Here is a 50,000-nt window from a genome sequence, read left to right on the forward strand (position 1 = left end):
CCCGCTGCCAAGAAAAGCTTCTAGCGAGATAAAAGGTGCCTGTACCGCAAACCGACACAGGTAGGCGAGGAGAGAATCCTAAGGTGTGCGAGAGAACTCTGGTTAAGGAACTCGGCAAAATGACCCCGTAACTTCGGGAGAAGGGGTGCTTTCTTAACGGAAAGCCGCAGTGAATAGGCCCAAGCGACTGTTTAGCAAAAACACAGGTCTCTGCGAAGCCGTAAGGCGAAGTATAGGGGCTGACACCTGCCCGGTGCTGGAAGGTTAAGGAGAGGGGTTAGCGCAAGCGAAGCTCTGAACTGAAGCCCCAGTAAACGGCGGCCGTAACTATAACGGTCCTAAGGTAGCGAAATTCCTTGTCGGGTAAGTTCCGACCCGCACGAAAGGTGTAACGATTTGGGCACTGTCTCAACCAGAGACTCGGTGAAATTATAGTACCTGTGAAGATGCAGGTTACCCGCGACAGGACGGAAAGACCCCGTGGAGCTTTACTGTAGCCTGATATTGAATTTTGGTACAGTTTGTACAGGATAGGCGGGAGCCATTGAAACCGGAGCGCTAGCTTCGGTGGAGGCGCTGGTGGGATACCGCCCTGACTGTATTGAAATTCTAACCTACGGGTCTCATCGACCCGGGAGACAGTGTCAGGTGGGCAGTTTGACTGGGGCGGTCGCCTCCTAAAGTGTAACGGAGGCGCCCAAAGGTTCCCTCAGAATGGTTGGAAATCATTCGTAGAGTGCAAAGGCATAAGGGAGCTTGACTGCGAGACCTACAAGTCGAGCAGGGACGAAAGTCGGGCTTAGTGATCCGGTGGTTCCGCATGGAAGGGCCATCGCTCAACGGATAAAAGCTACCCCGGGGATAACAGGCTTATCTCCCCCAAGAGTCCACATCGACGGGGAGGTTTGGCACCTCGATGTCGGCTCATCGCATCCTGGGGCTGTAGTCGGTCCCAAGGGTTGGGCTGTTCGCCCATTAAAGCGGTACGCGAGCTGGGTTCAGAACGTCGTGAGACAGTTCGGTCCCTATCCGTCGTGGGCGCAGGAAATTTGAGAGGAGCTGTCCTTAGTACGAGAGGACCGGGATGGACGCACCGCTGGTGTACCAGTTGTTCTGCCAAGGGCATAGCTGGGTAGCTATGTGCGGAAGGGATAAGTGCTGAAAGCATCTAAGCATGAAGCCCCCCTCAAGATGAGATTTCCCATAGCGTAAGCTAGTAAGATCCCTGAAAGATGATCAGGTTGATAGGTTCGAGGTGGAAGCATGGTGACATGTGGAGCTGACGAATACTAATAGATCGAGGACTTAACCATATAATATGAATGCTTATGTTATCTAGTTTTGAAGGAACATCCTTCATAGTTTGGTGATGATGGCAGAGAGGTCACACCCGTTCCCATACCGAACACGGAAGTTAAGCTCTCTAGCGCCGATGGTAGTTGGGACCTTGTCCCTGTGAGAGTAGGACGTCGCCAAGCAATCAAAGACGAGTCAATTGACTCGTCTTTTTTGTATTTTAGGAAAATAAAAGTCAAAGATATGAGTTGAATGAATCATCATTGGAGAATAGAATGTCTTACTGATGGAAACCCTATTTTATTCCGCTATTCGCGGGCAGTGTTAGGTCGAGGATAAACTGCCCACGAATAGCGGATGTGTGTAACTAATGAGCAGTGGAGGATGAAGAAAGCCCCTACTGATCAAAGTTTCACTTTATTATATTGGGTGACAAACACGATGCCCAAATATCATTCATATAATACATATGTAAAGAAAGGATGTATATTTTCCTGAAAATTGTTAAGGACTGTAAGTATATTAATTGAGTTAGTCTTATAAGAGAAAAAAACACAAATGATCGAGAAATGGAAGTTTTACTATTTAAAGAGGGGAGGAAGTGTCTTGCGTCGTTTCTTGTTATTCATGAAAGAGAAGCGATAAGGGCGTATATTATGAACATAGATGAAAAGGTTTGTATCGTATGCGAACATAAGAAAGATGATGGAATACATTTATATGCCAGTTTTATATGCAAAGCTTGTGAAAGGGACATGGTAGAAACGGAGACAAGTGACCCTAAATATATATATTTTTTACAACAACTGAGAAAAATACAAACATCATATTCATAAATAGGCGAACATGCCTATTATTTTTTTTGTCCCATTCTCTGTATAATGGATAGAGAATGAAAAGTAAGGAAGAGGTAAGTATGAATCAAAAGCAAATGCCATTATATGAAGCGTTAATACAATTTAGGGATAAACAGCCTTTGTCTTTACATGTTCCAGGGCATAAAAATGGATTAAATTTCCCCAAGCGGGCTCGGGCTGGTTTTAATGATATACTTTCTATTGATGTGACAGAATTAACGGGGCTAGATGATCTTCATAGTCCTTTTGAATGTATAGATGAAGCACAACGTTTGTTAGCGGATGTATATGATGTACAAAAGAGTTATTTTTTAATTAATGGTTCTACAGTTGGAAACTTAGCAATGATTTTATCTTGTTGCAAGGAGCATGATATTGTACTTGTACAAAGAAACTGTCATAAATCTATTCTAAATGGATTGAAGTTAGCGGGAACACGTCCGGTCTTTTTAGACCCTTGGATTGATGAAGCATATGGTGTACCAGTTGGTATACAACATGAAGTCATTCAAAAGGCAATTGAACGATATCCAGAAGCAAAGGCACTAATTTTAACACATCCGAATTATTATGGTATGGGGATAGACTTAAAAGGGAGTATTAAATGTGCACATGCGCAAGGGATTCCTGTTTTAGTAGATGAAGCACATGGGGCACATTTTTGTATTGGAGAGCCTTTTCCAAAGTCAGCATTGGCATATGGTGCTGATATTGTGGTACATTCGGCGCATAAAACATTACCCGCTATGACAATGGGCTCTTACTTACATATAAATAGTAATGTAATTGATGAAGAAAAAGTGTCTTCTTATTTAACTATGTTACAATCTAGCAGCCCGTCCTATCCAATTATGGCTTCGTTAGATGTGGCTCGTTTTGCATTAGCGAAAATAAAAGAAGAAGGTTGTCATGACATTTTTGTATTTCTTCAGCAATTTAGAGAAGAACTACAATGTATTCCCCAAATTAAGGTTTTACAGTATCCCCTTCAGGATGAGTTGAAAATGACAGTACAAACGCGTTGTCAGTTATCTGGATATGAATTGCAACGCATATTTGAAGGAGCTGGCATATACGCAGAAATGGCCGACCCATATAATGTTCTGCTTATTTTACCATTGCAAGTGAATGATAGGTACTTAAAAGCGGTACAGATAATAAAATCAGCATTACATGTTTATGAGGTAACAGACAGAACACCATCTATTCGGTATACTTACAAAGGGGCTTTTTCTTCTTTACCATTTACATATAAGCAATTAGAAAAGTATAAGAAGAAAGTTGTACCCTTGCAAGAAGCAATCGGAATGATTACAGCAGATATGGTTATACCGTATCCGCCAGGAATTCCTTTACTTATGTACGGAGAAGAAATTACTGCAGAGCATATTGAACAAATTTCTTATTTAGAAGAAACGGGCGCTCGTTTTCAAGGAAACACAAAATATATGACTGTATATAATATAGAGAGAAAGTAGGTTTTAGGATGAAGGGATTATTTGTAACAATTGAAGGGCCAGAAGGTTCAGGTAAATCAACATTAATTACAAAGATATTGCCGTACTTTGAGCAGAAGGAACAAAAGGTGATGGCAACGCGTGAACCGGGTGGTATTGCCATTTCAGAAGAGATTCGAACGATTCTACATAAACAAGAGTATACGATGATGGAAGCACGCACAGAGGCGTTATTATATGCTGCGGCACGTAGACAGCATTTAGTAGAAAAGGTAATGCCAGCTTTAGAGAAGAACTATCTTGTGTTATGCGATCGTTTTATTGACAGCTCTCTTGCCTACCAGGGTTATGCGAGAGGTCTTGGGATTGATAAAGTATTTGAAATTAATCGTTTTGCAACAGAAGATTGTATGCCAGGATTGACTATTTATTTAGATATTGAACCAGAAGTAGGCTTAGCACGTATTGAAAAAGATGCTAATCGTGAAGTAAATCGGTTAGATTTAGAAAGTATTGCATTTCACAAGAGGGTACATGAAGGGTATTTACAAGTTGTAGATCGTTTCTCAGATCGTATTGTCGTTGTGGATGCAAATAAACCAATGGAAGAGATTGCGGAAGAAGTCATTCAGCTTATAGAAGGAAAGTTGTTATAATAGAAGGAAAGTATAAAACAAGTGAGGTATGCATTATGACGAAGACGTGGGAGCAGCTTTCTGCTATACAGCCCATTGGTGTAAAAATGTTGATGAATAGTATTGAAAAGGAGCGTATATCCCACGCTTATTTGTTAGAAGGGCCAAAAGGAACTGGAAAGTTTGAAACAGCAATTCAAATGGCCAAAAGCTTTCTTTGTTTACAAAGGAATGGTGTAGAACCATGTCATACATGTACGAATTGTCGCAGAATTGATTCAGGGAATCATCCCAATATACACATTGTGAAGCCAGATGGACTATCTATTAAAAAGCAACAGATTCATGACTTGCAGGAAGAGTTTTCGAAAACAGGTTTAGAGGCAAATAAAAAGGTGTATATTATTGAGCATGCAGATCGAATGACAGCAAATGCTGCCAATACTTTATTGAAATTTTTAGAAGAGCCAAGTAGCGACACGACTGCTATCTTACTTACAGAACAAAGTCATCAAATTTTAAATACCATTTTATCACGCTGTCAAGTTGTTACATTTCGGCCGCTTTCTGCAGAATCTTTAATTCAGAGATTGCAAGATGAAGGAATTACAATTTCTTTATCTACCCTAGCGGCACAACTTACGAATAGTTTTGAGGAAGCATTATTACTATGCGATGATGAATGGTTTGCACAAGCACGAGCTTTAGTGATAAAATTATGTGAAGCGCTCGAAAAAGATACAGCCTCTCTTTTTTTTGTACAAGAAAAGTGGGTAAAACACTTTGGAGAGAAAGAACAATTACAACAAGGTTTAGATATGTTACTCCTTATTTATAAGGATTTATTATATGTTCACTTAGGAGAAGAAGATCGTCTTGTTTTTCAAGAGCAAAAAGAGATGTTTCAATCTTTCACCTATGCTCAGAAGCGCATTGTATCAGCTCTTTTCAATATATTAGAAGCAAAAAATAGAATCAACGCTAATGTAAATGCGCAGCTTGTATTCGAGCAGTTAGTGTTGCGGTTGCAGGAGGGATGACCGTTTTGTACGATGTAGTAGGTGTTCGCTTTAAGAAGGCCGGAAAAGTATATTACTTTGACCCGAATCAATTTGATATCTCGGAAAATGAATTTGTGATCGTGGAAACAGTGCGAGGTATTGAATATGGGAAAGTGGTTATTACAAAAAAACAAGTTGATGAAAACGATGTTGTACTACCGTTGAAGAAAGTCATTCGCATTGCAAATGAAAATGACCGGACCATTGTTGAAGAGAACAAGCATGCTGCAAAAGAAGCATATCAAGTTTGTCAACAAAAGGTAGGAGAACACAATCTTGATATGAAACTTGTAGATGTAGAATATACTTTTGATCGTAATAAGATTATTTTTTATTTTACAGCGGATGGTCGTATTGATTTCCGTGAGCTTGTAAAAGACTTAGCTGCAATTTTTCGGACAAGAATTGAGCTAAGACAAATTGGGGTTCGTGATGAAGCGAAAATGCTTGGTGGCATTGGCCCATGTGGTCGTATGCTTTGTTGTTCTACATTTTTAGGAGATTTTGAACCTGTATCCATTAAAATGGCAAAGGATCAAAATTTATCATTAAATCCTGCGAAAATTTCTGGGTTATGCGGCCGACTAATGTGCTGTTTAAAATATGAGAATGATGAGTATGAAGCAGCGAAAGAACAGCTTCCTGACTTAGATCAAAGAATACAAACACCACATGGTATTGGACGTGTAATCGGATTAAATATTTTAGAAAGATTAATTCAAGTGGAACTAGTAGACAAGGAACGGATAGTGGAATATACGTTAGATGAATTAATTAATGAAGGGGTCGTTTCGAGTCAAACCACAGATTAATGAGGTGGGTGCTTGTGGAGAAAAAGGATATTTTTGCAGCGGTTTCCAGTATGGAAGAGCAAATTGGACATTTATATAAACAGTTGGGAGAATTAAAGCAGCATCTCGCAGAGTTACTTGAAGAAAACCAACATATTAAAATGGAAAATGAAAATTTGCGACATCGTTTTGAAGAAGTGCAGAGTAAAGAAAAACAAAAAACTCAGAAACGAAAAGAAATGAAACCTAAAACAGATATTGGCGAAGGATATGATAATTTAGCACGCTTATATCAAGAAGGTTTCCATATTTGTAATTTACATTATGGAAGTGTACGTAAAGAAGGAGATTGTTTATTCTGTCTGTCATTTTTAAATAAAAAATGAAATTACCTTTCCAATGCATTGGAAAGGTAATTTTTTATACATGAAAACAAAATTAAGGTAAAACGAGTCTTACCTTCACGTTAGTGAGGGATAAAATAGGGCAGGTTAAGTATAAGAAAGGAAACAGTATATGCATTTATATGAAGATGAGCGTTTAGATTATCTACTAGCAGAAGAAATGAAAATTATACAAAGTCCATCCGTATTTAATTTTTCTTTAGATGCGGTCTTACTTGCAAACTTTGCTTGGGTTCCGATTCAAAAAGGAAATTTACTTGATTTATGTACAGGAAATGCTGTAATTCCACTTTTATTAAGTACGAAAACAAAAGGAGTAATTACAGGGGTAGAAATTCAAGAACGTCTGTATGATATGGGTGTAAGAAGTGTTCAGTATAATAAGTTAGAAGAGCGAATTCATTTGATTCACGGAGATTTAAAGGATATGCCAGAAGAGCTTGGACGTCATCAGTACGATGTTGTGACATGTAATCCACCGTATTTTCAAACACCAAAGACATCTGAGAAAAATATAAATGAACATTTAGCGATTGCTCGTCATGAAATTATGTGTACGCTAGAAGATGTGGTACGTGTTAGTAGCCAGCTTGTAAAGCAGGGCGGGAAAGTAGCATTCGTACATCGTCCTGGGCGTTTGCTTGATATTGTAACGCTAATGAGAAAATATAAGATTGAGCCGAAACGTGTGCAGTTTGTATATCCAAAGGTTGGTAAAGAAGCAAATACGCTTTTAATTGAAGGAATTAAAGATGGAAATGCAGATTTGAAAATTTTACCGCCACTTTTTGTATATGAAGACAATAATGAATATACAAAGGAGCTTCGTTCAATTTTATATGGAGAAGAATAAGCATTGTTTTTATGTTGTAGAATGTTCAGATAGAAGTTATTATGCGGGATATACAAATAATATAGAGAAGCGACTTCAAACTCACAACAGTGGAAAGGGGGCACGCTATACGCGTGCTAGGCTTCCTGTTGTTTTGAAGTATATGGAATACCATGAGGATAAACGAACAGCCATGCAAGCAGAATATCATTTTAAACAGTTAAAACGAAAAGAAAAAGAGGCATATATGCAAAAAGGAGAACGTTATGTGGCAGCAAAAAAGCTTTCAACAAAATGAAAAAGGGGTCTTATATTTAGTTCCGACTCCGATTGGCAATTTAGAAGATATGACGTTTCGTTCCATTCGGATATTGAAAGAAGCAGATATCATTGCTGCTGAGGATACGAGGCAAACGAAAAAACTTTGTAACTACTTTGAAATTGAAACGCATGTTATGAGTTATCATGAACACAATAAGGAAGTAAGTGGACGTAAGATTTTAGATAAGTTAGAGGACGGAAAAACAGTAGCGCTTGTAAGTGATGCTGGTATGCCGTGTATTTCTGATCCTGGCTACGATATTGTTGTAGAAGCTGTAGCAGGACAATATCATGTTATTCCACTTCCAGGGGCAAATGCTGCACTTACAGCGTTAATTGCATCGGGATTAGAAACGAAACATTTTTATTTTTATGGATTTTTACACAGAAACAAAAAGGAACGAAAAGCTGAATTAGAAAAACTTCGCTATGTTCCAACTACGATGATGTTTTATGAAGCACCGCACCGATTAGATGATACATTAATTTCTATGAAAGAAGTACTTGGAGATAGAGAGATCGTATTATGCAGGGAACTAACGAAAAAGTTTGAGGAATTTATTCGTGGTTCAGTGGAAGAAGCAATTGAATGGACGAAGCAGAATGAAGTTCGCGGTGAATTTTGCATCTTAGTAGCAGGTTCAAAAGAGGAAGTTGCCCCGCCAGAACAGTGGTGGGAATCTATATCTGTGTACGAGCATATAGAACATTACATAAATGAACAAGAGATGTCTTCGAAAGAAGCGATTAAAACAGTGGCAAAGGATCGAAGTTTGTCGAAAAGAGATGTCTATCAAACCTATCATGTCGATAAAAAATAAGCTTCTCATAATTGAGAAGCTTATTTTACTGCCTGAATATATTGTTGAAGTTCGTTTAAGATTTGTTCTGCGCCTTCTTTGCTTAAGATAATTTTACCTTCAGCTAAAGAAAGGTTACCGTCAGATACTTCACCAGTTACTTGGCAAGTCATATTTGGTTTATATTTTTTTAGGATGATTTTTTCTTCATCAACGTAAATTTCAAGAGCATCCTTTTCTGCAATACCTAATGTACGGCGTAATTCAATCGGAATTACAACACGACCTAATTCATCAACCTTACGAACGATACCAGTAGATTTCATATTCGTTATCCTCCTCATATTTTGTAAGTTTGCGAGTCTATTTTTTGATTCGTCATTTTTCGACAAAATACCCTATGAACATATGATACCAATCATTTACATTTCCGTCAATTATTAAATTCTATATTTTATAAAAGATTTATATATTTTTTATCTTCCTTATATATACTAGAAAATGGAAGACTTGCACAAGGACTTCACTGTATTTTTAAATTTTATCAACATTTCAGAAAATATACTGTATATTTTTTTGGAATATGAGTAATAGATGATAAAGATATCGAGCATTCATTCGTCTTTATGCGTCAGTTTTTGATATACTGTTTATAAATACATATGAGGTCATTTGGGAGGTTCTAAACAATGACAGAGGAAAATAAGAATTTTTATATTACAACTCCAATTTATTATCCAAGCGGAAAGCTTCATATTGGACATGCTTATACGACGGTAGCTGGAGATGCAATGGCACGCTATAAGCGTATGCAAGGATACAATGTCCATTATTTAACAGGTACTGATGAACATGGACAAAAGATTCAAAAGAAAGCAGAAGAACTACAAGTTACACCGCAAGCATACGTAGATAACATAGTAGCAGGAATTAAAGACTTATGGAAAAAAATGGATATTTCTTATGACGACTTTATTCGTACAACTGAAGATCGTCATAAAGACGTTGTTGAAAAGATTTTTAAACAACTCGTTGATCAAGGGGATATTTATCTTGATGAATATGAAGGATGGTACTCTGTACAGGATGAAACATTCTATACAGAACATCAGCTTGTTGATCCGATTGTAGAAGGTGAAAAGGTAGTAGGCGGAAAAAGTCCAGACAGCGGTCATGCTGTAGAGCTTGTTCGTGAAGAATCTTATTTCTTTAGAATGGGTAAATATGTAGATCGTCTTCTGAAGTTTTATGAAGAAAATCCGCAATTCATCCAACCAGAATCTCGTAAAAATGAAATGATTAATAACTTTATTAAACCAGGGTTAGAAGATTTAGCAGTTTCTCGTACCTCTTTTGACTGGGGAATTCGTGTGCCAGGTAACCCGAAACATGTTATTTACGTGTGGGTAGATGCATTATCTAACTACATTACGGCACTAGGATATGGAACAGCAAATGAAGAAAAGTATAAAAAGTATTGGCCAGCAGATGTTCATTTAGTTGGAAAAGAAATTGTCCGCTTCCATACAATTTATTGGCCAATTATTTTAATGGCACTAGATTTACCACTTCCGAAAAAAGTATTTGCACATGGATGGATTTTAATGAAAGACGGAAAAATGAGTAAATCAAAAGGTAATGTAGTAGATCCTGTTACGTTAATTGATCGTTATGGATTAGATGCACTACGTTACTATTTACTTCGTGAAGTTCCGTTTGGATCAGATGGTGTATTTACACCAGAAGGTTTTGTTGAACGTATTAATTTTGATCTTGCAAATGATTTAGGAAACTTGTTAAATCGTACAGTAGCAATGATTGATAAGTATTTTAATGGAGAAATCCCTGCCTTTAAAGCAAATGTAACAGAATTTGATGAAACGTTAATATCGTTTGCACAAGATACATTGCAAAAAGTAGAAGATGCGATGGAGAACATGGAGTTTTCAGTAGCATTAAGCTCGATTTGGCAATTGGTTAGCCGTACAAATAAGTATATTGATGAAACACAACCGTGGGTATTGGCAAAAGATGAAGCAGATCGCGACAAGCTTGCTTCTGTAATGGCACATCTCGCAGAAGTACTTCGTCAAACAGGTATTATGCTTATGCCATTCTTAACAGCAACGCCAGGGAAAATCTTTGCACAACTGGGTATTACAAATGAGGCATATCAAAATTGGAACAGTCTTTCTACAATTGGTTGTATTCCAGCTGGTACGAAAGTAGTAAAGGGACAGCCGATCTTCCCGCGTTTAGAAATGGAAGTAGAGGTAGAATATATTAAAGAGAAAATGAAAAGTTCTGCTCCAAAAGTAAAAGAGAAACAAGAAGAAGAACCAAAAGCCGAGGAAATCACAATTGATGATTTCTTTAAAGTAGAACTGCGCGTAGCAGAAGTATTAGAAGTAGAACCTGTGAAAAAAGCAGACAAACTGTTGAAAATTCAACTTGATTTAGGTACAGAAAAACGACAAGTTATATCTGGAATTGCTAAATTTTATACGCCAGAAGAACTAAAAGGAAAAAAAGTGATTTGTGTTACGAATTTAAAACCAGTGAAATTACGTGGTGAATTATCACAAGGTATGATTTTAGCGGGTGAAGAAAACGGAGTATTGTCGTTAGCGACAATCGATCAAAATCTACCAAATGGTACAAAAATCAAGTAATGATGACAAAATAAGAGATGTTTCACGTGTAACATTCGTGAAGCATCTTTTTTCTTGCTAGAAATTTTTATAAACTTTCCTTTTTTGTATTAAAATTGTAATATCGTTGTCATTACGCTGTTAGGAAATTGATTTTTCCTATGATAGAATTTATTTCAAATAAAAGGAGTTATTATAATGCTGTTTGATACACACTCACATTTAAATGCAGAGCAATTTGAGGAGGATTTACAGGAAGTCATTGCAAGAATGAAAGAAGCTGGTGTTGCTTATACAGTCGTTGTGGGGTTTGATGAAGTGACAATCAGAAAGGCAATTGAACTTGCAGAAACATACGATTTTATTTATGCGGCAGTTGGTTGGCATCCTGTGGATGCAATTGATATGACAGATGATCATTTAACATGGTTAGAAGAGTTAGCTGCTCATCAAAAGGTTGTTGCTCTTGGGGAAATGGGTCTAGATTATCACTGGGATAAATCTCCGAAAGAAGTGCAGAAGGATGTATTTCGCAAGCAAATTCAGTTAGCGAAGAGAGTAAAGTTACCTATTATTATACATAACCGTGATGCAACGCAAGATATCGTGGATATTTTAGAAGAAGAAAATGCAGCTGAAGTGGGCGGCATTATGCATTGCTTTAGTGGTAGTGTAGAGGTGGCAAAACAATGTATTGATATGAATTTTCTAATTTCATTAGGTGGACCAGTGACTTTTAAGAATGCGAAAAAACCAAAAGAAGTTGCAATGGAAATTCCGATGGAAAAATTATTAATAGAAACAGATTGTCCATACTTAACACCGCACCCGTTTCGTGGTAAACGAAATGAACCAAGCTACGTCAAACTTGTAGCAGAAGAAATTGCAAACCTAAAAGGAATTTCATATGAAGAAGTTGCAAAAGTAACAACAGACAATGCAAAGAATTTATTTGGTATTTAATGAGTAAAGGAATGGGGATATTCTCATTCCTTTACTTTCTTCCTTTTCCTATCGTTGTCTTCTGATGAAACAGATTTGTTAATATGGTTAAAAGCGAGTAAAAGTTGTAAGTACAGACAGTTATAATTATAAGGCCAATCTAAATGTGAAATTAATTGCTGTTGACCCTCGTATCATTCTACTTGGTACGAAAATGTGGGGAGAAGGATATGGACGTGCGATTGCAGGGGTACAGGGGTTGCAATAAAAGGAAATCGTATTGATTTGCTTATGCCAGCAGAAGTACAGGCATATTCATAGGGAAGAAAATAAGCAAAAATTAAAGTGAGACTTCCGTAGTGGAAAAGGTTCCACTGCTTATGGTTCGTATTCACCAATTGAGCTTTTGTGGGCAGTTATTCTGTATGTAAGCCTTTTAATTGTTTAAGTTTTTGAAGCGGAAATTTTACTACCCGTTAGTGCGGGGAATAATGGTGAGCAGAGGGATTTTGTCTCCTCTGCTTTTTAAATTCTATGAATGGGAAAATAATAATGGAAAAGTAGTCGTTTTTTTGTTTTACTAAGTAGAGACGAAATGAGTGTGGAGGCAGGCATGAAAATTAAAGAGATTATCGTTGTAGAAGGTAAAGACGACACAGTTGCGATTAAGCGTGCTGTGAATGCAGATACAATTGAAACGAACGGTTCAGCAATCGGTGATCATGTTATTGAACAAGTAAAATTAGCACAGCAAAAACGAGGCGTTATTATTTTGACGGATCCTGATTATCCCGGAGAGCGCATTCGGAAAATCATTTCTGAAAAAGTTCCGGGATGTAAGCATGCTTTCTTACCGAAAGAAGAGGCGATTGCCAAGCGAAATAAAGGGGTAGGAATTGAACATGCATCTAACGAATCGATTCGTCGTGCTTTAGAAAATGTTCATGAAGAAATGGAAACATATACGAGTGATATTAGCTGGAGCGATTTAGTAGACGCTGGTCTGGTGGGCGGAGAACAGGCAAAAAGTCGTAGAGAAAGAATCGGTAAATTATTAAAGATCGGTTATACGAATGCAAAGCAGTTACATAAACGTTTACAAATGTTTCAAGTTTCAAAAGAAGCATTTGCGGAAGCATATAAACAAGTATTACAGGAGGAAAAGAAATGAAGGATATCGCAACGCCGAATCGCACGAAAGATATAGTTGAAAAATATGGATTTTCATTCAAAAAGAGTTTAGGGCAAAACTTTTTAATTGATACAAATGTATTAAATCGTATTGTTGATTATGCGGAGGTTGGGCCGAAGAGCGGAGCAATTGAAATTGGACCGGGTATTGGTGCATTAACAGAGCAGCTTGCAAAACGTGCTAAGAGAGTGGTAGCGTTTGAAATCGACCAGCGTCTTTTACCTATCCTAGATGAGACTTTGGCTCCCTACGATAACGTAACAGTAATTAATAAGGATGTTCTAAAAGCGGACGTACACGAAGTGTTCCAAGAGCAATTTGAAGAAGGACAAGATGTAATGGTAGTAGCAAACTTACCATACTACGTGACAACGCCCATTTTATTTAAATTACTGGAAGAACAGTTGCCAGTTCGTGGCTTTGTTGTCATGATGCAAAAAGAAGTAGGGGATCGTTTAGCGGCTAAGCCAGGAACAAAAGATTACGGTTCTTTATCTATTGCAATTCAATATTACACTGAAGTGGAAACAGTGATGACAGTTCCGCGCACTGTATTTGTACCGCAACCGAATGTAGATTCAGCGGTTATTCGTCTTTTAAAACGTCCGAAACCGATTGTAGAAGTAGCGGATGAGAAATTTTTCTTTGAGGTAGTAAGAGCGAGTTTTGCACAGCGTCGTAAAACGTTAATGAATAGCTTATCAAATAACTTAAATGATTTTCCAAAAGATAAAGAGTTATTAGATCGTATATTAACAGAAATAGGAATTGATCCAAAACGAAGAGGCGAAACATTATCCATTGAAGAATTTGCAGCATTAAGCAATGCGTTAATTTCTCATAAATAATAAAAGGACAGCTCCATTAGAGCTGTCCTTTTTGTCACCCTTTTTACTCTAAATTCATACGTTAAAAACAGAACATGGTTAGTGAGATGGCCCAATGAATTTGGAGGTAGAACAATGGTTGTACATGTTGGGGATTTAGTAGAACGACGGTCTTATAACCGAGACATTCTTTTTCGTATTACAGAAATAAAAGGCGAAATCGCCATACTGTTTGGAGAAGAGGTACGACTTGTGGCAGATGCGCCGCTTGAAGACTTAGTTGCAATTGATCAGCGTGAGTATAAAAAAAGAGAAAAACGTGAAAAGGAAACGATGGAGAGAACGTATCGCTTATTTCAACAAGACTATGTATTGATGAAGCAACGTCATGAACATAACTCTACAGGTGGATATACGAGTGAAGTGAATTACTTTCAAATGCCAGGGAGGGTTTTGCATATAGATGGAGACCCGTTGTATTTACGGAAGTGTTTAGATTTATATACAAAATTGGGTGTTCCAGTTCAAGGTGTTCATTGTAAAGAAATAGAAATGCATGAAAAGGTAGTGGATTTAATAGATCATTTTCGCCCTGATATTTTGGTAATTACAGGTCATGATGCATATACAAAATCTAAAGGGGGTATGGGTGATTTAGCAGCTTACCGTCATTCTAGGCATTTTGTACAGGCTGTTCGGGAAGTTCGGAAAAAATATCCATCTTTAGATCAAGTTGTTATTTTTGCTGGAGCATGTCAGTCTCATTTTGAAGCATTGATTCGAGCGGGGGCTAATTTTGCAAGCTCACCATCACGTATTAATATTCATGCATTAGATCCAGTGTATGTAGTAGGGAAGGTTAGCTTTACTTCTTTTATGGAACGGGTGAATGTATGGGATGTTGTGCGCAATACAATTACTGGAGAAAAAGGCCTTGGCGGGATTGAAACCCGAGGAATTTTACGAACGGGATTACCCTTTCAACATTACGAAGAGTAAGCAAGGTGTATATGTACCTTGCTTTTTGCCATGCAGGAAAGTTTCATATAACATAGTAAATGATGTACATTTAACAAGGATTTGTAAGAGTTTGGATAAAAAAACATAAGAAGGTACAGACTATACAATGATACTTTTATAAAATAGCATTTCTTCTACCTAGTCGAACGCATTAGGTTCTTGCGAAGATATTGCCTGTTACTGACAGTCAATGATTGGGATAGATATATCATGTATTCATGCATTCAATCTGAATTACAGCGAGGTGTAGCAAGGTATATGTCAAAACGTTTAGATGAAATTAAAAGCGAATTAGATCATCATCTTGGGCAGCGACTTATGTTAAAGGCGAATAGTGGAAGAAGAAAGACAGTGGAGCAGTCTGGTGTGCTAGCAGAAACATATCGTTCTGTTTTTGTTGTACAACTTGATCAACAAGAAGATACACTGCAACGCGTTTCTTATAGCTATGCGGATGTTTTAACAGAAACGGTGGAATTGACATTTTATGATGACCCACATAACGAGGTTATTTTAGGATAATCATTTGTTTCGTTACATATATTCCCATAAATAAAGAGAAACATTCTCTCTCATACTAATTATACCGTAGCAACATAAGGAGGGACTTGCATTGAGTAGACGAAAAGGAGTCATGTCAAATCAATTTAAAGAAGAGCTTGCAAAGGAGCTTGGATTTTATGATGTTGTTCAGAAAGAAGGATGGGGCGGAATTCGTGCGAAAGATGCTGGTAATATGGTGAAACGTGCCATTGAAATTGCAGAGCAGCGATTGATGAAACAGAACCAGTAGTTGTAAGATACTTCTATGCTACGGTAGCCGAGGAGAAATTCCTCGGCTTTTTGCACGCCAAAAAGTTTCTTCATTGTGTATAAGTAGTTCCATTCTGAATGCTTTTCGTTATAATTAGGGAAGTGTCATCGTCTTGCTATAAATTTATGGTAAAATAAACGATAAAAGATTGAGTACATAGAGTGGGTGAATAGATTGAAGCTACTAGTGAAAGCACCAGCAAAGATTAATCTGTCGTTAGATGTACTGGGGAAAAGACCGGACGGTTATCATGAAGTGAAAATGATTATGACAACAATCGATTTAGCAGATCGTTTAGAGTTAACGGAGTTATCAGCAGACCGTATCGAAATCGTATCCCATAATCGGTATGTCCCAGACGACCAACGAAATTTGGCTTATCAAGCAGCGAAGTTATTAAAAGAGAGATTTAAAGTGAAGAAAGGCGTGTCTATTGCAATTGAAAAAACAATTCCAGTAGCGGCGGGATTAGCAGGTGGAAGCAGCGATGCTGCAGCTACATTACGCGGTCTTAATAAGCTATGGAATCTAGGTCTTACAATAGATGAATTGGCCGATCTTGGAGCGAAAATCGGATCAGATGTATCCTTTTGTGTGTATGGAGGGACAGCAATCGCTACAGGAAGAGGAGAAAAGATACAACATATAAAGACACCTCCTTCTTGTTGGGTCATTTTGGCCAAGCCTCATATTGGGGTATCAACTGCTGATGTATATGGAAACTTACAATTAAATCGCGTAATACATCCCGATGTAGATCAAATGGTTGAAGTCATAGAGCAAGGTGACTACAAAGGAATCTGTCATGCTGTTGGAAATGTGCTAGAAGATGTGACGTTTGCGATGCATCCTGAAGTTGCTCATATTAAGGCACAGATGAAGCGCTTTGGTGCGGATGCAGTTTTAATGAGTGGTAGTGGGCCAACTGTGTTTGGATTAGTCCATCATGATTCGCGTATGAACCGCATTTATAATGGGTTAAAAGGATTTTGTGAGCAAGTATATGCCGTGCGTCTACTAGGAGAACGAGAAACCCTTGAATAAAGACGTATAATACGTTATGATTTGTTTAGAATATTCGTGATTTGAGGTGAGAGTGTGAAAATTAGACGTAGTACAAGATTGGTCGATATGACTTATTATTTGTTACAAAACCCTCGTCGGTTAGTTTCTCTCACTTTTTTTGCTGAACGGTATCAGTCTGCTAAATCTTCTATTAGTGAAGATTTAGTCATTATTAAGCAAACGTTTGAACAACAAGGGGTCGGCACATTGCAAACGGTACCAGGTGCAGCAGGAGGAGTGAAATATATTCCATATATAAGTGAAGTGGAGGCAAATCAGATTATTGATGAGCTTTGTGGGTTATTTGAAAATCCAGACCGTATTCTTCCAGGTGGGTACTTATATATGACGGATCTTTTAAGTAATCCGCGTTATATTAATGGAGCGGGGCGTCTCTTTGCTTCTGTATTTGCAAGACAGCCAATTGATGCTGTTATGACGGTGGCAACAAAAGGGATTCCACTTGCATATGCAGTAGCAAACTATTTAGACGTTCCAGTTGTGATTGCAAGAAAAGATAATAAGGTAACAGAAGGACCGACAGTTAGTATTAATTATGTATCTGGCTCATCTAAGCGTATTCAAACGATGACATTAGCAAAGCGTAGTCTTCCAGAAGGTTCCAATGTGTTAATCATTGATGACTTTATGAAGGCTGGCGGAACGATTCAAGGCATGATCAGTATGCTGGAAGAATTTAAGGCTAATGTTGTTGGAATTGGTGTATTAGTAGAGTCAAGTGACATTGAAGAACGAATTATTGATAACTTTGTTTCGTTAATTCGTTTATTTGAAGTAGATATAAAAGAGAAAACAATTCAAATGGAAAAAGGAAACTATTCACTTGTACCATTTGCAGAAGGGCTTGTAGAAGCTGAATAAAAAGATAAAGCAGGAGCTTTATCTTTTTTTGTAAAGTAAAAGTGCTAACGGACGGTAAGTCTTTTATTTACTACTAAAGACTTACCGCCCGTTAGCACGGGGCTCCCATTCATGGTGAGCGGAACAAAATTGAGTTTGTATTGGCATCCTTTTTTGGGAGTGTAAGGTTACTGCCTATTCAAGAAAAATAAAATTATAAAAGGACAAAAGGGTGAGAAATATGAAAGTAGTTCAAACAAATCAAGCACCACAAGCAATTGGTCCATATTCACAAGGGGTAATCGTAAATAATATGTTTTATAGCTCAGGACAAATTCCATTATTAGCAAATGGAGAGCCTGTAACAGGAGATGTAAAGGTACAGACAGAACAAGTATTTCAAAATTTACAGGCTGTATTAGAAGAAGCTGGGGCATCATTTGAGACAGTTATAAAAACAACTGTGTTTTTAAAAGATATGGATGACTTTAATAATGTAAATGAGGTGTATGGAGCATATTTTTCTACACATAAACCAGCTCGATCTTGTGTACAAGTTGCAAAATTACCGAAAGATGTTGCCGTCGAAATTGAAGTCATCGCCCTTGTAAAATAAGGTTTTGTAAGCGATAACTCCCATTAATCCTTATATTACATTAAAATAAAATTTTTATTTTAAAAATTTTATAAAAATTAAAGGGAAAATAGAAAATTTGTGGAATTTATACAAATATATCGCTTATTTAGAAAAGGGTGGTGAACACAAGATGGAAGTGACTGACGTAAGATTACGCCGCGTAAACACAGAAGGCCGCATGAGAGCGATTGCCTCCATTACACTAGACCATGAGTTTGTTGTTCATGATATTCGTGTAATTGATGGCAATAATGGGTTATTTGTGGCAATGCCAAGCAAACGTACTCCGGATGGGGAGTTCCGTGACATTGCTCATCCAATTAATTCTAACACACGCTCTAAAATTCAAGATGCGGTTTTAACCGAGTATCACCGTTTAGGCGAGTTAGAAGAAGTTGAGTTTGAAGAAGCCGGTGCTTCGTAAAATTCGAATAAAAAGAGTTCTAGGAAAAAGGGCTCTATAATTTTGTCGCAAACTCCTGTAACCACTTACAGGAGTTTGTTTTTTTCGCTTCAATTGCTCCTCATTATAAAATAACTTCTAAATTCTGCAAAATTTTTCAAAATAGTATAGCTTATTTCGTAAAAAAAGATACTAAAGAGTAAAACATCTCATAAGAAGTATGGTAAAATTTAATAGTTATGCCGTGTTTCTTGAAATATATAATGATTTAGGATAATATCTTTAATGGATAAATAGGTGGCGATGGAGGGTCTATATGTCAAACAGATTTGCAGTGATTTTAGCTGCAGGCAAAGGCACACGTATGAAGTCCAAGCTATACAAAGTGCTTCATCCTGTATGTGGAAAACCAATGGTACAGCATGTAGTTGATCAGGTATCTCAATTAGGATTGCAGAAACTTGTAACAGTCGTTGGGCACGGTGCTGAAAAAGTACAAGAACAACTAGGGAGCGTAAGTGAGTTTGCATTGCAATCAGAACAACTTGGTACAGCACACGCAGTTGAGCAAGCATCTGATGTACTTGTAAACGAAGAAGGAACAACTTTAGTTATTTGTGGTGATACACCGCTTATAACAGCAGAAACAATGGAAGCATTGTTAAAGCATCATGAAGAAGCAGGGGCGAAAGCAACAGTGCTAACAGCATACGTAGAAGATCCTGCTGGATATGGCCGCATTGTTCGTAATGAGAATGGTCATGTTGAAAAAATTGTTGAGCATAAAGATGCAAATGAAGTAGAGCGAGCTATTAAAGAAATTAATACGGGTACGTATTGTTTCGATAATCAGGCACTATTTGCTTCGCTTTCTAAAGTTTCAAACGAAAATGTTCAAGGTGAATATTACCTTCCAGATGTCATTGAAATTTTGAAAAATGAAGGTCATATTGTATCGGCTTATCAAACAGAGCATTTTGATGAAACATTAGGTGTTAATGACAGAGTCGCTCTATCGCAAGCGGAAAACATTATGAAAAAGCGTATCAACCAAAAGAATATGGTAAATGGTGTTACAATCATCGATCCAAATAACACATACATTTCTGCAGATGCAATCATCGGCAGTGATACAGTTATTCATCCAGGAACAGTTATCGAAGGAAATACTGTAATTGGTTCTGATTGTGAAATTGGACCACATACAGTAGTGCGTGATAGTGAAATCGGAGATCATACGACAATTCGCCAATCTACTATACACGATAGTAAGATTGGTAAAGATGTTTCAGTTGGTCCGTTTGCACACATTCGTCCAGATTCTGTAATCGGTGACGAGGTACGTGTCGGAAACTTTGTGGAAATTAAAAAGACTGTTTTTGGAAATAGAAGTAAAGCTTCTCACTTAAGTTATATCGGAGATGCACAAATTGGAGAAGACGTGAATCTGGGTTGTGGTTCAATTACGGTGAACTACGATGGCAAGAACAAATTTAAAACAGTTATTGGTGATGGCGTATTTATTGGTTGTAATTCAAACCTTGTCGCTCCTGTAACAGTTGAAGATGGTGCTTATGTTGCGGCGGGCTCTACAATTACAGAAAATGTCCCATCAAAAGCATTATCGATTGCACGTGCACGTCAAACAAACAAAGAAGACTATGTTGATCAATTGCTGAACAAGAAAAAATCATAATGTGGAGGGTTAATCTAGATGTCGACTCAATATCTAAATTCTAACTTGAAAGTATTCTCTTTAAACTCTAATAAGGAACTTGCAGAGCAAATTGCAAATCACATTGGAGTAAGATTAGGGAAATGTTCTGTTGACCGTTTTAGTGATGGAGAAGTTCAAATTAACATTGAAGAAAGTATTCGTGGTTGCGATGTATTCATTATTCAATCTACAAGCTTTCCGGTAAACGAACACATCATGGAATTACTTATTATGATTGATGCATTAAAACGTGCATCTGCAAAAACAATTAACATTGTTATTCCTTATTATGGTTATGCACGTCAAGATCGTAAGGCACGCTCTCGTGAGCCAATTACATCGAAACTTGTAGCAAACTTGCTTGAAACAGCAGGCGCAACTCGTGTAATCACTCTAGATTTACATGCTCCACAAATTCAAGGGTTCTTTGATATTCCAATCGACCACTTAATGGGTGTACCGATTCTTTCTGATTATTTCGAGACGAAAGGTCTTAAGGATATTGTAATTGTATCTCCTGACCATGGTGGTGTAACGCGTGCAAGAAAAATGGCAGATCGCTTAAAAGCACCGATTGCTATTATTGATAAACGCCGTCCGCGTCCGAACGTATCGGAAGTTATGAATATCATCGGTAACATTGAAGGAAAAACAGCAATTTTAATTGATGACATCATTGATACAGCTGGTACAATTACATTAGCTGCAAACGCTCTTGTTGAGAACGGTGCTTCTGAAGTATATGCTTGCTGTACACACCCAGTTTTATCTGGTCCAGCAATTGAACGCATTCAAAATTCAAATATTAAAGAGTTAGTTGTAACAAACTCTATTGTATTACCAGAAGAGAAGAAAATTGATAAAGTGCATGAACTTTCTGTTGCTCCATTAATCGGAGAAGCAATCATTCGTGTTTACGAAGAAGAATCTGTGAGCGTATTATTTAATTAATTGGATAGAATGAGACGTAACCAACTTTGGTTACGTCTTTTCGTATCGTAAAAAGAAAGTAGTGGTACAAGAATGAAATTAATAGTAGGACTTGGGAACCCAGGTAGAGAATATGAATTAACAAGGCATAATATTGGATTTATGGCAATTGACGAGCTTGCAAAGCGATGGGGCATCTTTTTAAATGAACAAAAGTTCAAAGGTTTATTTGGTGCAGGATTCGTTAATGGGGAGAAAGTAATTTTATTAAAACCACTTACGTATATGAATTTATCTGGGGAAAGTATTTGTCCTCTTATGGATTACTATAAAATTGATGTGGAAGATTTTGTTGTGATGTACGATGATCTAGATATTCCAGTAGGGAAATTACGTCTTCGCATGAAAGGTAGTGCGGGTGGCCATAATGGTGTGAAATCGACAATTGCACATTTAGGAACTCAAGAATTCCAGCGCATTCGCATGGGGATTGATCGCCCGACAAACGGCATGAAAGTAGTGGATTATGTACTAGGTCGTTTTCAGGCGGAAGAGCTACCTGAAGTGGAACAATCGATTGAAAAAGCTGCTGATGCATGTGAAGAATGGTTGAAGAAACCATTTCTCCAAGTTATGAATACTTTTAACAATTAATGTTTGGAACAGGAATATTTTTTTATGTTTATATCCATACTAGTAGTAATTGTACGACTAGGAGGATTCTATGGACGGACATTATTACTGCAGACACTGTGGATGTAACGTAGGTTCCATTGCTGCGGAAAAAGTATACAGTCAAGTTTTATTTCAACTAACAGAGCAAGAGCGGTTAGAAATGATTCATTTTCACGAAAATGGAAATATATATATAAAAACAATTTGTGAATCGTGCCAAGAAACGCTCTCATCTTATCCTGAATATTATGAGTATGAACTATTTCTGCAATAAAATGTTATCGCTTTGGCGCGCCCAAAGCATTTTTCTGTTTTCTTTTTCCAAAATATTTGCATAAAAATATATTAACTTGCTCTTTATGTTGAGAGGAGTTTTGAAAATGATAGGTTTACTAGAGCAATTTTATAAAAATAAAGAAATACAATCCATTATGAATGGGCTAGAAGAAGGTTTGAGAGAACAATTGGTATCTGGTATGGCAACTTCTTCGCGTTCTTTATTAATGGCTGCCTTATATAAAAAGACAAAGCGGTCGCAGCTTGTTGTGACACACAATTTATATCAAGCGCAAAAAGTATATGAGGATTTAGTATCACTGATTGGAGAGCAAGACGTATGGCTATATCCAGTTAATGAATTAATTGCATCAGAAATTGGGGTCGCAAGTCCAGAGTTAAAGGCGCAGCGTATCGAAGTATTAAATCGTTTAGCGATGGGTGAGAGTGGGATTATTGTTGTTCCTGTTGCTGGATTACGCCGATTTTTACCTATAAAAGAACTATGGAAGCAAAAACAAATTGAAATCCGTCTAGGGCAAGAGATTGATTTAGAGGCGTTGCTTCATACGTTACATCATATTGGTTATGAGCGTAAATCGATGGTAGAGGCTCCGGGAGAGTTTAGCCTCCGTGGTGGCATATTAGATATTTATCCGTTAACTGAGGAGTTGCCGCTTCGCATAGAATTTTTTGATACGGAAGTAGATTCTATTCGTTCGTTTGATGTAGAAGAACAACGCTCTCAAGATAAAAAGGAAAGCATACGGTTCGGTCCTGCAACGGAGTTCCTGTTTTCAAAAGGTGAGTTAGAACTTGGAGTGGAGCGTCTTGAAGAAGGATTAATGAAGACGATGCAGAAGCTTTCAGATGACAAAATCAAAACAGCAGTACTTGAAACGGTTAGTCATGAAATAGAGGTACTGAAAAACGGACAGATTATCGAGCAGATGTTTAAATATTTATCTATCTTCTACAAGGAACCTGCTAGTCTAATAGATTATTTACCTGAAAATGGTGTCGTAATTTTAGATGAAGTTTCACGTATTCAAGAAACGGCATCTCATCTTGATACGGAAGAGGCAGAATGGTATACGTCACTTCTTGGTGAAGGTTCAATTATTCAGGATTTGGTGTTCTCTCATCAATTCGAAGAGTTTATGCATCATAAGAAAAGAAGCTTTGTGTATTTAACATTATTTTTACGTCATATTGCGCACACACATCCGCAGAATCTTGTGAATGTAACATGTAAAACAATGCAAGATTTTCATGGGCAAATGCAGCTATTAAAAACTGAAATTGATAGATGGACCGAGGGGAATTTTACAACGGTTGTACTAGGAACAGATGAAGAACGCGCAAAAAAGCTGCAATATATTTTAAGTGATTATGATATTGAAGCAGATATTATACAATCTACAGATGTATTACTTCCTGGCCGCCTTCAAATTGCTGTAGGTGATTTACATGCAGGATTTGAAATGACGATGCAAAAATTTGTTGTCATCACAGAGAAGGAACTTTTCCATAAAAAGGTAAAAAAATCACAGCGCAAACAAAAGCTATCGAATGCAGAGCGTATTAAAAGCTATTCGGAGCTAAAAGTTGGCGACCACGTTGTTCATGTGAATCATGGTATTGGTAAGTTTTTAGGGATTGAAACGTTAGAGATTAACGGTGTTCATAAAGATTACTTGAATATTAAATATCAAGGTAATGATAAATTATATGTACCGATTGAACAAATAGATCAAGTGCAGAAATACGTAGGGTCGGAAGGGAAAGAGCCGAAAGTCTATAAATTGGGAGGAAATGATTGGAAGAAAGTAAAGACAAAAGTAGAAAAATCTGTACAAGATATCGCGGATGATTTAATTAAATTATATGCAGAACGCGAGGCGTCTAAAGGGTATGCATATACACCAGATACTTCTGAACAGCAAGAATTCGAATCACTATTCCCATATCAAGAGACAGAAGATCAATTGCGTTCTATTGAAGAAATTAAGAAAGATATGGAACGCGGACGTCCCATGGACCGACTTCTTTGTGGTGATGTTGGATACGGTAAAACAGAAGTGGCGATTCGTGCGGCATTTAAAGCAATTATGGACGAAAAGCAAGTGGCGATTCTAGTACCGACAACGATTCTTGCTCAGCAGCACTATGAAACGATTCGAGAGCGTTTTCAAGATTATCCGATTAATATTGGCTTGTTAAGCCGCTTCCGCACAAGAAAGCAGCAAAATGAGACAATCAAAGGCTTAAAAGATGGGACAGTTGATATCGTTATTGGAACACATCGTATTTTATCCAAAGATGTAACTTATAAAGATTTAGGATTACTCATTATTGATGAAGAACAACGTTTTGGTGTTACGCATAAAGAAAAGATTAAACAATTGAAATCGAATGTTGATGTATTGACGTTAACAGCAACACCAATTCCGCGTACGCTTCATATGTCTATGCTTGGTGTACGTGATTTATCTGTTATTGAAACACCTCCAGAAAATCGTTTCCCGGTACAAACGTATGTGGTTGAGTATAATCCAGGATTGATTCGAGAAGCGATAGAGAGGGAACTTGCACGGGGTGGCCAAATCTACTTCTTATATAATCGTGTTGAGGATATTGAAAGAAAAGCAGATGAAATTTCTATGCTAGTCCCTGATGCGCGTGTGACGTATGCACATGGAAAAATGAATGAGGGCGAGTTGGAGTCTGTGATGCTATCATTTTTAGATGGGCAGCACGATGTGCTTGTAAGTACAACCATTATTGAAACAGGTGTTGATATTCCAAATGTAAATACATTGATTGTATTCGATGCAGACCGTATGGGATTATCGCAGTTGTATCAACTTCGTGGGCGTGTTGGGCGTTCAAATCGTGTGGCTTATGCATACTTTTCATATAAGCGTGATAAAGTGTTGTCAGAGGTCGCTGAGAAACGTTTACAAGCAATTAAAGAATTTACGGAACTCGGATCTGGATTCAAGATTGCGATGCGTGATTTATCGATTCGTGGTGCTGGTAACTTATTAGGTGCAGAGCAGCATGGATTTATTGATTCTGTTGGATTTGATTTATATTCTCAAATGTTAAAAGAAGCAATTGAACAGCGCAGAGGAACACAAGGAGCTGAAAGTACAATTGATGTCGAAATTGACTTAGAGGTCGATGCATATTTACCGGATGCTTATATTTCTGATAGTAAGCAAAAAATTATGATGTACAAACAATTTAGAGGCATTTCCGCTATTGAAGATATTGAGGAATTACAAGAAGAAATGATTGATCGCTTTGGAGAATATCCGCAGGAAGTCGGATATTTATTACAAATTGCAAGTATTAAAGTATTAGCAATGAAAGAGCAAATTGAGCTTATTAAACAGACGAAACTTGAAGTCACATTCTTATTTTCTGAGCAAGCAAGCCAAAATATTGATGGCGGAAAGCTATTTATGCTTGGAAATAGCTTTGGTCGCATGATTGGGCTCGGCATGGAAGGCTCTCGTCTGAAAGTTGTGATGAAAATTAATGGATTAGAAACGTCAAAATGGCTAACAATTGCTGAAAATTTATTAAAAGGCCTGTCTGATGTGAAAAAAGAAGTGATAAATGCTTAAATCAGGATAAAAAATGTAATTCGGCGTGCATAGAAGAACTAATGTGTAAAATACTATGTTTAACAGTTGGTGATTTTTACATGAACAGGTAAATTCACCACTTTCATCATCAGTAGAAAGTGAGGCAGCATTAGAATGAAAGCAACTGGAATCGTACGTCGAATTGATGATTTAGGTAGGGTTGTTATCCCGAAAGAAATCCGCAGGACTCTGCGCATTCGGGAAGGAGACCCATTAGAAATTTTTGTTGATCGCGATGGAGAAGTAATTTTGAAAAAATATTCTCCAATTAGCGAGTTGGGTAATTTTGCAAAAGAATATGCAGAGGCCTTATATGATAGCTTAGGACATAATATACTGATTTGTGATAGGGATTCTATTATCGCTGTATCAGGAGTATCAAAGAAAGAGTATTTAAATAAAAGTGTTGGCGATTTAGTTGAAAAGGCAATGGAAGACCGAAAATCTGTTGTTATGACAGATGAAAGCGAAATTTCTATTGTTGATGGGGTAGCAGAAAAGGTTACCTCTTATACAATCGGCCCAATTGTTGCAAATGGAGACCCGATTGGAGCTGTTGTCATTTTTTCGAAAGAAGCAATTATAAGTGAAGTAGAGCATAAAGCGGTAAATACCGCCGCAAGCTTTTTAGCGAAACAAATGGAGCAGTAAAGCGAAACTTCCGTCAGCGGGTGTTTCTCCTGCTGACGGTTAGCTGAGCCAATCGGGGTTATAGAGGCGGTTATCCCCGTGGAAGGCTGAAATGTACCGCCTGTAAGACCGGGGTAAAGCGAAACTTCCATCAGCAGGTGTTTTTCCTGCTGATGGTTTTGCTTTATAAAACGTATCAAATATTGTTCGGAAAGTGGAACCATATTTGATTGTAAGGTAGCACCCTGCTACCTTTTTTATATTGTATAAATCTAAATGGAAGTCTGCTTTTTTCTTTATGATATAATACGAGGGATGAGAATAGGAAAAAGGAGTTTTCTCGTATGGAAGCGAAGAAGTATCAAGCCTTTTGGCGCGGAGCTATCATATTAACAATTGCGAGTTTTGTCACGAAAGTATTAAGCGCCTTTTACCGTATTCCATATCAAAATATAGCGGGAGATGTCGGGTTTTATATTTATCAACAAATTTACCCGTTTTATGGATTTTGTTTAGTTCTAGCTACTTATGGTTTTCCGACTATTATTTCTAAGATGGTTGCGGAGCGTTTGGAGAAAGGAAAGCAAAAAGAGGCAGAAGAGATTATTTTTGTTTCCTTTTGGTTCCTGTTAGGTATCGGTTGTATTAGCTTTTTTACATTGTTTTTTGGTGCCCGTACGATCGCCTCAGTCATGGGTGATGCGAATTTAGATAAGTTATTGCGGGTTATCTCGTTTTCTTTCTTGTTGATGCCTTTTTTATCTGTTGCACGAGGGTATTTTCAAGGTTTTAACAATATGATGCCGACAGCTGTATCACAAGTGATCGAGCAAACAATCCGCGTGTCAATTATTGTATTTTTATCGATGCTTCTTATGGCACATGGATTTGATTTATATATGGTTGGGGCAGGTGCAATGTTAGGATCCATCGTGGGAGGAGTCGTTGGTGTAGGCGTACTTTTATTTTACATGCGTCATCATGTCCGTTCGATCTTCCTAAAAGGGTGGAAAAACATACGAAACAAGAAAAAGATGGTTCGAATTCTTTTTTGGCAAGGAATGGCCATTTGTGTCAGTAACCTAGTGTTAATTTTTATACAAATGGCAGATTCGGTTTCATTTTATACCTTGCTTGTTCGTGCAGGAGAACCAATGGAAATTGCGAAGGTATTAAAAGGTGTGTATGACAGAAGTATTCCTCTTATGCAGCTTGGAACGGTTGTGACAACTTCATTTTCACTCTCTCTTATTCCTCTAATTACGGCAGCGAAAGAGAGAGGGGATTACTTTTTTATTCGTGAAAAAGTAAAGTTAGCAATGAAAATTACATTTGTGATTGGATTAGGTGCAGCATTAGGGTTAGCGTGCATTATTAGGCCGACAAACATTATGCTGTTTGAAAACAGTGAAGGCTCTGGTGTATTGGCTATTTTAGCGATTTCGATTTTATTTAGTTCGTTATCAATTACGACAGCTTCTATCTTGCAGGGATTAGGTCAAACGGCAAAACCGGCCCTCTTTGTTGTATTTGGAGGTTGTTTGAAATTATTGTTAAATCATCTGTTAATGCCGCACTTTAGTGTAACTGGATCGGCGATTGCAACTGTCATTGCACTCATGAGCATTGCTTTGTTAAATAGCGCATTGCTTATTCGCATTGTTGAAGAACCTCTTATTCATAAGCAAAATATATTTGGTGTAACAATCGGTGGGTTAGGTATGGTTGTTATATTAATGTTATTTATGCGTATGTATGAAGGGTTCGGACTAGTCAGTGATGGAGGTCATAGAGGGTTAGCTGTGATTGAAGCTATGACAGGTGTAGCAGTTGGTGGATTGGTATATGTATTTTTGATTATGAAATTACATGTTTTTACAACGGAAGAATTAGGAACGGTTATGAAGCAAGATAAAGTACAAGCTTCATTAAAGAAGAGTGGATAGAGGTGACTGGTTGTGAGTGGAGTAATTACCATTTTAGGATTAGGAGCTGGTGAATTAGATCAGCTGACAATGGGTGTGTGCCGGAAAATAAGAGAAGCAGATCATATGTATGTGCGAACGAAAGAACACCCTGTTATCGAAGAATTAGAAAAAGAGGGTATAAAGTATACCGCTTTTGATGATATATATGAAGCCCATGATACGTTTGAGGTTGTATATGAAACAATTGCAAATACGTTGATGAGCAAAGCGCAAGGGGCAGATATTATATATGCCGTGCCAGGTCATCCACTTGTTGCAGAACGAACGGTTCAATTGCTTTTACAAAAAGGAAAAACTGAGCAAATTGAAGTTCGTATCGAAGGTGGACAAAGCTTTTTAGACCCAATGTTTGCTAGTTTGAAAATTGATCCAATTGAAGGGTTTCAGCTAATTGACGCTACGTCATTTGAACGAGGACAATTAGAATTACGTCAACATTTAATTTTCTGCCAAGTATACGATGCGTTTATTGCATCTGAAGTGAAACTAACATTAATGGAAATGTTACCCGATGAATACGAAGTATATATTGTAACGGCTGCAGGAACATCGTTTGAACAAGTGAAAAAAGTACCCCTTTATTTGTTGGATCATGAAACAGAGCTGAATAACTTAACGAGCGTGTACGTGCCACCTGTTGCAGAGCGTGATGCGTTATATCAACAGTTTGATGTACTGCGAGAAATTATTGCTGAGCTTCGTGGGCCTAGTGGTTGTCCATGGGATAAAAAACAAACACATCAGTCGTTAAAGAAATATTTAATTGAAGAAGCGTATGAAGTATTGGAAGCAATTGATGAAGAGGATGATGATCACCTTGTTGAAGAACTTGGTGATGTACTGCTGCAAGTCATGCTTCATGCTCAAATTGGTGAGGATGAGGGGTGGTTCTCTATTGATGATATCATTCGTACGTTATCTGAAAAAATGGTACGTCGCCATCCACATGTGTTTGGAAACATAGACGTTGATAATGCAGAAGAAGTTGTTTCAAACTGGGAAGAAATTAAAAAACAAGAAAAAGGGCATGTAAGAGAATCGGTTTTAGCGGGAATTCCAAAAAGTTTACCGCAGCTGATGCGCGCATATGAAATTCAGAAAAAAGCAGGGAAAGTTGGCTTTGATTGGAATGATGTGCAGCCGATGATGGACAAAGCTTGGGAAGAGTGGCGGGAATTCCAACAAGAAATTGTAAAGATGGATGAAGAAAAAATGTTAGGTGAATTTGGAGATTTATTATTCGCCTTTGTTAATATTGCCCGTCATTATAAATTGGATCCAGAAGAAGCCCTTCATACAACAAATGAGAAATTCATGCGTCGTTTTTTATACATGGAGGCAAAAGTGGCTGACATGAACAAGGAGATGCAGGAGTTAACGTTAGAGCAATTGGACATCCTGTGGGAAGAAGCGAAGCAGACCGAGAGGGAATAAGGGGGAAATGAGATGCGTTTAGATAAATTTTTAAAAGTATCACGTTTAATTAAAAGAAGAACATTGGCAAAAGAAGTTGCTGACCAAGGAAGAATTGCAATTAATGGGGTGGCGGCGAAGGCAAGCTCTGTTGTAAAAGTAGATGATGAATTAACGATTCGTTTTGGACAAAAAGTAGTAACTGTAAAGATCAATGAATTAAAAGAAACAACTAAAAAAGAAGATGCGGCCAATATGTACACTGTTGTTCGCGAAGAGAAAGTGAAAGCAGAAGAAGGCTTGTTCTAAACAATTCTTTCCTCTCATACATTGATACTAGACAGTATAAAGCTATGGGGGGATGGACGTGAATAAAGGTTACTCAGTTTCGTCTTCTAATCAACAAAACGTTTCGGTAGAGCATGATATCATTATGAGAGGAAGACGTGTAATTGATATTACTGGGGTGAAGCAAGTAGAGAGTTTTGATAGTGAAGAATTTTTATTAGAAACTGTAATGGGATTTTTAACAATTCGCGGTCAAAACTTACAAATGAAAAACCTGGATGTTGAAAAAGGCATTGTGTCCATTAAAGGTAAAATTCATGAGTTAATGTATATTGATGAGCAACAAGGGGAGAAAGCTAAAGGGTTCTTTAGCAAGTTGTTTAAATGAGTTTGACAGTTCAACTGTATACAATGCTTTCTATGATCGGCATGGGTGCTTGGATCGGAGCTGCGTTAGATACATACCAACGCTTTTTAAAACGTACAGAGCGTAAGCGTTGGCTTGTATTTATACATGATATACTATTTTGGATTGTCCAAGCACTATTTGTTTTTTATGTATTGTTGCTCGTGAATGAAGCAGAATTACGAATATATGTTTTTGTAGCATTACTTTGTGGTTTTGCTGCATATCAAAGCTTATTGAAATCATTGTACATGCGAATATTGAACCTTATCATTCATGTTTTTTTACGGATGATACAATTTTTTATTCAAATTGTACAGCTACTCGTGATAAAACCTGTTATTATTATGACACAGCTCATTATTGCATTTATATTATTTTTATTTCGTATACTACTTTCAATTGGGAATGTATTGTGGAAGTTTTTAATTGGGATATTACTTTTCATATGGAAAGTTTTTTTCTGGCCTGTTCGATTTCTTACTTTGCTTATATGGAAACTTCTCCCTAACCGTGTTAAACTTTTCATAAAGAGACACGAAGGGTTTCTGCAACATACAAAGAAATTGAAGAAGTATATCTCTCTAGTTTGGGAGCGTATAAAAAAGAAGTTAGGGGGACCTCGGAAATGAGGGAACTGAAACAAAGGTCGATCGGAGAACAGAATCCAAATCCTGTTAAAGAACATACAATACAAACGAACGAAAACAGGAGGCGCTTGTATCGTCGTTTGGCAGTCTTTCTTGTCTTTGCCTTTACAATTATTTTGAGTATTGGTGTGACATTTTATCAGCAAAATAGTTCCATTAAAGCAAAAGAGGCTAAGGTTAAAGAAATGAAAAAAGAAATGAATGCATTAACGACGAAAGAAAAAAAGCTAAAAGATGACGTTCGGAAATTGAATGACGAAGAGCATGTTTTAAAGATTGCTAGAAGGGATTATTTCTTCTCCGGAAAAGGGGAGATAATTTTTCCTGTTTCTAAGTAGAGCACGTCTTATTGACACTATATTTTAGGATTATATATAATAAAGTAAAATTTGACTTTTTAACCACTAAGGAGGAGCATTTTTTTTATGTCAATCGAGGTAGGCAGCAAGTTACAAGGTAAAGTAACAGGTATTACAAATTTTGGGGCTTTTGTAGAGCTGCCAGAAGGCTTAACGGGTCTTGTTCATATTAGTGAAGTCGCTGATAACTATGTGAAAGATATTAATGATCATTTAAAAGTAGGCGACCAAGTAGAAGTGAAAGTTATCAACGTTGAGAAAGATGGCAAAATTGGTTTATCTATTAAAAAAGCCAAAGAACGTGAAAGAACAGAGGGAGATCGTCCACGCAGTGAACATCCACGTGGTGGTGATCGTGATCAGCAACGTTCTGGGCGTCCGCAGCGTAATCGCTCTTTTAGCAGGGATAACCGTGGTGGTGGCCGTGATAACACAAATCAAAAAGAAACATTTGAGCAAAAGATGGCGCGCTTCTTAAAAGATAGTGAAGATCGTTTGACTTCTTTAAAGCGTAATACAGAATCTAAACGTGGTGGCCGTGGCGCTCGTCGCGGATAAAACTTACCGTTTATTTAAAGTATAGAGAAGCACCCCCGAGTGGTCACTCAGGGGTGCTTTTTTTATGTGAATATAAGTATTTAAAAAAAGAATGAAAAACTTTTTTGAAATATGTTGACTTCATATAAGGTTTGAGATATGATACTAATTGTCCGTTAAATAAAACGACATGGCGGTGTAGCTCAGCTGGCTAGAGCGTACGGTTCATACCCGTGAGGTCGGGGGTTCGATCCCCTCCGCCGCTATATATTTTAACGGCCCGTTGGTCAAGTGGTTAAGACACCGCCCTTTCACGGCGGTAACACGGGTTCGAATCCCGTACGGGTCATCTAAAAAAGATCATGCATATGTGCATGATCTTTTTTTTATTAAGGAATTGTAAAGATGTACAATTATTCTACAAAAACGCTCTTTATTTTCTGAATTTTCTATCTAATAATACTTTTTTTCTTAACAACTTGTATATATATAGGGTTATTTTGAATAAAAAGTCGAACGATTATGATGATGATAACTGTTGTTTTGACAAAAATTCCGATAACTTTCTTTTATAATTGCAGTAATTAAAACTATGCAGGTGGTGTTGAAAATATGCCGAGAGCAGGAAGGAATACTGTGAATACGAGTACGCTGGCTATGAATGATGGACAGATAAGAACGATAAAGTGGACAAGCAAATTGAAAGTGAAGTTAGAGCAAGTTTTCTTTAGATGGGGATTTGTTATTGCGGTAATTGGTTTTCTTTTAGGACGAGCATATATTTTAACGAATATTTTACCGTTTGCGCTACCGTTTTTTGCTGCTGTTTACGTGATGAAACGAGATAAGATGCCTCTTGCTTTTCTCGCTCTTATGGGAGGTGCGCTTTCCGTTTCGCTGGATAATTTACTTTTTGCTTTTGCATCTATTTTTACTTTCTTTATTTATAATATCTTCTTTAGTCGATTTACACGTAAAACGGTGGGACTTGTACCGTTTCAAGTATTTATCTCTGCATTAACCGCGCATCTCGCTGTTGTTTACTTCGCACAGCAAACAGTTAGTATGTATGATTTACTAGTCAGTACCATTGAGGCAGGTCTTAGTTTTGTCCTGACGATGATTTTCTTGCAGAGTGTACCGCTATTAACAGAAAGAAAGGGAAAACAGCAATCATTAGAAACGGAAGAAATTGTTTGTTTAATTATATTGCTTGCATCTGTATTAACGGGTACGACAGATTGGTTTATTTACGATACTTCAGTTCAACACATTTTCACTAGGTATTTAGTATTATTATTTGCTTTTGTTGCAGGAGCAGCTACAGGCTCAACGGTAGGAGTTGTCACAGGATTGATATTGAGCTTGGCGAATGTGGCAAGTTTGTCTCAATTAAGTTTATTGGCCTTTTCGGGATTACTTGGTGGGCTATTAAAAGAAGGAAAACGTATTGGAGTCAGTTTAGGATTATTAATTGGGACAAGTTTGATCACATTATATGTTGATAAGCAGGCAAATATTGTAACGACCTTACTAGAATCTGGGGTAGCAATTGTCCTCTTTTTATTAACACCAAAGATAATTATTGACCGACTTGCCAAATTTATGCCTGGAACACAAGAACATTCCAATGATCAACAGCAGTATTTACGAAGAATGCGGGATGTAACAGCTAACAAAATAAATCAGTTTGCAAATGTGTTTGCAGCATTGTCTAATAGTTTTTCAGTATACGGGTATGTGGAAGAAGATAATAAAGAAACAGAAACAGATTTGTTTTTAAGTACGATTACTGCGAAGACATGTCAAACGTGTTTCAAAAAGGATCAATGCTGGGTGGTAAACTTTGATAAAACATATGACTATATGAGGGAGATTATGAATGAATCGGAGGAAGGAACGCTTCAGCACAATCGTAAGCTAGTTCGTGAATGGGATAAATACTGCGTAAGAGGAAAGAAAGTAACAGACTTAGTAGAAGGTGAATTAGGGCACTTTTATGAGGGACAAAAATTACGTAAACAAATGAAGGAGAATCGTAGAATTGTTGCAGAGCAACTACTAGGTGTTTCAAAAGTAATGGAGGATTTCGCGAAGGAAATCCAGCGAGAAAGGGAAAATCATCAAGTACAAGAAGAAAAAATATTACAAGCGTTTCGCGATTTTGGTGTAGAGGTTGAACATGTTGATATTTATTGTTTAGATAGAGGGAATATCGATATTGAGATGATGATTCCATCAGCATCCAATCAACATGGAGAATGCGACAAACTAGTTGCCCCGATGCTTTCAGATATTTTAAAGGAAAATATTGTTGTAAAGCATGAGGAGCCATCTGCTTATCCGAATGGTCATAGTATGATATCGTTTGGGTCTGCAAAAACGTTTTCTCTTGATACAGGGCTTGCTACAGCAGCAAAAGGAGGTGGATTTGTCTCAGGTGATTCATACGCCATGATGGAATTAAGTGTTGGAAAATATGCCCTTGCAATTAGTGATGGGATGGGAAATGGCCAACGTGCGCATATGGAAAGTAAGGAAACGGTAAAATTGTTGCAAAAAATATTGCAATCGGGTATTGATGAGGAAATTGCCATTAAATCCATCAATTCCATTCTTTCTTTGCGAACCACTGAAGAAATGTTTACGACACTTGACTTAGCCATGGTCGACTTACGTGATGCAAGTACTAAGTTTCTAAAAATTGGTTCCACTCCAAGTTTTGTGAAACGTGGGAATAACGTCTTTAAAATAGAGGCAGGTAACTTGCCGATGGGCATCATTGAGGATGTTGAGGTAGATGTTGTGGGAGAACAATTAAAAACAGAGGATATTCTAGTTATGATGAGTGATGGTATTTTTGAAGGGGCACAGCATGTGGAAAATCATGAAGTATGGATGAAACGCAAAATCAAGGAATTGCAAACAGATGATCCGCAAGAAATCGCTGATATTATTATGGAAGATGTCATTCGTTCTGGTGATGGATATATTAATGATGATATGACAATTGTCGTTGCGAAGGTGAAGAAGAATATGCCTAAGTGGGCTACAATTCCAATTGTGGGTAAACAAGCACAGTAAAAAGTTTGCTCATTTCTGTTATGAGGTCTAGGGTGATACCTGGACCTTTTTCTATGGGAAGAAATAGTTTCACTCCTTGTGTGAAGATAAGAAGTGACATGTAAGATAAAAATGTGAATTTTGCACATCTTTGTTTTGCACAAAGTTTATAAAAGTTGTACCATTATAAGCAAGGTAAGGTATGCTATCTTTTTTGTCTAATGAAAGGTGATTGCAACGTTGAAAGATACATTTGTTGAAAAAGTAAATGATTTTGCAAAGCGGCATGATGTATTGAGAGAACACTCTACAATTGTCGTAGGGGTTTCTGGAGGTCCTGATTCTTTAGCTCTTTTATATTATTTGCTAGAGAAAAGGGAAGAGAAAGCATTACAAATTGTAGTCGCGCATGTTGATCACATGTTTAGAGGAGAAGAATCTTATCAAGATTTACAATTTGTGAAGGGTCTTTGCCAAAAGATGGGTATTGTTTGTGAAACAATAAGAATAGATGTTTCGCAATATCAACAGCAATATGGAATGAACGCACAAGTTGCTGCGAGAGAATGCCGATATGCATTTTTGGAAAGAATAATGAAGAAATATGATGCGCTGTATGTAGCTCTTGGACATCATGGAGATGATCAAGTCGAGACGATTTTAATGCGTCTCGTGCGAGGGAGTACTCCAAAGGGATATGCCGGAATTGCTGTGAAACGCCCTTTCCATGGCGGGTATTTAATCAGACCGCTATTAGCGGTAACGAAAGAAGAAATTACTGATTACTGTAATAGAAAAGGAATTACACCACGCATTGATCCAAGTAATGCAAAGGAAACATATACAAGGAATCGATTGCGTAAGCATGTTCTACCTTATTTAAAACAGGAAAATCCACATGTGCATGAGCGATTTCAAAATTTTAGTACGCTTATGCAAGAGGATGAGGCATATTTGCAGGAATTAGCTTTTGAAAAGATGAATAAAGTAATTACAAAAAAAAGTGACAAAAATATTGTCTTATCAATTCCTGCCTTTGAATCCATGTCTATGCCTTTACAAAGAAGAGGGATTCAACTAATATTAAACTATCTTTATGAATATAAGATTCCGTCTTCGCTTTCTTCTATACATATTGACAACGTTATTGCATTTTTTAAACGGACACATCCTTCAGGTTCACTCGATTTTCCTAATGGATTAGAAATTGTTCGTACATATGAAGAGTGTAGCTTCCGATTTAAAAAAGAAACTGTTCTACCTTTGTTGCAGGCTTTGCCAATACCCGGAAAGATTACGTTAGTAAACGGGGATGAGTTTGTAACTGAAGTGAGTAAGGTGTTACCAAGTAACATGAATGAAACGGTATTTGTTGCTAAATATAATGATGTATCATATCCGCTTCTTATTCGCTCAAGGGAAAATGGAGATCGCATGTCAATACAAGGTATGAGTGGCACAAAAAAGATAAAAGCTATTTTTATCGAAGCCAAAGTACCAAAAGAAGAAAGGGAAGAGTGGCCGATTGTTTGTGATGCAAGCGGGAATGTTATTTGGGTTCCATTGTTGAAACGATCTGCATTTGCTATTTCGCAAGGAACAGTAAATAAGGATAAATATATTATCATTCACTACAAAAGCAAGGAGTCTTCCGGGAGGATAATGAAATGATGAATCAAGATATCGAAAAAGTATTAATTTCCGAAGAGCAAATACAGGGAAAAGTGCATGAGCTAGGTGCAATTATTGCAGAGGATTACAAAAACACAGTACCTCTTGCAATCGGTGTACTAAAAGGTGCAATGCCATTTATGGCAGATTTATTAAAACGAACAGATACATATCTTGAAATGGATTTTATGGCTGTTTCTAGCTACGGTCATTCTACAGTTTCAACAGGTGAAGTGAAAATTTTAAAAGACCTTGATACTTCTGTAGAAGGTCGCGATATTTTAATCGTTGAAGATATTATTGATAGTGGTCTTACACTAAGCTATCTAGTAGACTTATTCAAATATCGCAAGGCAAAATCTGTAAAGATTGTTACATTATTGGATAAGCCAACTGGTCGAAAAGTTGATCTTAAAGCAGACTATGTTGGATTCACTGTTCCACATGAATTTGTTGTAGGATATGGCTTAGACTACAAGGAACAATATCGTAACCTTCCTTATGTCGGAGTATTAAAACCAAGCGTTTACTCAAATTAATTAAATGCAGGCGTTACAATTGTATAGGAAAGTTTTTCTATGTTAAGATTTACTATAGTGTTTATGCCGTGAGAGGAGGTTAGGAATGAATCGTATCTTCCGCAATACCATCTTTTATTTACTGATATTTTTAGTAGTGATTGGTATCGTGAGCTATTTTAATGGCTCGACGCAAAAAATAACATCAGTTAGCTACGATAAATTCATTACTAAACTTGAAAAAGGTGAAGTGCACAATGTGCAACTTCAACCAAAAAATGGTGTATTTGAGGTAAAAGGACAATTTAGCAAGGACAGTCAAGATTCACAATTCGTCACTTATGCACCAAATACTGAAGAATTACAAAAGAAAATTAATGACAAAGCACAAGGTGTTGAAGTGAAGTATCAACCAGCAGAAGAAACAAGTGCTTGGGTAACGTTCTTTACTTCTATCATTCCGTTTGTCATTATCTTCATTTTATTCTTCTTCTTACTAAACCAAGCGCAGGGCGGCGGTAGCCGCGTTATGAACTTCGGGAAAAGTAAGGCGAAGTTATACAATGATGAAAAGAAAAAAGTACGCTTCAGAGATGTAGCTGGAGCAGATGAAGAAAAACAAGAACTTGTTGAGGTAGTAGAGTTCTTAAAAGACCCTCGTAAGTTTGCAGAGGTCGGTGCTCGTATTCCGAAGGGTGTCCTATTAGTTGGACCTCCAGGTACAGGTAAAACATTACTTGCACGTGCCGTTGCAGGTGAGGCTGGCGTTCCATTCTTCTCTATTAGTGGTTCTGACTTCGTAGAGATGTTCGTTGGTGTCGGTGCTTCTCGTGTACGTGATTTATTCGAAAATGCAAAGAAAAATGCACCTTGTATCATTTTCATTGATGAAATTGATGCGGTAGGTCGCCAACGTGGCGCTGGTCTTGGCGGTGGTCATGATGAGCGTGAACAAACATTAAACCAACTTCTTGTTGAAATGGATGGATTTGGCGCAAACGAAGGTATTATCATCATCGCTGCAACAAACCGTCCAGATATCCTTGATCCAGCGTTATTACGTCCAGGACGATTTGACCGTCAAATTACAGTTGACCGTCCAGATGTAAATGGACGTGAAGCGGTACTGAAAGTACATGCTCGCAATAAACCGCTTGATGAGGATATCAACTTACGAGCAATTGCAACTCGTACACCAGGATTCTCTGGTGCGGATCTTGAAAACTTATTAAACGAAGCTGCTTTAGTGGCGGCACGTCAAGATAAGAAGAAAATTGACATGTCTGATGTTGATGAAGCAACAGACCGTGTTATTGCAGGTCCTGCTAAGAAAAGTCGTGTTATTTCTGAAAAAGAACGTAATATTGTGGCATTCCATGAAGCGGGTCACACTGTAATTGGTGTCGTGCTTGATGAAGCAGATATCGTTCATAAAGTAACAATTGTTCCTCGTGGTCAAGCTGGTGGATATGCAGTAATGCTTCCAAAAGAAGATCGTTACTTCATGACGAAACCGGAATTGTTGGATAAAATCACTGGTTTACTTGGTGGACGAGTGGCTGAAGAAGTTGTATTTGGTGAAGTGAGTACAGGAGCTCATAATGATTTCCAACGTGCGACTGGCATTGCCAGACGTATGGTAACGGAATTTGGTATGAGTGATAAACTTGGACCGATGCAATTTGGTAGCTCACAAGGCGGTCAAGTGTTCTTAGGAAGAGACTTCCATTCAGAACAAAACTATAGTGATGCAATTGCACATGACATTGATGTGGAAATGCAAACAATTATGAAAGATTGTTATGCTCGTGCAAAACAAATTCTTACTGAAAAACGTGATAAGCTTGATATTATCGCAAAAACGTTACTTGAAGTGGAAACGTTAGATGCAGAGCAAATTAATCATTTATATGATCATGGAACTTTACCGGAGCGTAAAAAGTCTTCAGAAGATGATGTGAAAGTCAACATCACAACGAAAAAAGAAGATGAAGAAGAAACGAAGGAGTGACAATAGTCACTCCTTTTTCTTGTTATATGAAAGATTGTATGAGCTGTGTGCATGTAATGAAGGAAATGGGGACCTTTTTAAATAAATATAAAATTTATTGATGCTAAAAATTGAAAAGGTGACTGATCTTTTTGTAAAATGGTGAGGATAGAAAAACTGATTATATGGGTATGTATGATATGATGTCTTTATAAGTTTTGTACATATTGCGTAAACATAGATTAAATAAGATAAGTGGTGAGAATATGATTTTCGTATTGGATGTAGGGAATACAAATGCTGTGCTCGGTGTATTTGAAAATGGTAAGCTTCGCCAACATTGGCGTATGGAGACGGATCGTCATAAAACAGAAGATGAATATGGTATGTTAGTGAAACAATTGCTTGAACATGAAGGACTTTCATTTCATGATGTACAAGGAATTATTGTTTCTTCCGTTGTGCCGCCGATTATGTTTGCATTAGAGCGTATGTGTGAAAAATATTTCAAAATTAAACCTCTTGTAGTCGGACCGGGCATTAAAACGGGATTAAATATTAAGTATGAAAATCCACGTGAAGTTGGAGCGGACCGTATTGTAAATGCTGTAGCAGGTATTCAGTTATACGGAAGTCCTCTTATTATTGTCGACTTTGGAACGGCAACTACATATTGTTATATTAACGAGAATAAGCATTATATGGGTGGTGTTATTACACCGGGTATTATGATTTCAGCAGAAGCGTTATACAGCCGGGCGGCGAAACTCCCTCGTATTGAGATTACAAAACCAAGTAGTGTTGTTGGAAAAAATACGGTAAGTGCCATGCAATCAGGTATTTTATATGGGTATGTTGGACAAGTAGAAGGTATTGTTAAGCGAATGAAAGAAGAAGCTAAACAAGAACCAACTGTTATTGCAACTGGTGGATTAGCAAAATTAATTGCAGAGGAATCTAATGTAATTGATATTGTAGATCCGTTTTTAACATTAAAAGGTTTGTACATGTTATATGAGCGTAATGCAAACTTACAACATGAGAAGGGTGAATAAATAAATATGAAAGATTATTTAGTAAAGGCGTTAGCGTTTGATGGGGAAGTTCGTGCATATAGTGTGCGTACAACAAATACAGTAAGCGAAGCACAGAGACGTCATGATACGTGGAGAACGGCTTCTGCAGCGCTTGGGCGTTCATTGACAGCTGGTGCAATTATGGGAGCCATGCTAAAAGGAGATCAGAAGCTGACAATTAAAGTGGAAGGCAACGGTCCGATTGGTCCGATCTTAGTAGATGCTCACGCTAACGGAGATGTACGTGGATATGTAACGAATCCGCATGTTGATTTTGAAGCCACGGAGCAAGGGAAGTTACGTGTGTATGAAGCGGTAGGGACAGAAGGATTCTTAACGGTAATTAAAGATATCGGTATGCGTGAACCATTTATCGGGCAATCTCCAATCGTTTCAGGCGAATTAGGAGAAGACTTCACGTATTATTTCGCTGTTTCTGAGCAAACGCCTTCTTCTGTTGGTGTTGGTGTTCTTGTAAATGGTGATGATAGTATATTAGCTGCCGGTGGATTTATCTTGCAAATTATGCCTGGGGCACAAGAAGAGACAATTTCATTTATTGAAGAACGTTTGCAACAAATTCCACCCGTTTCAAAATTAATTGAGCAAGGTCTTTCACCAGAAGAATTATTATATGAAGTGTTGGGGAAAGAACGAGTGAAGGTTCTAGAAACGATGGATGTTCAATTTAATTGCACATGCTCTCGTGAGCGTATTGAAGCGGTATTAATTAGCTTAGGTAAAGAAGAATTAGAACAAGTTCGTGAAGAAGAGGATGAGACAGAAGTACATTGTCATTTCTGTAATGAACGATATAAATTTTCCAAAGAAGATATTACAAACATAATCGAAAGTTTGTAAAGGGGAACGGTTGTCAATCTATTTTTAATCATCGCAATAGATTGACAAATAAAAATTTTTCTGACAAAATTAAATTGTATATAAAACCAATAAAAATACTCGGTGTTAGGAGTGACAGGAATGCGAGTGGCACAATCAGTTTCAGAATTAATCGGGAAAACGCCGATCGTTAAGTTGAACCGCATCGTAGAACAAGACAGCGCAGAAATTTATTTAAAATTAGAATTTATGAATCCAGGGAGTAGCGTGAAAGATCGTATTGCATTATCTATGATCGAAGCTGCTGAACAAAAAGGATTATTAAAAGAGGGCGATACGATCATTGAGCCGACGAGTGGTAACACAGGAATCGGTTTAGCGATGGTAGCAGCTGCTAAAGGATATAAAGCGATTTTAGTAATGCCAGAAACGATGAGTGTTGAGCGTCGTAATTTATTACGTGCTTATGGAGCTGAATTAGTATTGACTCCAGGTTCAGAAGGAATGGGCGGTGCAATTCGTAAAGCAACTGAACTAGCGAAAGAGCATGGTTATTTCATACCACAGCAATTCCAAAATGAAGCAAACCCAGAAATTCATCGTTTGACAACAGGTCCGGAAATTATTGAACAAATAGGTGACCAATTAGATGCATTTATTGCTGGTATTGGTACTGGTGGAACAATTACAGGTGCTGGTGAAGTATTAAAAGAAAAATATAAAGACATTAAAATTTATGCAGTAGAACCTGCGGATTCTCCGGTATTATCAGGTGGGAAACCAGGTCCACATAAAATTCAAGGTATCGGAGCTGGATTTATTCCTGAAACATTGGATGTAGAAGTATATGATGAAATTATTCAAGTGAAGACAGAACAGGCATTTGAATATGCAAGAAGAGTAGCGCGTGAAGAGGGGATCTTAGTTGGTATTTCTTCAGGAGCTGTCATTTATGCCGCGACAGAGGTTGCGAAAAAGCTTGGTAAAGGGAAAAAGATAGTTGTTATTATCCCAAGTAATGGGGAGCGTTATTTAAGTACACCGCTTTATCAATTTGAATCATAAAGTGAAACTTTGATCAGTGGGGGTATTACTGCCTGCGAATAGGGGGATAATCCTGTGATTAGAAAAAAGCATTCCTGAAAAAGGAATGCTTTTTCTTTTTTCGTTTGAAAATAGGAAAAGAGTGAATGACTAGAAAACTTCATGTAAAATAAACAGTAGTAAAGTTAAATCATTTTTGGTGCTTTAGCGGGCAGTTATTTCAAGCCGATCCTCTTTGATTTCTAGAAAATTTGAATTGGTAAGGTCATACAGTCTGATAGGGCAAGATATAAAGAAGACGAGGTGTTGATATGCAGCAACGAAAATCTTTAGCGATTTCTATTTCGTATCGGTTAGATTTTTTTAAGCAGTACAAATTTCTTTCACAACATAAACCTCAGCATATTTTGTTAGAAAGTGGGCGTGGGGGACGTTACAGTATTGTTGGTCTTGATCCTGTAGCGGTGATTCAAGGAAAGAATGAAACATTGCATATAAGGGAAAGTGGAAAGGAAACAATAAAAAAGGGGAACCCTTTACACTTGATGCAGCGGTATATGGAGCAATGGAAAACGGATCATAATCCGGAATACCCTCCGTTTCAAGGTGGTGCGATCGGTTACTTTAGCTATGATTGTATCCGGTATATTGAGAAGATTCCTTCTCTTGCAGAAGATGATGTGGATGTACCTGATATATTCTTTTTATTATTTGATGATGTGTTTGTGTATGATCATAAAGAACAAATGCTATGGATTATTACGCATTATATAGATGAACGAGAAGAAGCAGAGCAACGTTTAGATGAATGGAAGAATCTTTGGTTACAAGAAGCGCCGGAAGTAACGGTGCTGTTTGAGTGTCCTGAAAAGATGAACGAAGCAGTTTCTTTTACAGAAGAGGGCTTTATGGGAGCTGTTCGGTGTATTCAACAATATATTGGAGCTGGAGATGTGTTTCAAGTGAATTTGTCGACAAGACAAGAAAAAACACTGCAAACGCACCCGCTTGAGATTTATACGAAGCTTCGTGACATTAACCCATCACCATATATGGGATATTTAGAACTTGGAGATTTTCAAATTGTCAGTGGCTCACCTGAATTGTTAATTAAAAAGCAAGGGAATGAAGTGAGTACTCGTCCGATTGCTGGTACGCGTTCTCGTGGGAAAAATGAACAAGAAGATGAAAGTTTGGCAAAAGATTTAATTGAAAATGAAAAAGAACGTGCAGAACACGTTATGCTTGTCGATTTAGAACGGAATGATTTAGGGCGTGTTTGTAAGTATGGGACCGTGGAAGTTGATGAATTTATGGTCATTGAAAAATACTCACATGTTATGCATATTGTCTCTAACGTTCGCGGTGAAGTGGAACAAGATAAAGATGCTTTTGATTTAGTGAAGGCCGTATTTCCAGGCGGGACGATTACCGGTGCACCGAAAATTCGTACCATGGAAATTATAGAAGAATTAGAACCTGTTCGCCGAGGGATTTATACGGGTTCAATTGGATGGATTGGGTATTCAGGAGATATGGAACTGAATATTGTCATCCGTACACTTCTTGCTAAAGGTGGACAAGCATATGTGCAAGCTGGAGCAGGAATTGTGATTGATTCGAATCCAAAAAATGAATATGAAGAGTCATTAAAGAAAGCGATCGCCCTGTGGCGTGCAAAAGAAAGCAGCGAAGAAACGGTTAGGTGAGAGAAATGATATTGATGATTGATAATTATGATTCCTTTACGTTTAATTTAGTACAGTTTCTTGGGGAGCTTGGACAAGAGCTTGTTGTCAAACGCAATGATGAAATTACAATTTCGGATATTGAACAGATGAAACCGGATTTCTTAATGATTTCGCCTGGACCGTGTAGTCCGAATGAGGCTGGTGTGAGTATGGATGTCATCCGTCATTTTGCAGGGAAAATTCCGATTTTCGGTGTGTGCCTAGGGCATCAATCGATCGCACAAGTATTTGGAGGAGATGTTGTTCGTGCAGAACGCTTAATGCACGGCAAAACGTCACTAATGCACCATGATGGAAAAACAATTTTTGCCGATATTCCGAATCCCTTTACGGCTACGAGATATCATTCTCTTATCGTAAAAAAAGAAACATTACCAGAATGTTTAGAAGTAACATCTTGGACAGAAGAAGGAGAGATTATGGCGCTTCGTCATAAATCATTGCCGATTGAAGGAGTACAATTCCATCCTGAGTCTATTATGACTTCTCATGGGAAGGAATTACTACAGAACTTCATTCGCAGTTATAGTCCGAGTGTAGCATCATGTTAATTTATGTGAACGGTTCATTTGTAGAAGCGAGTGAGGCGAAAATTTCTCCGTATGATCATGGATACTTATATGGACTAGGTGTATTTGAAACGTTTCGCATTTACAAAGGACATCCCTTTTTATTAGATGATCATTATGAGCGTTTAATGGCCGCCCTTTCTACACTGCATATTCAATGGGAGATGACAAGAGATGATGTGCTTCATATCTTGCAAGAATTGCTTGTCAGAAATGAATTAGATCATGCGTATATCCGCTTTAATGTGTCTGCAGGTGCGGGGGAAATAGGTTTACAAACAGAAATGTATGAAAATCCTTCTGTTATAGTATTTATAAAATCATTACCATCTCCAGGTGTGAGTGTAGAGAAAGAAGGCGTTATTTTACAGCAAACACGAAATACACCAGAAGGAGCGTTTCGTTTAAAATCCCATCATTATTTAAATAACATTTTAGGCAAACGTGAAATTGGAAATACAACGAGTAAAGAAGGGATTTTCTTTACTGAGGCAGGATATGTAGCGGAGGGTATTGTTTCCAATCTTTTCTTTGTGAAAGATAGAGTATTGTATACACCGTCACTCGAAACAGGGATTTTAAATGGAATCATTCGTGCTTTTATCATAATGGCTGCTGGAACGTTAAATATACAAATAGAAGAGGGATTCTTTACAAAAGAGGAGTTACTTTCGGCAGATGAGGTGTTTGTCACAAATTCTATTCAAGAAATCGTGCCACTTCGTTGTATGGAAGGGGTAAACTTCCCTGGTAAGGATGGCGAAATGACAAAGCGTCTTATGCGGATATATGAAATGCATAGAGAAAGTCTTTGGAGCCGAAATGAATTACTAAGAGGAGATGTGTAACATGAAGTGGAATTATGACCTACGCTGCGGCGAATATACATTAAACTTAAATGAAAAAACATTGATTATGGGTATTTTAAATGTTACACCGGATTCTTTCTCAGATGGTGGGCATTATGATGAAATTGAATCAGCTGTGCAACATGCAAAAGAAATGGTGCGTGCAGGTGCTGATATAATTGATATTGGCGGAGAATCGACTCGTCCTGGTTTTGCAAAAGTATCAGTGGAACAGGAATTAGGACGTGTAATTCCGATGATTCAAGCCGTTTCAAGAGAAGTGAAATTACCGATTTCTATCGATACGTATAAAGCGGAAGTTGCAAGGCAAGCAATTGAAGCTGGAGCCCATGTTATTAATGATGTTTGGGGAGCGAAAGCAGAACCGAAAATTGCAGAAGTAGCAGCGCATTATAATGTGCCAATCATTTTAATGCATAACCGTGATAATACAAATTATCGCAACCTCATGGCGGATATGATTGCGGATTTATATGAGAGTGTTAAAATTGCAAAAGGTGCGGGTGTACGTGATGAAAATATTATCTTAGACCCAGGTATCGGTTTTGCGAAGACGCCCGAACAAAATTTAGAAGCGATCCGTAATTTAGAAAAACTAAATGTATTGGGCTATCCAGTTCTTCTTGCAACTTCGAGAAAATCATTTATCGGTCATGTTTTAGATTTACCGGTAGAAGAACGTGTAGAGGGTACAGGCGCATCGATATGTCTTGGTATTGAAAAGGGCTGCGAAATGGTCCGTGTCCACGATGTGAAAGAAATGGCACGTATGGCAAAGATGATGGATGCGATGATTGGCAAGGGGGAAAAGTGATTGGATAAAATTTATATCCATGATATGGAGTTTTACGGTTATCATGGTGTATTTCCAGAAGAGAATAAATTAGGACAACGTTTTAAAGTAGATTTAACAGTTGAATTGGATTTGAAGCAAGCGGGGAAAAGTGACAACCTAGAGTATTCGGTAAACTATGGAGAGCTCTTTGAGGTTTGTAGACAAATTGTAGAGGGGCAAACATACAAGCTTGTAGAAAGTATTGCAGAAAATATTGCGGCGCAGATTTTACAGCAGTATGAAAGCATTTTGCGTTGTACAGTAAAGGTTGTTAAACCGGATCCACCAATACCAGGACATTACCGTGCTGTAGCAGTAGAAATTATGAGAGAACGCTCATGAGTAATATTGTTTACGTTGCGTTGGGATCAAATATTGGTGACCGTTATAAATATTTATTACAAGCGATTGAACTGTTAAATAAAAATCCTTATATTCATGTGGAAGATATATCCTCTGTATATGAAACGGACCCGGTTGGATATACAGAGCAAGATTGTTTTTTAAATATAGTTATAAAAATTTCTACCAATTTGTTACCGCAAGAATTATTGAAAATAACGCAAAAGATTGAGGTTGATCTAGGAAGAAAAAGGGAAATTAGATGGGGACCCAGGATCATTGACCTTGACATTTTGCTCTATAATCAAGAAAATATTGAAGCAGAGAATCTTATTGTTCCGCATCCGCGGATGTTCGAAAGAGCTTTTGTTATCGTTCCGTTGTTAGAAATTAATCAAGAAGTAAAACAAAACATTTCACGTTCACAAGTAGAAGAAATGAAAAGGCGAGAGGGAGTAACGGTATGGAAGCAGAAAAATGGGGAAGACGCATTCGTGCTTTTCGGAAGCTGAAAGGTTATACGCAAGAAGGTTTTGCGAAAGAATTAGGGGTATCTGTATCTGTTTTGGGTGAAGTTGAAAGAGGGAATCGAGCTCCTTCTCAAGATTTTGTAGTGGAAGTTGCTAAAACATTAAATGTTTCAATAGACGAATTAATGCCAAAGTGAGGATAAAGAAGGGAGGCAGCCGAGTGTTAAAGATTGCAAATATTGAAATGAAAAATCCAGTCGTACTAGCACCGATGGCGGGAGTGTGTAACTCTGCGTTCCGTTTAACAGTAAAAGAATTTGGTGCAGGTTTAGTATGTGCTGAAATGGTAAGTGATAAGGCGATTTTATTTAATAACCAAAAAACATTAGATATGTTATATATCGATGAAAGAGAGAAACCGTTAAGTTTACAAATTTTTGGTGGTGAAAAAGAAACGCTTGTCGGAGCGGCAAAATATGTAGATAAAAATACAACAGCGGATATTATTGATATTAATATGGGGTGTCCAGTTCCGAAAATCACAAAATGTGATGCGGGTGCAAAGTGGCTTTTAGATCCGAATAAAGTATATGAGATGGTGGCAGCGGTTGTAGACGCGGTTGAAAAGCCAGTTACAGTTAAGATGCGTATAGGTTGGGATGAAGATCATATTTTCGCAATTGAAAATGCTAGAGCTGTTGAACGTGCTGGCGGTCAAGCGGTAGCGGTTCATGGTCGTACACGTGTTCAAATGTATGAAGGGAAAGCAGATTGGGATATTATTAAGCAAGTAAAACAATCTGTAAATATTCCTGTTATCGGAAACGGTGATGTAGAAACGCCTCAAGATGCGAAACGTATGCTTGATGAAGTTGGTGTGGATGGCGTTATGATTGGCCGAGCAGCTCTTGGTAATCCGTGGATGATTTATCGTACGGTAAAATATTTAGAAACAGGAGAATTAATGCCGGATCCAACAGTGCGTGAGAAAATGGATGTATGTATGCTGCACTTAGATCGTCTTATTGATTTGAAGAATGAGGATATTGCGGTGAGAGAGATGAGAAAGCATGCAGCTTGGTATTTAAAAGGTGTCCGTGGTAATGCGAGAGTGCGTAATGAGATTAATGGTTGTAATACGCGTGCTGATCTTGCTTCTTTATTAAATTCATTTGTAGAAGAAGTGGAAGCAAAACAAAAAACAATTCATGTTGGATAAGGGGCGAGAGTAGGAGTGTGTTTGACATTCCTTCTCTCACTACCTATAATTACGTGAAAGAAAGAAGAGCTGCCAGTGTATTGCTGGCAGTTTTTCTAGTTGACTAGAAAATGATATACTGTATATATTGTAAAAATTAATAGAGCTGGAGTGATATCAATACCATGGATAACATGAACCACGAAGAATTAAATGACCAATTGCTCGTTCGTCGCGAAAAGTTACATAACTTACGTGAACAAGGGATCGATCCATTTGGTAAACGTTTTGAACGTACAAATTCAACAACAGAATTAGTAAGCTTGTACGGAGAATTTTCTAAAGAAGAATTAGAAGAGAAAGAAATCCCTGTTTCTATTGCTGGTCGTATTATGACAAAGCGTGGTAAAGGGAAGGCGGGTTTCGCACATATTCAAGACTTGCATGGACAAGTTCAAATTTATGTTCGTAAAGATGCTGTTGGAGATGACCAGTATGAACTATTTACTACAGCTGACTTAGGTGACCTAATAGGGATTGAAGGGAAAGTGTTCAAAACGAAAGTAGGAGAGCTTTCAGTAAAAGCGACAAGCTTTACGTTATTAACAAAATCTCTTCGTCCACTTCCAGATAAATATCATGGATTAAAAGATGTTGAACAACGTTACCGTCAACGTTACTTAGATTTAATTACAAGTATGGAAAGCCGCGAGACATTCGTTACTCGTAGTAAAATTATTCGTGAAATGAGAAGATACTTAGATGATAACGGCTATCTTGAAGTAGAAACACCAATGATGCATGCAATTGCTGGTGGGGCATCTGCTCGTCCGTTTATCACGCACCATAATGCGTTAGATATGGAACTTTATATGCGTATTGCGATTGAGTTACATTTAAAACGCCTTATTGTGGGTGGTTTAGAGAAAGTATATGAAATCGGCCGCGTATTCCGTAATGAAGGTGTATCGACACGCCATAACCCAGAGTTTACAATGATTGAATTATATGAAGCGTATGCTGACTATAAAGATATTATGAAACTAACAGAAAATATGGTTGCTCATATTGCGAAAAAGGTATTAGGTACAACAACAATCCAATATGGTGAACAAGAAATTAATTTAGAACCGGAATGGACGCGTCTTCACATGGTAGATGCAATTAAGCAATATTCTGGAGCTGACTTCTGGAACCCAATGAGTGTAGAAGAAGCACGCGCGTTAGCGAAAGAGCATGGTGTGGAGATTAAAGATACAATGGAAGTTGGTCATATTATTAATGAATTCTTCGAACAGAAAGTAGAAGAAAACTTAATTCAACCTACATTTATCTATGGTCACCCAGTGGAAATTTCTCCTCTTGCGAAAAAG

The 50,000-nt window shown here is 37.6% G+C and carries 50 protein-coding genes, 2 tRNA genes, 2 rRNA genes and 1 pseudogene (2 of these 55 running past the window's edge); 54 read left to right on the plus strand and 1 reads right to left on the minus strand.

From position 1 onward, the window contains the following. From QUF99_RS03515 to rsmI, 11 genes are all read left to right on the plus strand, one after another. Nucleotides 1-1,313, plus strand: a 23S ribosomal RNA gene (locus QUF99_RS03515) (it extends 1,609 nt beyond the left edge of the window). Nucleotides 1,314-1,362: 49 nt separating this feature from the next. Continuing rightward, nucleotides 1,363-1,478 (plus strand): 5S ribosomal RNA (gene rrf / locus QUF99_RS03520). Between the two features lie 474 nt (nucleotides 1,479-1,952). After that, nucleotides 1,953-2,132, plus strand: a complete 180-nt coding sequence (locus tag QUF99_RS03525) for a sigma factor G inhibitor Gin (protein ID WP_289368673.1) — start codon at nucleotides 1,953-1,955, stop codon at nucleotides 2,130-2,132. A gap of 80 nt (nucleotides 2,133-2,212) precedes the next feature. Then, nucleotides 2,213-3,631, plus strand: coding sequence for an aminotransferase class I/II-fold pyridoxal phosphate-dependent enzyme (locus QUF99_RS03530; RefSeq protein ID WP_289368674.1), 1,419 nt, complete (start codon nucleotides 2,213-2,215; stop codon nucleotides 3,629-3,631). An 8-nt stretch (nucleotides 3,632-3,639) separates the two neighbouring features. Beyond that, nucleotides 3,640-4,266: a dTMP kinase gene (gene tmk / locus QUF99_RS03535; protein WP_289368675.1), complete on the plus strand. Its 627-nt coding sequence runs from the start codon at nucleotides 3,640-3,642 to the stop codon at nucleotides 4,264-4,266. A 35-nt stretch (nucleotides 4,267-4,301) separates the two neighbouring features. Next, on the plus strand, nucleotides 4,302-5,285 hold the full coding sequence (holB, locus tag QUF99_RS03540; RefSeq protein WP_289368676.1) for a DNA polymerase III subunit delta': 984 nt from the start codon (nucleotides 4,302-4,304) through the stop codon (nucleotides 5,283-5,285). Nucleotides 5,286-5,290: 5 nt separating this feature from the next. Then, the gene (locus QUF99_RS03545; protein WP_289368677.1) at nucleotides 5,291-6,118 is read left to right on the plus strand and encodes a PSP1 domain-containing protein; all 828 of its coding nucleotides are present in this window, start codon (nucleotides 5,291-5,293) and stop codon (nucleotides 6,116-6,118) included. 14 nt (nucleotides 6,119-6,132) lie between these two features. Next, nucleotides 6,133-6,483, plus strand: a complete 351-nt coding sequence (gene yabA, locus QUF99_RS03550) for a DNA replication initiation control protein YabA (RefSeq protein WP_289368678.1) — start codon at nucleotides 6,133-6,135, stop codon at nucleotides 6,481-6,483. 130 nt (nucleotides 6,484-6,613) lie between these two features. Further along, nucleotides 6,614-7,354: a tRNA1(Val) (adenine(37)-N6)-methyltransferase gene (locus QUF99_RS03555; RefSeq protein ID WP_289368679.1), complete on the plus strand. Its 741-nt coding sequence runs from the start codon at nucleotides 6,614-6,616 to the stop codon at nucleotides 7,352-7,354. Continuing rightward, entirely contained in the window at nucleotides 7,341-7,631 is a 291-nt protein-coding gene (locus tag QUF99_RS03560) for a GIY-YIG nuclease family protein (protein ID WP_289374560.1), read from the plus strand. Before QUF99_RS03555 ends, QUF99_RS03560 begins: the two co-directional genes overlap by 14 nt. Further along, a complete protein-coding gene (gene rsmI / locus QUF99_RS03565) occupies nucleotides 7,600-8,475 on the plus strand; it encodes a 16S rRNA (cytidine(1402)-2'-O)-methyltransferase (RefSeq protein WP_289368680.1) in 876 nt (291 codons plus the stop codon). Before QUF99_RS03560 ends, rsmI begins: the two co-directional genes overlap by 32 nt. Before the next feature lie 20 nt (nucleotides 8,476-8,495). Here rsmI and QUF99_RS03570 read toward each other — a convergent pair whose 3' ends face one another. After that, a complete protein-coding gene (locus QUF99_RS03570; protein ID WP_289368681.1) occupies nucleotides 8,496-8,780 on the minus strand; it encodes a transition state genes transcriptional regulator AbrB in 285 nt (94 codons plus the stop codon). A 363-nt stretch (nucleotides 8,781-9,143) separates the two neighbouring features. Here QUF99_RS03570 and metG point away from each other — a divergent pair, with 363 nt between their 5' ends. The 43 genes and pseudogenes from metG to lysS form a co-directional block, all read left to right on the plus strand. Next, entirely contained in the window at nucleotides 9,144-11,126 is a 1,983-nt protein-coding gene (gene metG, locus QUF99_RS03575) for a methionine--tRNA ligase (RefSeq protein WP_289368682.1), read from the plus strand. Nucleotides 11,127-11,303: 177 nt separating this feature from the next. Next, nucleotides 11,304-12,068, plus strand: coding sequence for a TatD family hydrolase (locus QUF99_RS03580; protein WP_289368683.1), 765 nt, complete (start codon nucleotides 11,304-11,306; stop codon nucleotides 12,066-12,068). A gap of 133 nt (nucleotides 12,069-12,201) precedes the next feature. Further along, nucleotides 12,202-12,368 (plus strand): annotated as a pseudogene (locus tag QUF99_RS28675) (3D domain-containing protein); the annotation flags it as partial. A gap of 292 nt (nucleotides 12,369-12,660) precedes the next feature. Beyond that, nucleotides 12,661-13,218, plus strand: a complete 558-nt coding sequence (rnmV, locus tag QUF99_RS03585; protein WP_289368684.1) for a ribonuclease M5 — start codon at nucleotides 12,661-12,663, stop codon at nucleotides 13,216-13,218. Further along, nucleotides 13,215-14,087 (plus strand): 16S rRNA (adenine(1518)-N(6)/adenine(1519)-N(6))-dimethyltransferase RsmA, encoded by an 873-nt coding sequence (rsmA, locus tag QUF99_RS03590; protein WP_289368685.1) that lies wholly within the window; start codon nucleotides 13,215-13,217, stop codon nucleotides 14,085-14,087. The genes rnmV and rsmA overlap by 4 nt, the downstream gene beginning before the upstream one ends. Before the next feature lie 114 nt (nucleotides 14,088-14,201). Continuing rightward, a complete protein-coding gene (gene yabG / locus QUF99_RS03595) occupies nucleotides 14,202-15,065 on the plus strand; it encodes a sporulation peptidase YabG (RefSeq protein ID WP_289368686.1) in 864 nt (287 codons plus the stop codon). A gap of 279 nt (nucleotides 15,066-15,344) precedes the next feature. Beyond that, nucleotides 15,345-15,608 carry a biofilm formation stimulator Veg gene (gene veg, locus QUF99_RS03600; protein WP_286125162.1) on the plus strand — a complete coding sequence of 88 codons (264 nt, stop codon included), beginning with the start codon at nucleotides 15,345-15,347 and terminating at the stop codon, nucleotides 15,606-15,608. Between the two features lie 91 nt (nucleotides 15,609-15,699). Then, a complete protein-coding gene (gene sspF / locus QUF99_RS03605) occupies nucleotides 15,700-15,879 on the plus strand; it encodes an acid-soluble spore protein SspF (RefSeq protein WP_483298587.1) in 180 nt (59 codons plus the stop codon). Nucleotides 15,880-16,074: 195 nt separating this feature from the next. After that, entirely contained in the window at nucleotides 16,075-16,944 is an 870-nt protein-coding gene (ispE, locus tag QUF99_RS03610; protein ID WP_289368687.1) for a 4-(cytidine 5'-diphospho)-2-C-methyl-D-erythritol kinase, read from the plus strand. A gap of 54 nt (nucleotides 16,945-16,998) precedes the next feature. Continuing rightward, entirely contained in the window at nucleotides 16,999-17,847 is an 849-nt protein-coding gene (gene purR / locus QUF99_RS03615; RefSeq protein ID WP_289368688.1) for a pur operon repressor, read from the plus strand. Between the two features lie 220 nt (nucleotides 17,848-18,067). After that, nucleotides 18,068-18,442, plus strand: a complete 375-nt coding sequence (locus tag QUF99_RS03620) for a RidA family protein (RefSeq protein ID WP_289368689.1) — start codon at nucleotides 18,068-18,070, stop codon at nucleotides 18,440-18,442. 151 nt (nucleotides 18,443-18,593) lie between these two features. Beyond that, complete coding sequence (spoVG, locus tag QUF99_RS03625; protein WP_000454042.1) at nucleotides 18,594-18,887, plus strand: septation regulator SpoVG; 294 nt, start codon at nucleotides 18,594-18,596, stop codon at nucleotides 18,885-18,887. A 295-nt stretch (nucleotides 18,888-19,182) separates the two neighbouring features. Further along, nucleotides 19,183-20,562 (plus strand): bifunctional UDP-N-acetylglucosamine diphosphorylase/glucosamine-1-phosphate N-acetyltransferase GlmU, encoded by a 1,380-nt coding sequence (glmU, locus tag QUF99_RS03630; RefSeq protein ID WP_289368690.1) that lies wholly within the window; start codon nucleotides 19,183-19,185, stop codon nucleotides 20,560-20,562. A gap of 18 nt (nucleotides 20,563-20,580) precedes the next feature. Then, nucleotides 20,581-21,534: a ribose-phosphate diphosphokinase gene (locus tag QUF99_RS03635; RefSeq protein WP_286123051.1), complete on the plus strand. Its 954-nt coding sequence runs from the start codon at nucleotides 20,581-20,583 to the stop codon at nucleotides 21,532-21,534. Between the two features lie 72 nt (nucleotides 21,535-21,606). Then, nucleotides 21,607-22,167: an aminoacyl-tRNA hydrolase gene (pth, locus tag QUF99_RS03640; RefSeq protein ID WP_289368691.1), complete on the plus strand. Its 561-nt coding sequence runs from the start codon at nucleotides 21,607-21,609 to the stop codon at nucleotides 22,165-22,167. A 70-nt stretch (nucleotides 22,168-22,237) separates the two neighbouring features. Continuing rightward, entirely contained in the window at nucleotides 22,238-22,462 is a 225-nt protein-coding gene (locus QUF99_RS03645; RefSeq protein WP_286123053.1) for an anti-sigma-F factor Fin family protein, read from the plus strand. A 106-nt stretch (nucleotides 22,463-22,568) separates the two neighbouring features. Further along, entirely contained in the window at nucleotides 22,569-26,099 is a 3,531-nt protein-coding gene (mfd, locus tag QUF99_RS03650) for a transcription-repair coupling factor (protein ID WP_289368692.1), read from the plus strand. Nucleotides 26,100-26,234: 135 nt separating this feature from the next. Then, complete coding sequence (spoVT, locus tag QUF99_RS03655; protein ID WP_289368693.1) at nucleotides 26,235-26,771, plus strand: stage V sporulation protein T; 537 nt, start codon at nucleotides 26,235-26,237, stop codon at nucleotides 26,769-26,771. A gap of 323 nt (nucleotides 26,772-27,094) precedes the next feature. After that, on the plus strand, nucleotides 27,095-28,696 hold the full coding sequence (locus QUF99_RS03660; protein ID WP_289368694.1) for a putative polysaccharide biosynthesis protein: 1,602 nt from the start codon (nucleotides 27,095-27,097) through the stop codon (nucleotides 28,694-28,696). Nucleotides 28,697-28,708: 12 nt separating this feature from the next. Beyond that, the gene (gene yabN / locus QUF99_RS03665) at nucleotides 28,709-30,172 is read left to right on the plus strand and encodes a bifunctional methyltransferase/pyrophosphohydrolase YabN (RefSeq protein ID WP_289368695.1); all 1,464 of its coding nucleotides are present in this window, start codon (nucleotides 28,709-28,711) and stop codon (nucleotides 30,170-30,172) included. Nucleotides 30,173-30,184: 12 nt separating this feature from the next. Continuing rightward, nucleotides 30,185-30,460 carry an RNA-binding S4 domain-containing protein gene (locus QUF99_RS03670; RefSeq protein ID WP_286123058.1) on the plus strand — a complete coding sequence of 92 codons (276 nt, stop codon included), beginning with the start codon at nucleotides 30,185-30,187 and terminating at the stop codon, nucleotides 30,458-30,460. Nucleotides 30,461-30,518: 58 nt separating this feature from the next. Next, entirely contained in the window at nucleotides 30,519-30,827 is a 309-nt protein-coding gene (gene yabP, locus QUF99_RS03675; RefSeq protein WP_289368696.1) for a sporulation protein YabP, read from the plus strand. Continuing rightward, nucleotides 30,824-31,477, plus strand: coding sequence for a spore cortex biosynthesis protein YabQ (gene yabQ / locus QUF99_RS03680; RefSeq protein WP_289368697.1), 654 nt, complete (start codon nucleotides 30,824-30,826; stop codon nucleotides 31,475-31,477). The genes yabP and yabQ overlap by 4 nt, the downstream gene beginning before the upstream one ends. Then, complete coding sequence (gene divIC / locus QUF99_RS03685; protein ID WP_289368698.1) at nucleotides 31,474-31,833, plus strand: cell division protein DivIC; 360 nt, start codon at nucleotides 31,474-31,476, stop codon at nucleotides 31,831-31,833. Before yabQ ends, divIC begins: the two co-directional genes overlap by 4 nt. 87 nt (nucleotides 31,834-31,920) lie before the next feature. Beyond that, nucleotides 31,921-32,412, plus strand: coding sequence for a S1 domain-containing RNA-binding protein (locus QUF99_RS03690; RefSeq protein ID WP_289368699.1), 492 nt, complete (start codon nucleotides 31,921-31,923; stop codon nucleotides 32,410-32,412). A gap of 171 nt (nucleotides 32,413-32,583) precedes the next feature. Further along, nucleotides 32,584-32,657: transfer RNA gene (locus QUF99_RS03695), tRNA-Met, on the plus strand. A gap of 11 nt (nucleotides 32,658-32,668) precedes the next feature. Further along, a tRNA-Glu gene (locus tag QUF99_RS03700) sits at nucleotides 32,669-32,740 on the plus strand. A 263-nt stretch (nucleotides 32,741-33,003) separates the two neighbouring features. After that, nucleotides 33,004-35,475, plus strand: a complete 2,472-nt coding sequence (gene spoIIE, locus QUF99_RS03705; RefSeq protein ID WP_289368700.1) for a stage II sporulation protein E — start codon at nucleotides 33,004-33,006, stop codon at nucleotides 35,473-35,475. 219 nt (nucleotides 35,476-35,694) lie between these two features. Beyond that, nucleotides 35,695-37,125, plus strand: a complete 1,431-nt coding sequence (gene tilS, locus QUF99_RS03710) for a tRNA lysidine(34) synthetase TilS (protein ID WP_289368701.1) — start codon at nucleotides 35,695-35,697, stop codon at nucleotides 37,123-37,125. Then, nucleotides 37,122-37,664: a hypoxanthine phosphoribosyltransferase gene (gene hpt / locus QUF99_RS03715; RefSeq protein WP_286123065.1), complete on the plus strand. Its 543-nt coding sequence runs from the start codon at nucleotides 37,122-37,124 to the stop codon at nucleotides 37,662-37,664. Before tilS ends, hpt begins: the two co-directional genes overlap by 4 nt. 85 nt (nucleotides 37,665-37,749) lie before the next feature. After that, the gene (gene ftsH, locus QUF99_RS03720) at nucleotides 37,750-39,654 is read left to right on the plus strand and encodes an ATP-dependent zinc metalloprotease FtsH (protein WP_289368702.1); all 1,905 of its coding nucleotides are present in this window, start codon (nucleotides 37,750-37,752) and stop codon (nucleotides 39,652-39,654) included. A gap of 245 nt (nucleotides 39,655-39,899) precedes the next feature. Then, entirely contained in the window at nucleotides 39,900-40,688 is a 789-nt protein-coding gene (locus QUF99_RS03725) for a type III pantothenate kinase (protein WP_286123067.1), read from the plus strand. 6 nt (nucleotides 40,689-40,694) lie between these two features. Beyond that, on the plus strand, nucleotides 40,695-41,570 hold the full coding sequence (hslO, locus tag QUF99_RS03730) for a redox-regulated molecular chaperone HslO (RefSeq protein WP_289368703.1): 876 nt from the start codon (nucleotides 40,695-40,697) through the stop codon (nucleotides 41,568-41,570). 120 nt (nucleotides 41,571-41,690) lie between these two features. After that, the gene (gene cysK, locus QUF99_RS03735) at nucleotides 41,691-42,614 is read left to right on the plus strand and encodes a cysteine synthase A (protein ID WP_289368704.1); all 924 of its coding nucleotides are present in this window, start codon (nucleotides 41,691-41,693) and stop codon (nucleotides 42,612-42,614) included. A gap of 290 nt (nucleotides 42,615-42,904) precedes the next feature. After that, nucleotides 42,905-44,302, plus strand: a complete 1,398-nt coding sequence (gene trpE / locus QUF99_RS03740) for an anthranilate synthase component I (RefSeq protein ID WP_289368705.1) — start codon at nucleotides 42,905-42,907, stop codon at nucleotides 44,300-44,302. A gap of 5 nt (nucleotides 44,303-44,307) precedes the next feature. After that, nucleotides 44,308-44,895 (plus strand): aminodeoxychorismate/anthranilate synthase component II, encoded by a 588-nt coding sequence (gene pabA, locus QUF99_RS03745; RefSeq protein WP_289368706.1) that lies wholly within the window; start codon nucleotides 44,308-44,310, stop codon nucleotides 44,893-44,895. After that, nucleotides 44,889-45,761: an aminodeoxychorismate lyase gene (pabC, locus tag QUF99_RS03750; RefSeq protein ID WP_289368707.1), complete on the plus strand. Its 873-nt coding sequence runs from the start codon at nucleotides 44,889-44,891 to the stop codon at nucleotides 45,759-45,761. Before pabA ends, pabC begins: the two co-directional genes overlap by 7 nt. 1 nt (nucleotide 45,762) lies before the next feature. Continuing rightward, nucleotides 45,763-46,596 carry a dihydropteroate synthase gene (gene folP / locus QUF99_RS03755; protein WP_353958382.1) on the plus strand — a complete coding sequence of 278 codons (834 nt, stop codon included), beginning with the start codon at nucleotides 45,763-45,765 and terminating at the stop codon, nucleotides 46,594-46,596. After that, nucleotides 46,597-46,959 (plus strand): dihydroneopterin aldolase, encoded by a 363-nt coding sequence (gene folB / locus QUF99_RS03760; protein ID WP_289368709.1) that lies wholly within the window; start codon nucleotides 46,597-46,599, stop codon nucleotides 46,957-46,959. Further along, nucleotides 46,956-47,471, plus strand: coding sequence for a 2-amino-4-hydroxy-6-hydroxymethyldihydropteridine diphosphokinase (folK, locus tag QUF99_RS03765; protein WP_289368710.1), 516 nt, complete (start codon nucleotides 46,956-46,958; stop codon nucleotides 47,469-47,471). The genes folB and folK overlap by 4 nt, the downstream gene beginning before the upstream one ends. Continuing rightward, nucleotides 47,423-47,626, plus strand: a complete 204-nt coding sequence (locus QUF99_RS03770) for a helix-turn-helix domain-containing protein (RefSeq protein WP_286123076.1) — start codon at nucleotides 47,423-47,425, stop codon at nucleotides 47,624-47,626. The genes folK and QUF99_RS03770 overlap by 49 nt, the downstream gene beginning before the upstream one ends. Before the next feature lie 23 nt (nucleotides 47,627-47,649). Beyond that, on the plus strand, nucleotides 47,650-48,648 hold the full coding sequence (gene dusB, locus QUF99_RS03775; RefSeq protein WP_289368711.1) for a tRNA dihydrouridine synthase DusB: 999 nt from the start codon (nucleotides 47,650-47,652) through the stop codon (nucleotides 48,646-48,648). A gap of 164 nt (nucleotides 48,649-48,812) precedes the next feature. Beyond that, nucleotides 48,813-50,000 carry the 5' portion of a lysine--tRNA ligase gene (lysS, locus tag QUF99_RS03780; RefSeq protein ID WP_289368712.1) on the plus strand. Its footprint extends 312 nt past the window's final position, so the window shows 1,188 of its 1,500 coding nt (coding positions 1-1,188); it begins with the start codon at nucleotides 48,813-48,815; its stop codon lies beyond the right edge, outside the window.

The sequence above is a fragment of the Bacillus sp. DX4.1 genome (genome assembly GCF_030348195.1).
Taxonomy (GTDB): domain Bacteria; phylum Bacillota; class Bacilli; order Bacillales; family Bacillaceae_G; genus Bacillus_A.

Bases quoted from the DNA above. Each gene is read 5' to 3' on its own strand.
- QUF99_RS03525 (WP_289368673.1), top strand. From the start codon at position 1,953: ATGAACATAGATGAAAAGGTTTGTATCGTATGCGAACATAAGAAAGAT.
- QUF99_RS03530 (WP_289368674.1), top strand. From the start codon at position 2,213: ATGAATCAAAAGCAAATGCCATTATATGAAGCGTTAATACAATTTAGG.
- tmk (WP_289368675.1), top strand. From the start codon at position 3,640: ATGAAGGGATTATTTGTAACAATTGAAGGGCCAGAAGGTTCAGGTAAA.
- holB (WP_289368676.1), top strand. From the start codon at position 4,302: ATGACGAAGACGTGGGAGCAGCTTTCTGCTATACAGCCCATTGGTGTA.
- QUF99_RS03555 (WP_289368679.1), top strand. From the start codon at position 6,614: ATGCATTTATATGAAGATGAGCGTTTAGATTATCTACTAGCAGAAGAA.
- QUF99_RS03560 (WP_289374560.1), top strand. From the start codon at position 7,341: ATGGAGAAGAATAAGCATTGTTTTTATGTTGTAGAATGTTCAGATAGA.
- rsmI (WP_289368680.1), top strand. From the start codon at position 7,600: ATGTGGCAGCAAAAAAGCTTTCAACAAAATGAAAAAGGGGTCTTATAT.
- QUF99_RS03570 (WP_289368681.1), bottom strand. From the start codon at position 8,780: ATGAAATCTACTGGTATCGTTCGTAAGGTTGATGAATTAGGTCGTGTT.
- metG (WP_289368682.1), top strand. From the start codon at position 9,144: ATGACAGAGGAAAATAAGAATTTTTATATTACAACTCCAATTTATTAT.
- QUF99_RS03580 (WP_289368683.1), top strand. From the start codon at position 11,304: ATGCTGTTTGATACACACTCACATTTAAATGCAGAGCAATTTGAGGAG.
- rnmV (WP_289368684.1), top strand. From the start codon at position 12,661: ATGAAAATTAAAGAGATTATCGTTGTAGAAGGTAAAGACGACACAGTT.
- rsmA (WP_289368685.1), top strand. From the start codon at position 13,215: ATGAAGGATATCGCAACGCCGAATCGCACGAAAGATATAGTTGAAAAA.
- yabG (WP_289368686.1), top strand. From the start codon at position 14,202: ATGGTTGTACATGTTGGGGATTTAGTAGAACGACGGTCTTATAACCGA.
- veg (WP_286125162.1), top strand. From the start codon at position 15,345: ATGTCAAAACGTTTAGATGAAATTAAAAGCGAATTAGATCATCATCTT.
- QUF99_RS03620 (WP_289368689.1), top strand. From the start codon at position 18,068: ATGAAAGTAGTTCAAACAAATCAAGCACCACAAGCAATTGGTCCATAT.
- spoVG (WP_000454042.1), top strand. From the start codon at position 18,594: ATGGAAGTGACTGACGTAAGATTACGCCGCGTAAACACAGAAGGCCGC.
- glmU (WP_289368690.1), top strand. From the start codon at position 19,183: ATGTCAAACAGATTTGCAGTGATTTTAGCTGCAGGCAAAGGCACACGT.
- QUF99_RS03635 (WP_286123051.1), top strand. From the start codon at position 20,581: ATGTCGACTCAATATCTAAATTCTAACTTGAAAGTATTCTCTTTAAAC.
- pth (WP_289368691.1), top strand. From the start codon at position 21,607: ATGAAATTAATAGTAGGACTTGGGAACCCAGGTAGAGAATATGAATTA.
- QUF99_RS03645 (WP_286123053.1), top strand. From the start codon at position 22,238: ATGGACGGACATTATTACTGCAGACACTGTGGATGTAACGTAGGTTCC.
- mfd (WP_289368692.1), top strand. From the start codon at position 22,569: ATGATAGGTTTACTAGAGCAATTTTATAAAAATAAAGAAATACAATCC.
- spoVT (WP_289368693.1), top strand. From the start codon at position 26,235: ATGAAAGCAACTGGAATCGTACGTCGAATTGATGATTTAGGTAGGGTT.
- QUF99_RS03660 (WP_289368694.1), top strand. From the start codon at position 27,095: ATGGAAGCGAAGAAGTATCAAGCCTTTTGGCGCGGAGCTATCATATTA.
- QUF99_RS03670 (WP_286123058.1), top strand. From the start codon at position 30,185: ATGCGTTTAGATAAATTTTTAAAAGTATCACGTTTAATTAAAAGAAGA.
- yabQ (WP_289368697.1), top strand. From the start codon at position 30,824: ATGAGTTTGACAGTTCAACTGTATACAATGCTTTCTATGATCGGCATG.
- divIC (WP_289368698.1), top strand. From the start codon at position 31,474: ATGAGGGAACTGAAACAAAGGTCGATCGGAGAACAGAATCCAAATCCT.
- QUF99_RS03690 (WP_289368699.1), top strand. From the start codon at position 31,921: ATGTCAATCGAGGTAGGCAGCAAGTTACAAGGTAAAGTAACAGGTATT.
- spoIIE (WP_289368700.1), top strand. From the start codon at position 33,004: ATGCCGAGAGCAGGAAGGAATACTGTGAATACGAGTACGCTGGCTATG.
- hpt (WP_286123065.1), top strand. From the start codon at position 37,122: ATGATGAATCAAGATATCGAAAAAGTATTAATTTCCGAAGAGCAAATA.
- ftsH (WP_289368702.1), top strand. From the start codon at position 37,750: ATGAATCGTATCTTCCGCAATACCATCTTTTATTTACTGATATTTTTA.
- QUF99_RS03725 (WP_286123067.1), top strand. From the start codon at position 39,900: ATGATTTTCGTATTGGATGTAGGGAATACAAATGCTGTGCTCGGTGTA.
- hslO (WP_289368703.1), top strand. From the start codon at position 40,695: ATGAAAGATTATTTAGTAAAGGCGTTAGCGTTTGATGGGGAAGTTCGT.
- cysK (WP_289368704.1), top strand. From the start codon at position 41,691: ATGCGAGTGGCACAATCAGTTTCAGAATTAATCGGGAAAACGCCGATC.
- trpE (WP_289368705.1), top strand. From the start codon at position 42,905: ATGCAGCAACGAAAATCTTTAGCGATTTCTATTTCGTATCGGTTAGAT.
- pabA (WP_289368706.1), top strand. From the start codon at position 44,308: ATGATATTGATGATTGATAATTATGATTCCTTTACGTTTAATTTAGTA.
- pabC (WP_289368707.1), top strand. From the start codon at position 44,889: ATGTTAATTTATGTGAACGGTTCATTTGTAGAAGCGAGTGAGGCGAAA.
- folP (WP_353958382.1), top strand. From the start codon at position 45,763: ATGAAGTGGAATTATGACCTACGCTGCGGCGAATATACATTAAACTTA.
- folK (WP_289368710.1), top strand. From the start codon at position 46,956: ATGAGTAATATTGTTTACGTTGCGTTGGGATCAAATATTGGTGACCGT.
- QUF99_RS03770 (WP_286123076.1), top strand. From the start codon at position 47,423: ATGGAAGCAGAAAAATGGGGAAGACGCATTCGTGCTTTTCGGAAGCTG.